Annotated in this window: 51 protein-coding genes and 3 riboswitches; of the genes, 15 read left to right on the top strand and 36 right to left on the bottom strand. The window is 47.0% G+C overall.

Annotated features, from left to right (window positions below):
• Positions 1-83 precede the first annotated feature (83 nt).
• The 3 genes from KB186_RS14825 to KB186_RS14815 all read right to left on the bottom strand — a co-directional run bounded on the left by KB186_RS14825 (position 84) and on the right by KB186_RS14815 (position 3904).
• A complete protein-coding gene (locus KB186_RS14825) occupies positions 84-1418 on the bottom strand; it encodes an APC family permease (RefSeq protein ID WP_173610389.1) in 1335 nt (444 codons plus the stop codon).
• Between the two features lie 121 nt (positions 1419-1539).
• Positions 1540-3207, bottom strand: coding sequence for a glutamine--tRNA ligase/YqeY domain fusion protein (locus KB186_RS14820; RefSeq protein ID WP_232773892.1), 1668 nt, complete (start codon positions 3205-3207; stop codon positions 1540-1542).
• Between the two features lie 79 nt (positions 3208-3286).
• Positions 3287-3904, bottom strand: a complete 618-nt coding sequence (locus KB186_RS14815) for an SET domain-containing protein (RefSeq protein ID WP_232773891.1) — start codon at positions 3902-3904, stop codon at positions 3287-3289.
• 253 nt (positions 3905-4157) lie between these two features.
• A riboswitch (cyclic di-GMP riboswitch) is annotated at positions 4158-4246 on the top strand.
• Between the two features lie 182 nt (positions 4247-4428).
• Here KB186_RS14815 and ggt point away from each other — a divergent pair.
• Complete coding sequence (ggt, locus tag KB186_RS14810) at positions 4429-6147, top strand: gamma-glutamyltransferase (RefSeq protein ID WP_173610387.1); 1719 nt, start codon at positions 4429-4431, stop codon at positions 6145-6147.
• An 80-nt stretch (positions 6148-6227) separates the two neighbouring features.
• Positions 6228-8216: a methyl-accepting chemotaxis protein gene (locus KB186_RS14805; protein ID WP_173610386.1), complete on the top strand. Its 1989-nt coding sequence runs from the start codon at positions 6228-6230 to the stop codon at positions 8214-8216.
• 63 nt (positions 8217-8279) lie between these two features.
• Here KB186_RS14805 and KB186_RS14800 read toward each other — a convergent pair whose 3' ends face one another.
• The 7 genes from KB186_RS14800 to KB186_RS14770 are packed head-to-tail and all read right to left on the bottom strand — an operon-like array spanning position 8280 to position 14514.
• Complete coding sequence (locus KB186_RS14800; protein ID WP_232773890.1) at positions 8280-8999, bottom strand: glycerophosphodiester phosphodiesterase; 720 nt, start codon at positions 8997-8999, stop codon at positions 8280-8282.
• 30 nt (positions 9000-9029) lie between these two features.
• Entirely contained in the window at positions 9030-10358 is a 1329-nt protein-coding gene (locus tag KB186_RS14795; RefSeq protein WP_232773889.1) for an ABC transporter substrate-binding protein, read from the bottom strand.
• 32 nt (positions 10359-10390) lie between these two features.
• Positions 10391-11218 carry a carbohydrate ABC transporter permease gene (locus tag KB186_RS14790; RefSeq protein WP_173610383.1) on the bottom strand — a complete coding sequence of 276 codons (828 nt, stop codon included), beginning with the start codon at positions 11216-11218 and terminating at the stop codon, positions 10391-10393.
• Positions 11219-11244: 26 nt separating this feature from the next.
• Positions 11245-12201, bottom strand: coding sequence for a carbohydrate ABC transporter permease (locus KB186_RS14785; RefSeq protein WP_173610382.1), 957 nt, complete (start codon positions 12199-12201; stop codon positions 11245-11247).
• Positions 12201-13268, bottom strand: coding sequence for an ABC transporter ATP-binding protein (locus tag KB186_RS14780; protein WP_173610381.1), 1068 nt, complete (start codon positions 13266-13268; stop codon positions 12201-12203). Before KB186_RS14780 ends, KB186_RS14785 begins: the two co-directional genes overlap by 1 nt.
• Before the next feature lie 6 nt (positions 13269-13274).
• Complete coding sequence (locus tag KB186_RS14775) at positions 13275-13937, bottom strand: HAD family hydrolase (RefSeq protein WP_173610380.1); 663 nt, start codon at positions 13935-13937, stop codon at positions 13275-13277.
• Entirely contained in the window at positions 13915-14514 is a 600-nt protein-coding gene (locus tag KB186_RS14770) for a glycerol-3-phosphate responsive antiterminator (RefSeq protein WP_173610379.1), read from the bottom strand. Before KB186_RS14770 ends, KB186_RS14775 begins: the two co-directional genes overlap by 23 nt.
• A 298-nt stretch (positions 14515-14812) precedes the next feature.
• Here KB186_RS14770 and KB186_RS14765 point away from each other — a divergent pair, with 298 nt between their 5' ends.
• Both KB186_RS14765 and KB186_RS14760 read left to right on the top strand, forming a co-directional pair.
• Positions 14813-16537, top strand: a complete 1725-nt coding sequence (locus KB186_RS14765) for a SulP family inorganic anion transporter (protein WP_173610378.1) — start codon at positions 14813-14815, stop codon at positions 16535-16537.
• 24 nt (positions 16538-16561) lie between these two features.
• Positions 16562-16888 carry an ArsR/SmtB family transcription factor gene (locus KB186_RS14760; protein WP_173610377.1) on the top strand — a complete coding sequence of 109 codons (327 nt, stop codon included), beginning with the start codon at positions 16562-16564 and terminating at the stop codon, positions 16886-16888.
• Between the two features lie 342 nt (positions 16889-17230).
• Here KB186_RS14760 and KB186_RS14755 read toward each other — a convergent pair whose 3' ends face one another.
• From KB186_RS14755 to KB186_RS14725, 7 genes are all read right to left on the bottom strand, one after another.
• On the bottom strand, positions 17231-17956 hold the full coding sequence (locus KB186_RS14755) for a nucleoside phosphorylase (protein WP_232773888.1): 726 nt from the start codon (positions 17954-17956) through the stop codon (positions 17231-17233).
• Between the two features lies 1 nt (position 17957).
• A complete protein-coding gene (locus tag KB186_RS14750; protein WP_221867315.1) occupies positions 17958-18623 on the bottom strand; it encodes a sulfite oxidase-like oxidoreductase in 666 nt (221 codons plus the stop codon).
• 41 nt (positions 18624-18664) lie between these two features.
• The gene (locus KB186_RS14745) at positions 18665-19579 is read right to left on the bottom strand and encodes an ABC transporter permease (RefSeq protein WP_232773887.1); all 915 of its coding nucleotides are present in this window, start codon (positions 19577-19579) and stop codon (positions 18665-18667) included.
• On the bottom strand, positions 19566-20636 hold the full coding sequence (locus KB186_RS14740) for an ABC transporter permease (RefSeq protein ID WP_173610373.1): 1071 nt from the start codon (positions 20634-20636) through the stop codon (positions 19566-19568). The genes KB186_RS14745 and KB186_RS14740 overlap by 14 nt, the downstream gene beginning before the upstream one ends.
• Positions 20611-22140, bottom strand: coding sequence for an ABC transporter ATP-binding protein (locus tag KB186_RS14735; protein ID WP_232773886.1), 1530 nt, complete (start codon positions 22138-22140; stop codon positions 20611-20613). The genes KB186_RS14740 and KB186_RS14735 overlap by 26 nt, the downstream gene beginning before the upstream one ends.
• 106 nt (positions 22141-22246) lie before the next feature.
• Positions 22247-23275 (bottom strand): BMP family lipoprotein, encoded by a 1029-nt coding sequence (locus KB186_RS14730; protein ID WP_173610371.1) that lies wholly within the window; start codon positions 23273-23275, stop codon positions 22247-22249.
• Between the two features lie 199 nt (positions 23276-23474).
• Positions 23475-23597, bottom strand: a riboswitch (SAM riboswitch).
• Positions 23598-23749: 152 nt separating this feature from the next.
• On the bottom strand, positions 23750-25225 hold the full coding sequence (locus tag KB186_RS14725; RefSeq protein ID WP_173610370.1) for a methyl-accepting chemotaxis protein: 1476 nt from the start codon (positions 25223-25225) through the stop codon (positions 23750-23752).
• Between the two features lie 155 nt (positions 25226-25380).
• Here KB186_RS14725 and KB186_RS14720 point away from each other — a divergent pair, with 155 nt between their 5' ends.
• Both KB186_RS14720 and KB186_RS14715 read left to right on the top strand, forming a co-directional pair.
• On the top strand, positions 25381-25998 hold the full coding sequence (locus KB186_RS14720; protein WP_232773885.1) for a DUF3298 and DUF4163 domain-containing protein: 618 nt from the start codon (positions 25381-25383) through the stop codon (positions 25996-25998).
• Positions 25999-26204: 206 nt separating this feature from the next.
• A complete protein-coding gene (locus KB186_RS14715; protein WP_232773884.1) occupies positions 26205-26618 on the top strand; it encodes a MarR family winged helix-turn-helix transcriptional regulator in 414 nt (137 codons plus the stop codon).
• Between the two features lie 50 nt (positions 26619-26668).
• On the opposite strand, the gene KB186_RS14710 is transcribed toward KB186_RS14715, so the two are convergent.
• From KB186_RS14710 to KB186_RS14700, 3 genes are all read right to left on the bottom strand, one after another.
• Positions 26669-26947, bottom strand: a complete 279-nt coding sequence (locus KB186_RS14710; protein ID WP_232773883.1) for a hypothetical protein — start codon at positions 26945-26947, stop codon at positions 26669-26671.
• Positions 26922-27254: a hypothetical protein gene (locus KB186_RS14705; protein WP_173610366.1), complete on the bottom strand. Its 333-nt coding sequence runs from the start codon at positions 27252-27254 to the stop codon at positions 26922-26924. The genes KB186_RS14710 and KB186_RS14705 overlap by 26 nt, the downstream gene beginning before the upstream one ends.
• Before the next feature lie 183 nt (positions 27255-27437).
• Positions 27438-28871 carry an NAD(P)/FAD-dependent oxidoreductase gene (locus KB186_RS14700; RefSeq protein ID WP_232773882.1) on the bottom strand — a complete coding sequence of 478 codons (1434 nt, stop codon included), beginning with the start codon at positions 28869-28871 and terminating at the stop codon, positions 27438-27440.
• A gap of 52 nt (positions 28872-28923) precedes the next feature.
• A riboswitch (purine riboswitch) is annotated at positions 28924-29023 on the bottom strand.
• A 299-nt stretch (positions 29024-29322) separates the two neighbouring features.
• On the opposite strand from KB186_RS14700, the gene KB186_RS14695 reads away from it, so the two are divergent.
• The gene (locus KB186_RS14695) at positions 29323-30510 is read left to right on the top strand and encodes an amino acid deaminase/aldolase (protein ID WP_232773881.1); all 1188 of its coding nucleotides are present in this window, start codon (positions 29323-29325) and stop codon (positions 30508-30510) included.
• Complete coding sequence (locus KB186_RS14690) at positions 30498-31814, top strand: D-arabinono-1,4-lactone oxidase (RefSeq protein WP_232773880.1); 1317 nt, start codon at positions 30498-30500, stop codon at positions 31812-31814. Before KB186_RS14695 ends, KB186_RS14690 begins: the two co-directional genes overlap by 13 nt.
• 77 nt (positions 31815-31891) lie before the next feature.
• Here KB186_RS14690 and KB186_RS14685 read toward each other — a convergent pair whose 3' ends face one another.
• Entirely contained in the window at positions 31892-33301 is a 1410-nt protein-coding gene (locus KB186_RS14685) for an amino acid permease (RefSeq protein ID WP_173610362.1), read from the bottom strand.
• Positions 33302-33373: 72 nt separating this feature from the next.
• Positions 33374-34138 (bottom strand): dimethylarginine dimethylaminohydrolase family protein, encoded by a 765-nt coding sequence (locus KB186_RS14680; RefSeq protein ID WP_173610361.1) that lies wholly within the window; start codon positions 34136-34138, stop codon positions 33374-33376.
• 352 nt (positions 34139-34490) lie between these two features.
• On the opposite strand from KB186_RS14680, the gene KB186_RS14675 reads away from it, so the two are divergent.
• The 5 genes from KB186_RS14675 (at position 34491) to KB186_RS14655 (ending at position 40091) form a co-directional block, all read left to right on the top strand.
• On the top strand, positions 34491-35231 hold the full coding sequence (locus KB186_RS14675; protein WP_173610360.1) for an IclR family transcriptional regulator: 741 nt from the start codon (positions 34491-34493) through the stop codon (positions 35229-35231).
• 58 nt (positions 35232-35289) lie between these two features.
• Positions 35290-36927, top strand: a complete 1638-nt coding sequence (locus KB186_RS14670) for a M20/M25/M40 family metallo-hydrolase (protein WP_232773879.1) — start codon at positions 35290-35292, stop codon at positions 36925-36927.
• A gap of 95 nt (positions 36928-37022) precedes the next feature.
• Positions 37023-37406 carry an OsmC family protein gene (locus KB186_RS14665; RefSeq protein WP_007720051.1) on the top strand — a complete coding sequence of 128 codons (384 nt, stop codon included), beginning with the start codon at positions 37023-37025 and terminating at the stop codon, positions 37404-37406.
• Positions 37407-37468: 62 nt separating this feature from the next.
• Positions 37469-39073 carry a helix-turn-helix domain-containing protein gene (locus tag KB186_RS14660; protein WP_232773878.1) on the top strand — a complete coding sequence of 535 codons (1605 nt, stop codon included), beginning with the start codon at positions 37469-37471 and terminating at the stop codon, positions 39071-39073.
• A gap of 43 nt (positions 39074-39116) precedes the next feature.
• Positions 39117-40091, top strand: a complete 975-nt coding sequence (locus tag KB186_RS14655) for an ABC transporter substrate-binding protein (RefSeq protein WP_232773877.1) — start codon at positions 39117-39119, stop codon at positions 40089-40091.
• A gap of 390 nt (positions 40092-40481) precedes the next feature.
• On the opposite strand, the gene cls is transcribed toward KB186_RS14655, so the two are convergent.
• Entirely contained in the window at positions 40482-41930 is a 1449-nt protein-coding gene (gene cls, locus KB186_RS14650) for a cardiolipin synthase (RefSeq protein WP_173610355.1), read from the bottom strand.
• Positions 41931-42012: 82 nt separating this feature from the next.
• Positions 42013-42957 (bottom strand): aminopeptidase, encoded by a 945-nt coding sequence (locus KB186_RS14645; RefSeq protein WP_232773876.1) that lies wholly within the window; start codon positions 42955-42957, stop codon positions 42013-42015.
• 293 nt (positions 42958-43250) lie between these two features.
• On the opposite strand from KB186_RS14645, the gene KB186_RS14640 reads away from it, so the two are divergent.
• Positions 43251-44534: an HAD family hydrolase gene (locus KB186_RS14640; RefSeq protein WP_173610353.1), complete on the top strand. Its 1284-nt coding sequence runs from the start codon at positions 43251-43253 to the stop codon at positions 44532-44534.
• Between the two features lie 38 nt (positions 44535-44572).
• On the opposite strand, the gene KB186_RS14635 is transcribed toward KB186_RS14640, so the two are convergent.
• The 5 genes from KB186_RS14635 to KB186_RS14615 form a co-directional block, all read right to left on the bottom strand.
• Positions 44573-46039, bottom strand: a complete 1467-nt coding sequence (locus KB186_RS14635) for a DUF4179 domain-containing protein (RefSeq protein ID WP_173610352.1) — start codon at positions 46037-46039, stop codon at positions 44573-44575.
• Positions 46032-46604: an RNA polymerase sigma factor gene (locus KB186_RS14630; RefSeq protein WP_232773875.1), complete on the bottom strand. Its 573-nt coding sequence runs from the start codon at positions 46602-46604 to the stop codon at positions 46032-46034. The genes KB186_RS14635 and KB186_RS14630 overlap by 8 nt, the downstream gene beginning before the upstream one ends.
• Before the next feature lie 144 nt (positions 46605-46748).
• The gene (locus KB186_RS14625; RefSeq protein WP_232773874.1) at positions 46749-47150 is read right to left on the bottom strand and encodes a hypothetical protein; all 402 of its coding nucleotides are present in this window, start codon (positions 47148-47150) and stop codon (positions 46749-46751) included.
• A gap of 453 nt (positions 47151-47603) precedes the next feature.
• Positions 47604-48068 (bottom strand): hypothetical protein, encoded by a 465-nt coding sequence (locus tag KB186_RS14620; protein ID WP_173610349.1) that lies wholly within the window; start codon positions 48066-48068, stop codon positions 47604-47606.
• A gap of 170 nt (positions 48069-48238) precedes the next feature.
• A complete protein-coding gene (locus KB186_RS14615; RefSeq protein WP_232773873.1) occupies positions 48239-48961 on the bottom strand; it encodes a hypothetical protein in 723 nt (240 codons plus the stop codon).
• A 210-nt stretch (positions 48962-49171) separates the two neighbouring features.
• Between KB186_RS14615 and KB186_RS14610 the strand changes: the two genes are divergently transcribed.
• Positions 49172-50134 carry a hypothetical protein gene (locus KB186_RS14610; RefSeq protein ID WP_232773872.1) on the top strand — a complete coding sequence of 321 codons (963 nt, stop codon included), beginning with the start codon at positions 49172-49174 and terminating at the stop codon, positions 50132-50134.
• Between the two features lie 1226 nt (positions 50135-51360).
• Here KB186_RS14610 and KB186_RS14600 read toward each other — a convergent pair.
• From KB186_RS14600 to KB186_RS14570, 7 genes are all read right to left on the bottom strand, one after another.
• Positions 51361-51861 (bottom strand): hypothetical protein, encoded by a 501-nt coding sequence (locus KB186_RS14600; RefSeq protein WP_221867302.1) that lies wholly within the window; start codon positions 51859-51861, stop codon positions 51361-51363.
• 407 nt (positions 51862-52268) lie between these two features.
• Positions 52269-52721 carry a hypothetical protein gene (locus KB186_RS14595; protein WP_232773871.1) on the bottom strand — a complete coding sequence of 151 codons (453 nt, stop codon included), beginning with the start codon at positions 52719-52721 and terminating at the stop codon, positions 52269-52271.
• Between the two features lie 147 nt (positions 52722-52868).
• Positions 52869-53609, bottom strand: a complete 741-nt coding sequence (locus tag KB186_RS14590) for a hypothetical protein (RefSeq protein ID WP_173610344.1) — start codon at positions 53607-53609, stop codon at positions 52869-52871.
• 46 nt (positions 53610-53655) lie between these two features.
• Positions 53656-54402, bottom strand: coding sequence for a hypothetical protein (locus KB186_RS14585; protein WP_173610343.1), 747 nt, complete (start codon positions 54400-54402; stop codon positions 53656-53658).
• A 23-nt stretch (positions 54403-54425) separates the two neighbouring features.
• Entirely contained in the window at positions 54426-54731 is a 306-nt protein-coding gene (locus tag KB186_RS28450) for an aspartyl-phosphate phosphatase Spo0E family protein (RefSeq protein WP_173610342.1), read from the bottom strand.
• 230 nt (positions 54732-54961) lie between these two features.
• The gene (locus tag KB186_RS14575; protein WP_232773930.1) at positions 54962-56314 is read right to left on the bottom strand and encodes a helix-turn-helix domain-containing protein; all 1353 of its coding nucleotides are present in this window, start codon (positions 56312-56314) and stop codon (positions 54962-54964) included.
• Between the two features lie 98 nt (positions 56315-56412).
• Positions 56413-57612, bottom strand: a complete 1200-nt coding sequence (locus KB186_RS14570; RefSeq protein WP_232773870.1) for a tetratricopeptide repeat protein — start codon at positions 57610-57612, stop codon at positions 56413-56415.
• Between the last annotated feature and the right edge of the window lie 59 nt (positions 57613-57671).

Raw genomic sequence — 57671 nt, 5'->3', positions numbered from 1 at the left:
AGTGGACAGTCAATCCCCCTCGCAGGGCGTAGGCCGAAGCGAAGACTGGAAATGCACTTCTTCCCCACTACAGCTACTCCCCTCTACTCCTCAAACCTCACCATTTCCAAGTTGGTTTTCTTGACCTTCACCAAATACAACAAATAGATCAGGCCGACAAAGGTCCAGAGCAAGCCGAGCATCATGGACGTTGCTTCCAGGTTGACCCACAAAAAGGCGATGAACGTTGTCCCGATGAGTGGAGACAGCACGAAGCCCCACCAATCTTTGATAGGCTTGTTCTTTTGTTTGCGGAAATAGTACGCCATTACGCTGATGTTCACAAAGCTAAAGGCGATCAGTGCACCGAAGTTAATAAAGGAAGTTGCCGTTAATAAATCCAAATACAGAGCGAACAGCATCAGTGCTCCGACCAGCAAGACGTTAAACAAAGGCGTTCTCAGCTTCGGATGTACATAACCGAACCAGCGTTTCGGCAAAAATCCATCTCGTCCCATTGCGTACAACAAACGCGTGACACTCGTGACGGATACAAGCCCGGAAGCGAGTGTAGAGGACAACGCCGCCGCCAAAAACACCAATTGAAAGATCGTCCCACCGATAAACAGAGCAATCTCCGCAGAAGCCGCTTCTGGATCAGACAATACCGAAACATCAGGAAATAATGATTGCATGAAATAAGATGCCGTAATAAATAGCGCTCCTCCTGCGAGTGCCACGAGCATAATCCCGCGAGGAATCGTCTTTTCCGCATCGACGGTTTCCTCTGTGAGTGTGGTTACTGCATCAAAGCCCAGGAAGGAAAAGCAAAGAATCGACGCACCGGAAAGCAGTGCAATGACAGACATATCCGGTGACACAAATGGTCGCAGATTGAATACTTGCCCAAGACCGTCACCATGCATAAGACCACGGATTGCCAATCCTGCAAACAACAAGACGACCACGACCTGAAACAGCACCAAAATCGAGTTGACGGATGCAGTTACGGTTACGCGAAATACGTTTAGCCCCGTCACCAAAACAATGAAGCCAATAATCCACCACGCTGTCGACACATCAGGAAACACGGATGATAGGTATACCCCCGTCAACAAGGCGTTAATCATCGGTAAAAACAAATAATCCAGCAAGGATGCCCAGCCTACCAAAAATCCTGCGTAGGGATGGATCGTTTGCTGCGTATACGTATACGCAGTCCCTGCTGAAGGGAATAACCGTACCATCTTACCGTAGCTTGCCGCCGTAAACAGGATCGCAAGAAGTGTGACTGCATAAGCAGCAGGAACGTGCCCCCCCGTTTCTCCAGAAACAATGCCAAAGGTGTCAAAAACGGCCATCGGGGCCATGTAGCCCAGTCCAATTACGACAATATGCCGCAACTTCAAACTACGTGTTAGTTCTGCTCTCCCGTTCACTGCCTGTCCCCCTTTTTGTAACAGAATAATTATACACGCCGATTTATAATCACGAAAGAAAAAAGCGTTGCTGCACACGGGATCTCCATGCACAGCAGCGCTTGATTTATATGAGTATTTCCTATGCTTTTGGCAGTTCAAAGGAACTCTTCAACGATACAATCCGGTTGAATACGAGCTTATCATCAGTCGTATGCTTCGGATCGACATTGAAATAGCCATGACGGAAAAATTGATACTTGTCTTGTGGCTTGGTTTCTTTCATATTTGGCTCCACATAGCCTTGCAGCACTTCCAATGAATTCGGGTTAACGTTGTCGAGGAATGTACCCTCTGCATCTTCATCATCCATAATCAATGGCTCGTACAAACGGAATTCAGCAGGAACCGCATTGGTCGCATCCACCCAGTGGATCGTCCCTTTTACCTTGCGACCAGTAAAACCACTGCCGCTCTTCGTCTCAGGGTCATAGGTGCAATGGATCTCGATCACGTTGCCGTCTGCATCCTTCACGACGTCATTGCATTTAATAAAGTACGCGTGCTTCAGACGCACTTCATTTCCCGGGAACAGGCGGAAATACTTGCTCGGCGGGTTTTCCATGAAATCGTCCTGCTCAATGTAGATTTCGCGGGAGAACGGAATTTGACGATTGCCCATCTCTGGGTTCTCTGGATTGATCTCCGCTTCGAGCATCTCGACTTGTCCTTCCGGATAGTTCGTGATGACGACCTTCAATGGATTCAATACAGCCATCGTACGTGGTGCCTTCAGTTTCAAATCCTCGCGGATGAAGTACTCCAGCATTTTCTCGTCAACGGTGCTGTTCGCGCGCGCTACCCCTACTTCACGGGCGAATGTACGAATTGCTTCCGGTGTATAGCCGCGACGACGGAAGCCTGCGATGGTTGGCATGCGCGGGTCATCCCAGCCGTCTACTACATTCTCATCGACAAGCTGTTTCAGCTTGCGTTTACTCATAACGGTGTTCGTCAGGTTCAAGCGAGCAAATTCGTACTGGTGAGGCACATTCTCCATTTCGCACTCGCGGACTACCCAATCGTACAACGGGCGATGATCTTCGAATTCCAGTGAGCACAGAGAATGTGTCACGCCCTCAATGGCATCCTCCAACGGATGAGCGAAGTCGTACATCGGGTAGATGCACCATTTGTCGCCTGTGTTGTGATGCGTTGCATGGGAGATCCGATACAGAACCGGATCACGCATGTTGAAGTTTTGAGAAGCCATGTCGATTTTCGCACGCAGCACCTTTTCTCCGTCCTTGAATTCCCCTTGGCGCATACGTGCAAACAGATCCAGGTTTTCCTCCACTGACCGGCTGCGGAACGGACTATCTGTGCCTGGCTCTGTCCATGTTCCGCGCATTTTCCGCATATCTTCTGGAGAAAGATCGTCTACGTAAGCCAGACCTTTTTTAATCAACAGCACCGCACGGTTGTACATCTCTTCAAAGTAATCAGATGCAAAAAACAACCCGTCCCATTCGAAGCCAAGCCATTGAACGTCCCTTTTGATGGCCTCTACGTATTCGATGTCTTCCTTCACCGGGTTCGTATCGTCAAAACGCAGGTTGGCCTTGCCGGAGAATTCTCGAGCCAACTCAAAGTTGAGGCAGATCGCTTTTGCATGTCCAATATGGAGATACCCGTTCGGTTCTGGGGGAAAGCGGGTAATGATTTCCTTTACTTTGCCCTCTTGCAAGTCATCAATCATGATATTGCGGATAAAATTGGATGCCGCTACCTTGTTTTCCAATGAAATCAACCTTTCACTTCACCTTTACATTCCATAATACTGATTCTCTACCCAGAGTTCAACAAAATCGGGTCGTTGACCGACCCGCTCACGTCTCCCATTGCTGCCTCGTTTGCCATTGTGACCTGCAATACAGGTGAACGACAGAATCAATGGCTAAGCGCTGCTCTGTGATTCCACGAATCGTTTCGAGATGCTTCGGGGAAATCAGATGTTGCAAAGGCTGTTCAACATGATTGAAACGTTGGAATGCTTCCGCTGCAATCCGATCCCACTGCGGGTAATACCGAAGCAAATCATCAGGCATTACGCGGGAGCGTTCCGTGTCAGACTCGGGCAAACAATCAAAAGGTTCATCCAAATTTAACGTTCCGTAATCATCGGTCAGCTCTTCGCCCGGTAAAATATCCCGTGCTGCCAATTCTATATCATACATGGTCGGCACACAATTCGCATGAAAGCTGTGGTTCACGTACCTTGCCTTATCCCAGCAAAGAATGTACTTTCCGAACTGGTTCTTAAACGAATATTTTTGTACGTCCTGTTTTCGTAATGAGTCAAGTCTTTCCACAAATGCAGGGTCCAATACCTGATCCAAATCATCCTGTGCCCATACAATCGTTCCTTTTGGGATAAACCTTGTCGCAAACACACCGTACCCGATCTCATCGTTGATATAGCGCAATTCTGTATCGGGATGCATCATGGTCTTTGTTTCACTCCTTGGCGAATGTGCCTTTTTATCATCATAAGCAGTTCTGCCCCAGGAGGTGTGTGAATGTATGCGAAAAACAACCTTTCCTATAGCATTCCTGACTATTTTTCTGGATTAAAATATTTTTTCTTATTTACCACAAATGGTAAATAGTCTATATTATTGGCAAACGGACTTTTAGGAACATTTTCCCACAACGATCGAATCACTATTTGTGTCATGTCATTTTATGTTTCACCCATTGATATCGAAACGGCATACCCGGGGAAATCCGGCGACGCAAAGCTACAGGGGCTACCTCCGCAACAGCGGACACGCTTGCCAGCTACCGAAGTATTGATGTAGGACGAGACCAATGATCCTATATCATTGGTCTTTTTTTGCGCGTACAATGTCTATTTTTGTCTATTTTTGTATGTTTGTGTATTTTTAACTTTTAAAGGAGGTGAGGCAACAGCGGATAGCCGGTTTAATGAAATCGTTAATCTATTCATCATGAAGGAGGTTTCATAGGAATGTCATTCTTGAAGAAACTCTCGACCGTCGCGCTGACTGCTGTCATCGGGCTATCAACATTCTCTGGGGCACAAGCTGCTAACCGTCCAACATCGATGTCACCGAACGCAATGGTGACGACTCCTCACTATCTGGCTACGGCTGCGGCCCTGAAGACATTGGAAGACGGTGGAAATGCAGTAGATGCCGCTATTACAGCCGCTTCCACCTTAGCTGTTGTCTACCCTCATTACACAACCATTGGCGGAGATAACTTCTGGCTCATCTACAATGCCAAAACAAAAGAGCTGAAGGCACTGAACGGCAGTGGTCGTGCAGGCGAAAAGGCAACCATCGACTATTACAAAGGCAAAGGCTACGAAAAAATCCCGTCCCGCGGTTATGAATCGGCAAACACTGTCCCTGGAGTTGTCTCCGGCTGGTGGGAGGCGTACAACTACGCCCATAAAAAAATGGGCAACAGCAAGCTTCAATGGAACAGACTGCTGGAGCCTGCCATTGGATACGCTGAGAACGGATATCCAGTCTCCCCCAACCAAGTGTATTGGACAAAATACGCGACAGATCCAACTGACAATGACTTGAAGAATCTTCAACGTTTTGATGGATTCCGTAAAACATTCCTGAAGCCCAACGGCGATCCTTATGCAGCAGGCGAAATTCTCAAACAAAAGGACCTTGCCAATACTTTGCGAATCATTGCAAAAAAAGGCGCTGACGGTTTTTATAAAGGAGAAGTTGCTAAAAAAATCGTAGCAGACATGCAAGCCAACGGCGGATTGCTCACGTTGAAAGATTTTGAAAAGCATACCTCCACTTGGGCAGATCCTATTACGGTAGACTACCGCGGATACAAAGCATACAACGTTCCGCCTAACTCCCAAGGCATGGCATCACTCTCCATTCTTAATGTTTTGAATAACTTTGACCTCAAGAGCATGGGTGAAGGAACACCCGATTACTATCACACGATTGTGGAAGCTACCAAACAGGCTTTTGCTGACCGCGACAAATGGCTGACTGACCCAGCCTTTGCGGATATCCCTGTAGATGAGCTGTTGTCCAAGCAGCACGGGAAAGATTTAGCTGCGCGTATTGATATGAAGCAAGCAGCCAAATCCGTAGAACCGCTTGATCCAAAAGGCGATACAACCTGGTTCGGGATCGTCGACAAAGATGGAAATGCCGTGTCCATCATTCAGAGTCACTATTTTGACTGGGGTTCCGGCATCGTAGCGAAAGATACGGGTGTCCTTTTGCAAAACCGCGGAAGTTATTTCTCTTTGGATTCCAAACACATCAATCACTTGGAACCAGGCAAACGCACCTTCCACACAATTAACCCAGCGATGCTCTTCAAAGGGGACAAGCCTTATCTCCTTTACGGAACACAAGGGGGAGAAGGACAGCCGCAAACGCAAGCCGCTCTCGTCACACGTATTGTCGACTTTGGTTTCAGCGTGCAAGACGCAATTGAAGCGCCAAGATGGCTGCATGGACGCAACTGGGGATCTGCTTCCAACAATCTCAAGGTGGAAAGCCGCATCCCTCAAGAAGTCCTGGACGAGCTCATTAAACGTGGGCATCCAGTCGAAAAGCTGGAAGCAGCTTATACCGACGCGATGGGACAGTCCGGCGCAATCCTGATTGACCCGCAAACCAATGTAAAATTTGGCGGTGCTGACCCTCGCGGTGAAGGCGCTGCAATGGGCTATTAATATTTTGTCAGACTGCTGAGTAAATCTCAGCAGTCTACCTGTTTCTATTTTGCATTCACGGATTAGGAGTGGAAAAACCTATGTTTTTGTTCAACAAGCTCAGGAACAAAATGATCCTTTGGTTTCTCATCGTGGCTGTCATTCCACTTACTGCCGTTTCTTTGTTTATCACGAACAGCTTTTCATCCATTTTGATTGATAAACAAAAATCATCCTATGTTGACCTTACTTCCAGTACAGCCATAGCTATGGATCAATATCTGGACCGGCGTATGACAGAAATTCAAATTTTAGCCCGCACCTCGGATATTCAATCCGATGATTCCGCGGCAAAAAACGAATTCATCCGCAAGTTTACCGAGGAAATGAAACTGTATGACGGGAATACGTTTATCGCAAGCGATGGAAAAGTAACGGCTGATACGTTCCCCAAAAGCGTTGGAATCAATCTTGGCGAGCGTCAATTCTTCAAAGACGGTATGCAGGACAAGCCCAGCTTCTCCGATGTTCTTGTTGCAAAGACAACCGGCAATCGCTCTATCATCGTCGCTTCCCCTGTAAAAACGAAAAACAATGAGAAGCTCGGTGTCTTGACCGGGCTCGTCAATGTAGATGACTTCACAGCTACCTTTCTCAAAGATTTGAAAGTAGGCAACGATGGTTATCCGATTCTCGTTGATAACAAGGATCAAATTCAGTACCATCCTACCCAGGATCTGATCGGAAAACCCCTTGAGGAATCCGCTCTGCCGCAACCATTAATGGAAATCCTTAAATCAGGAAAAACGGAAAAGGGCTCATACAGCTACTCGGACAACGGCAAGGAATACGTTGTCACCTACTCCCCCATTCCCAAGACCAACTTTGGATTGTATCTGCATATCCCTGTCGAGTCCATAACGTCTGCGGTTTCATCCGTTACTACCATGGTTAGGATCATTGTCATCGTTGTTGTCGCTGTCGTGACCGCAATCGCATACGCTGTTTCCCGACAAATCTCACGCCCTATTGCGGCAGTTGCCTCCGTGGCTAACCGCATTTCCGAGGGTGAATTGACTGTACAACCCCTGCAAATTCGAACCAAGGATGAGGTTGGACAGCTATCCCAATCAGTAAACACAATGGTGCTCAACCTGCGAACGATTATTCAACAAGTAAATGATACAGCTTCAGATCTGGCTTCTTCCGCAGAAGAATTGTCGGTCAACGCCGACCATACGAGCAAGGCTACCGAGCAAATCGCCATAACGATTCAGGAAGTAGCTTACGGTGCGGAAAAACAAGTGAAGAGTGTAGAGGAAAGTGTCACCGCAATTCAAGGCGTATCGACAGGGGCTCAGCAAGTTGCCACGAATGCACAGCAAGCTGCCGAATCAGCTTTGGGGGCTTCCCAAATTGCAGTGGAAGGCAATCAGGCCCTTCAGGTCGTTATCAGCCAAATGCAATCGATTGAGAACACGGTCGGCAACATTGCCGATATCGTCAAACGATTAGGAAACAGCTCACAGGAAATCGGACAAATCGTACAAGTCATCACCGCCATAGCTGAACAAACAAATCTGTTAGCGCTAAACGCAGCGATTGAAGCGGCGAGAGCTGGTGAACAGGGACGGGGATTCGCCGTTGTGGCAGACGAAGTGCGCAAATTGGCTGAGCAGTCCGCACAATCCGCGCAACAGATCAAACTGTTGATTACGACGATTCAGCTCGAATCAAACCAGGCTGTCCTTTCGATGGAACAGGGCACCAAAGAGGTCGCTACCGGACTTACGGTCGTTAACAATGCAGGCAAGTCCTTCGAACAGATCCAGGATGCTGTCACGCAGGTGGCAAGCCAAATTCAAGAAGTAAAAGCTTATTCCGAGCAAATGTCTTTTGGCACCAAACAGGTGGTAGAATTGGTCACTGTCATTGAAGAAGTAGCGGAGAATTCTGCTGACGGAACACAAAGCGTGTCGGCCGCCACAGAAGAACAGCTGGCAGCTATGGAAGAAGTCAGTTCATCAGCTACTTCTTTGGCAAGAATAGCCGAAGAACTGCAATCTCATGTAAGCAAATTCAAGATATAGTCCAAACAAGAAAAAAAGGAAAGCCGCCTTGTATGTCGCTCGGCGGCTTTTTCCTGCTTGTGCTTATACAAACTCCCACATCCGGTCAGGATGGTTCGTGCAAATTTGAACCTGAGGATGCCACGAAATAACTTCGCGGATATGCTTCGGATCATCCAGCGTCCACGCGATGACTTTGAAACCTTTTTCAATAGCAGCTACTGCTAGCTCTCTATTCAGGAACGGATAACCCATGGAGAGGATCGTAGCACCTGCCGCCTCCATCTGTTCCAGCATGAGTACAGGGCGACCATATACAATCAGGCCTGTCTGCACTTCTTGATCGAGCATGCGAACGTGACGAATCAAATCGTGGTCAAATGAAGTCAGGCACACCTCTTGCTTCATTCCATGCTTTTCTACAAGCGCGAGTACCTTTTCCGCGATACCCGGGTACATGTCACTTGTTGCTTTCAACTCGATATTTAACATGCAGCGACCTTTTACGGCGATCAGCACTTCCTCTAGTGTAGGGATTCGCTCTCCCGCAAACTTGTCGCCAAACCAGCTCCCTGCATCCAGCTCACGCAGTTCTGCCAAAGAATGGTCCATGACCAGACCGCGGCCATTGGTCGTGCGTTCCAGCGTAAAGTCATGAATCAGCACCGGAACACCGTCACGCGTCAGTTGAACATCAATTTCCATTGCTTTGATAGCTGGCTCTGCCAAAGCCAGTCGAATCGCTGTCATTGTATTCTCCGGGGCTTTGCCTGACCACCCGCGATGTGCCATACAAATGTTCATTTCGCCAGCTCCTCTATCATTTCGTTTCTGTTATTTTTTCAAAAGCTTGCTGCCTTTTTCCGTCGCCGCCTGCATCGCTTCATCTACAGTCGCTTGGCCAAGCATCGCACGCTGCAGTTCTTTTTGAATCACATCCTGCAATTCCTTGTAGCCTGGAGCCATCGGACGAGGATAGCCGTATTGCAACTGATCTACCGCGACCTTGAAGTTTGGCTCTTTTTCATAGAATGCCTTCATTTCAGCCGAATCGATAGCTTCTGTCGTAACAGGCATATAACCGGAAGCGATGGACCACGGAACTGTCTGCTCAGTATCGGTCATCCACTTCATGAACTCCCACGCTGCTTTTTTCTCTGCATCGGTCGACTTCGCCAGCATCACGAGATTCGCACCACCCGTTGGCGTACCAAACGTTTTATTGGCTGGCAAGAAAGCTGCACCCATGTCAAATTTGGCATTTTTCTTCAATTCCGTCAAGGAACCTGTCGAGGTAAAAATCATGCCCACTTTTTGATTCAGGAAGTCTTGCTCCGCTACATCCCACGCATTGTAGTTCTCTCCTGGAGGGTTTTTCATGATGCCTTCCTTCACCATTTTGGACCAGAGCTCAAGTGGTGCTTTTCCTGCTTCGTTGTTGATCGTCAGCTCCTTGCCGTTCTCGCTCAGGATGTTGCCCCCGCCTTGGAAAACAAGCGCTTCGTAGAACCAGATATCAACAGGTGTTGAGAAGCCGTACCGGGTAATTTTGTCTCCTTCTTTTTTGCTCAGCTTTTGCGAGAAGCTGACCAGCTCATCCCATGTTTTCGGACCGTTTGAATCAAGTCCTGCTTCTTTTAGCATATCGCGGTTGATGTACAGCAATGGAGTGGAGCGGTTAAATGGTACTGCGTACAGTTTGTCATTCCAATAAGAGTTTTTCATGAGACCTGGAATGTACTTCTTCTCATCCCCTTGGGAGTAGGGCGTCAAATCTTCCAAAACTTTTGCATCCGCAAATGCCGCAATCGAAGCGATCTCGACCATCGTGACATCTGGATTGTTGCCTGCTGCCATAGATGCCAGTACTTTGGAGTGGTTCTCTTGATACGCACCTTGGTAGGCCGGTTTGACGATAATATCTTTATGTGTTTCATTGAATTTTTTGACCATATCCTCAATTGTTTTCCCACGAACGCCACCCAACGCATACCAGAAATCAATTTGGACAGGGCCGCTGGATGCTGTAGACGCTGCTGGCTGGGAAGAGCTTCCTGTACTAGTAGACTGATCTTTACCCGATGATCCGCAACCAGCCAAAACTCCTGACAAACCGATAGTCAATGCACATAGAATCGTTCCAGTCTTTTTCAATGAAAACATGGTTTGATTTCCTCCCTAAGAGCTCTCTTTTATTATTTGGATTGATAGATGAACGCTTTGATAATATGCCGTTGTGCCACGAAGAAAATCACGAGAATCGGTAGAATGAGAATCATGTTGCCCGCCATCATGACGTTCCACAAGGTTCCGCCGTCGGACATGTGCAAGCTGGATATTCCGATCGGCAAGGTGCGCACCTCGTCGCTGTTGGTCATAATCAGCGGCCAGAAATAGTCGTTCCAGTGGTAAATAAAGCTGAATAGTCCGAAAGTGACCAGCACTGGCTTCGCCATCGGCACCATGATCGTCCACATGATTTTCCATTCGGACGCGTTATCCAGACGTGCTGCCTCGATCACTTCATCGGGCACCTGCATGAATGCTTGCCTGAGCAGGAAGATTCCGAAAGCACTGGCTGCGTACGGCAGGATCAGCGACCACAGCGTGTTGACGAGTCCCCAGCCACTCAATTGCACGTAGATCGGCAAAAAGATGACTTGTCCCGGAATCATCAAGACAATCAAGACAAGACCAAACAACAGATTGCGACCGGGAAACTTGTAGCGTGCAAAAGCGTAAGCCGCAGGCACCGCCGTCAAAAATTGCAGGATCAAAATCCCTACTGCAACCAGAATGCTGTTCCACGTAAACATAAGGAACGGACCTGATTCCCACGCTTGGGCGAAGTTGCTCCACTCCCACGTCTCAGGCAAAAGCGTCGGGGGAAATTGCCGGACCTCTGGCATCGTTTTGAAAGCCGTCGATGCCATCCACAGAAACGGGAACACAAACAGGAAAGCCACAACCAAAAGCCCAATCCATTCCACGGTCTTGCGTGAAGCCAAAACCACTCGATACATGCTCCTCCTCCTTTCTCATGAGTTCATCAGCGATAATGCACGCGCTTGGACATCACCAGGAAATGCAAAGCTGTTAAAATCCCTACCAGTATCAGCAAAATGACAGAGGCAGCCGAAGCAATCCCGCCATTGTAGAAGTCCATTCCTTGCTCGTAAATGTAGTAGACAAGCATGTTCGTACTATTGATTGGACCACCCTGTGTCATAATGGCAATCGTGTCGAACGCTTGGAAGGATGAGATCGTATTGATAATGAGCAAAAAGAAAATCGTCGGTGACAGCATCGGTATCGTAATCCGTCTCAACGTCCGCCACCATGGCGATTGATCGAGCGCTGCTGCCTCGTATATATCGCCCGGAATGCTTTGCAAGCCTGCGATGAAAATGAGCGTGTTATAGCCGACCCCTTTCCAAATGCTGACGATAATCAGTGACAGCAAGGAGCTTTTCGGGTCAGTCAGCCACGTATACGCAGGCAGTCCGACCGCTTCCAGTCCTGCGTTCAACAGGCCAAACTGCGGGTCCATCAGCCACATCCACAGCATCGAGACAGATACCAGCGAAATGATGTGAGGACTGAAAACAGTCGCCTGAATAATGCCGTACACCTTTGCCTTTTTGTTCAGCCATAGGGCAAGCAAGAAAGATAGCGTCAAGCCGACCCCCACTGTCGCAATGGTAAAGACCGCGGTATTTCCCAATACTTGATGAAAATCTCCGTCCTTCATCAAGTCCTGATAGTTTTGCAAGCCTACCCATTCCATTTGCTCCAGATTGATCAATGACCAGTCCTGAAAGCTCAAATAAATGATCGAGCCAATCGGGTAAAAGAAGAACAGGGCAAAGCAAATCAATGCGGGTGCCAGATACAAGTACGGACGCAGCCGGGATGCGAGGTCAGACCATGCAAATGCCTGTGAACGCACTTCTTTTTTCGACTGGCTTACACCCGGCAACTCCTGTACAGTTGCCGCTTTTCGCATCAGCTATCCCCTCCTGCGCGTGTCGATACAGGCACTCGTCCACTCATGCGACCCACTCGTTTTCCGCTCCCTTTTTCAAACACATAGATGTATTCCCACGGTACAGTAACCGTGACCGAGGAGCCGACCTGCATCGCTACCTCCGAGTCCGCTTTGACGATGACCCTGCCTTTTTCCGTCTCCACGTGAAGGAGCGTGTCTGAGCCGAGAATTTCCCTGGATACGACCTGACCGCGTGTGTTCCACATCTCTTCGCTCGTGATGGCTGGGACAGCAGCAGGCAACAGCACTGCTTTTTCCGGGCGGAATCCCCATACGTGTTCACTCTTGCCCTCCGCAGAAACAATGTTCATCGGCGGAGAACCGATAAATTGGGCAACAAACAGATTTTCCGGCTCCTGATACAAATCCATCGGGCTCGCTACTTGCATAATGTGTCCGTCATTCATGACGACGATCTGATCGCCCATAGTCATCGCCTCTACCTGATCATGTGTCACGTAGATGAAGGTGCTGCCGAGCTGCTTGTGCAGGCTCGTCAACTCCACACGCATCTGATTTCGCAGCTTCGCATCGAGATTGGAGAGGGGTTCGTCCATCAGGAAGACCTTTGGCTTTTTCACCATGGCCCGCGCGAGTGCGACACGTTGCCTTTGACCTCCGGAGAGCTGAGATGGCTTGCGCTTGAGATAATCGGATAGCCCGACGATTTCCGCGATCTCCTCTACCAGCACCTGACATTCCTTTTTCGACGTTCCTCGGTTTCTCAATCCATAGGCGATATTGTCGTACACATTCATCGTTGGGTAGAGGGCGTAATTTTGAAAAACCATCGCAATATCACGCTTGCCAGGTGGCAATTGGTTCACCGTTTGATCACCGATTATGATTTTGCCGTCCGTCACTGTTTCCAAGCCAGCGATCATCCTGAGTGTGGTTGATTTCCCACAGCCGGACGGACCTACCAGAACCGTAAAGGAGCCGTCTGGAATGACCAAATCCAATCCTTTGACCACGCTTTGATTCTGAAAGGCTTTCGTTACCTGCTCCAACACCACACGTGCCATCTGTTTTCATTTCCCTCCTTGTGCTTTTGCGGCCAGCATTTCCATAACAAATGTCTCAAAATCGGCGTAGCGGTAATCCGGAGAAGCGTAGGGCCATTTCTCTTGTCCGTACCACTCCAGCACGACAGATTGCACACCCGCTCCTACCGCAGCCAGTACGTCATAACGACTGTCGCCGATCATCATGGCTTGCTCGGGACGTTTACCAAGTGCCCCCAGCGCTTTTTGTACAGGCTCAGCCGACGGCTTGCCTCGTGATACATCATCGACGGTGACGATGGCCTCAAACAGATGCTCAATCCCCGCCATCTCCAGACCAGCCAATGTAAACTCCCGTTGCTTGTTCGTGACGATCGCCATCGCAAAGCCCGCCGCCTTTAGCTTTTCCAACCCTTCGCGAACAAACGGAAACAGTTTGACGTGTTCTTCATGATGCTCCCGTACATAGGCGAAGTATCTTTGTAGCACTTCCTTTTTGTCAGGGACGCCTGCTGCTGTAGCAACTGCCGCCAAAAAATCATCAAACGATTCACCAAAACGCGCGAGAAGCTCTTCTCTGCTAAAATGTCCCGGTGCATACTGCTCAGCCGTAAAAGCAACGGCATCCACGACCGCATCCCGACTGTCCAGCAAGGTCCCGTCCAAATCAAATAACAACGCTTGAATCAAGGTTCTTACACTCCTTCCACAGCAGCGGATTTCCGACTGAAACAGCTGTCGCTCCATGCTTTAATACTTCCTCCATCTGTTCTTGCTTGCGAATCAGCCCACCAGAAATGATCGGGGTATCGATCACACTTCGAAATTCTTCGATAAACTCCGGCAGCAAACCTGGCATCAGCTCAACAGCGTCAGGCTGTGTATCTTGCAGGGAAGTTAGGCCTGATTTAATCGAGTCGCTATCCACCAAAAACAAACGCTGAATCGTCAGCAGGCCTTGCTTTTTCGCCAGCTTGACCAGGGTGTTGCGCGTAGTGACGATCCCGTCTGGCTTGACGTAATGCGCGAGAAATGCGATGCCTTCCCGGTCATGACTGATTCCGCCAATCCGCTCCAAATGAAGAAATACAGGGATATTTTTCGACTTAAAATAATCCACGTAGCCTTTGATCACACCAATGTTGCCAATCGAGAGTACCGCAGCACTCAAATTTGCCTCTGCCGCTTTTTCCAGGTGCTTCGCTTCTTTTACGGAAGCGATTAGCTTGTACTTTGCCAGTCTTGCACGAAACTGTTCCTGGTTCACTCGCTTACGCCTCCTTATGCCCAAGACAAAAAACCCTACGACATGACAATGCCAAAGAACTCTCGATGAAAGTGCTTGGAAAGGCTGTCGGGGGTTTCTCCATGGCTCCAACCGAAGGGATGTGTTCACTTGTTACTTTGAATGGTACTGTACGAGCGTTAAGGAATCTTGAAGCAATTATTAATAAACGGAAAAGTTCATGTAAGGATTGGAATTGACGGAATGGAAGAGCGGATGTATGATCCATCTATATTCAAATAATCAAATATTCGAAAATACGAAAAGAAGGGTTGCAATCATGAAGTGGGCACCAAGATTCGAAGGCTACAATCTTGTTTCCTTTCGAAAAGACTGTGTATCAGGAGTAATCGTCGGTATTATCGCGATACCATTGGGGATGGCATTTGCTATCGCCTCCGGAGTAAAGCCTGAGTACGGAATTTACACGACCATTATCGCCGGGATTTTGATTTCTCTATTTGGCGGTTCCCGCTATCAAATCGGTGGACCTACTGGTGCTTTTATCCCGATATTATTTGCAATCGTCATGCAATACGGTTATGCAGACTTGCTCCTCGCTGGATTCATGGCAGGGATTCTCCTTGTTCTCATGGGGGTTCTACGGCTGGGAGGGCTGATCAAATTCATTCCGCGCCCCGTCATCATCGGATTTACTTCGGGGATTGCCGTTATCATTTTCTCCGGTCAAATTGCCAACTTTCTCGGCCTGGAGCAGTTGCAGAGACATGAAGATTTTCTGTCCAACATGAGGGAAATCGTCCTTCATCTGAACACGATTAATCTATACAGCGTAGCCATTGCTATTTTGAGTCTCGCCCTTATTTTGGTGACTCCCCGATTCATCCGTAGCATACCGGCCTCTCTCGTTGGTCTCGTAGTCTCCAGTGTCGTTTCCGTCCTCTTTTTGGAAGGGAAGGTAGCGACGATTGGCTCCACCTTTGGAGAGATACCAAGTGCATTACCCGGCTTTCATTTTCCTGAAATCACATGGGAACGTGTCCAAAAGTTACTGAGTCCAGCCCTGATCATTGCTATACTAGGAGCGATAGAGTCTTTATTATCTGCCGTCGTCGCCGATGGGATGACACGCAGTCGCCACAACAGCAACCGTGAATTAATCGGCCAAGGGATTGCCAATATCGTGACTCCGTTATTCGGGGGAATTCCTGCTACTGGCGCGATTGCGAGAACAGCCACCAACATTCGAACCGGAGCAACCTCCCCCATGTCTGGCATCATTCATGGTCTGGTCGTTTTGCTCATCCTCGTGCTGTTCGCCCCTTATGCTTCGCATATTCCGTTGGCGAGTATGGCGCCGATCTTGATGCTGGTTGCCTGGAATATGAGTGAGCGCAAGGAATTTGCCCACATGTTCAAAGTAAAGACGAGCGATTCTCTTGTACTGGTGCTCACCTTCCTTTTGACCGTTTTCACCAATTTAACCGTTGCTATTGAAGTGGGATTGGTGCTATCTATCCTGTTGTTTGTCAAACGAACGCGCGATAGCTTGCGGGTAGCTCAGGTACTGCCTGATCCCTCGTCCAACCACGACAAAGTCATGCCGCATATGGTGACCGAGGAGCATGATTGCCCGCAAATCAGCATTTTCACGATTGAGGGCCCACTCTTTTTCGGGGATGCCGACTTGTTTGAAAGCTCCCTCACGCAAACCCTTCAGCGACAACCAAAGGTGTTGCTGCTGCGGATGGGAAAAGTCCCTCTGATGGACATGACTGGGGAAGCGAATTTGTCCAGGATTGTGAAACAATGTATGGACCAAGGAACAACAGTCCTTATTTCAGGAATCCAATCTGGCCCCAAGAAAATCTTGCAGCGTACGGGACTATATGGCCTCGTAGGCGAAGCTCACTTTTTTACTCATACTGGGGACGCGATAGCGTATGCCCTTAGTCTACTTGACACTGGGAAGTGCCTCGGATGCAAGCATTTTGCCTTTCGCGAATGCACGCGCCTGTCCGCTCCTACTGAAACTTCCACATGATGTTACGATCGGAGGAACCTATCATTGAATTTGGAACTACAGCAATTTAAAGCGAATTTTTTCAAGGCGTTGGGTCATCCCCTGCGGATTCGGATTCTGGAGTTGCTGGTGGAAGGAGATAAGAATGTAAACGAGCTTCAGACACTCATCGGGAGTGAAGGCTCCGCTGTTTCCCAACAGCTCGCCATTTTGCGGAACAACAATATCGTGTACGGAACAAAGGACGGAAACAAAGTCACTTACTCGCTGCGTGATCCGATGATTATTGAGCTGTTGAGTGTGGCGAGACAGATTTTTAACAATCATTTGATTGATACGATCTCGATGCTGGATCGGTTTAACGAGGAATAGTCGCTTTGGTTTGAGTCAACATTGTGGAGGAGAAGAAAAAGCACAGTTCTCTTCGACTCTGACACGCCAGCAGGGGGGATTCACTGGCCGTCTCCACTGCAAAAAGGGGACCGTCGAGCCAAAGCCACCCTACGGGCGGAAGTTTCTCGAGGAAGAAGTGTTCGACAAGCGGGTCCCCTTTTTGCAGTTCCGACTGGGTTGGCGTTGTCAAGGTCTACGAGCTCTGTGCTTTTTCTTCCCGCTAGCTTTGTTGGTTTATCGATGCCTTTTAAAACCTTTTAAAACTTAACCGCTATTACAAAAAAGCCCAGGATCTCTGAAAAGTCCTGGGCTTACCTATTGTTACCGGGAAACAGCAAGGACTGCATCCAATGCGATCAATGCTTCTGCTTCAATGGCTTGTGCCATCACATCGGTGTGCGGGTTATACGATTCGAGCAAGTCTGCATCTGCATATCCGTCGATTGCTAAAATAGAGCCTGCCTTCATACCGCGGAGAGCCGCAATCACGAAGAGCGCGGTGTTTTCCATTTCGACTGCCAAAACGCCAGCTTTTTGGTACAGCTTGTGGGGGAATTCCAGCACGCCACTGTAGAAGACATCGAGTGTCAGTGTGATTCCTTCGAATACCTTCAAGTCTGATGCGTTTGCTCCCGCTGCTTGTACGAGCGCGTCCACGACATGGCGATTGGCAACAGCCGGGAAGCCCGCCGGAACCAACTGACTGGTCAAGCCGTCTTGGCGAACCGCTGCGGAGCTGATGACGAGGCTGCCTGTCTCGATTTCTTTTTGGTATGACCCGGCAGTTCCTACACGAATGATGACCTGCACGCCGCCCTTCGCCAGCTCCTCGAAGCATACGGCTGCTCCCGGTGCGCCTACCCCATGGCTCACTACCGCTACCTCGACGCCTTTCCACGTACCCGCATAGCTGTGATATTCGCGGTTTTCCCCGATTTGACGCTGATTGTCGAGTTTCGATGCAATCAAGGCTGCACGTTTTGGATCACCGCATACGATGACGCGCTTTGGCAGTTGTTCTGGATCTACCTTTAGATTCGTCAACATCTCAATCGAACTCCTTTTTCTCCCACTCATCCTCTGGGATCGGCAACGCTTCACCGGAGAACCGCTCTTCGCGGAACGGGTCTGCGATCAAGTGAAAACCATTTTGCTCCCAGAAGCCGGGCTTGTTTTCCGTCATAAATTCAATTCCTCTGATCCACTTCACGCTTTTCCAGAAATACAGATGAGGAACAACCAGGCGAAGCGGCCAGCCGTGCTTGTCCGTTAGTCGCTCTCCATCAAAAGAGTGAGCCAGCAGCACATCATCACGCTCCAGATCAGCGAGCGGCACATTGGCGGTATAGTCGTGATCACCATGCAGCATGACGAAGTTCGCCTGCGGAGTCACGCCAATCGCCTGTAGAAAATCACGAAAACGCACACCTGTAAACGAATTGTCAAAACGGGACCAGCGCGTCACGCAGTGAATGTCGCTCGTCACTGTCACCTGCGGCATCGCCATGATCTCTTCGTAGGAGAGCGTCACTTCCCGGTCTACCTCTCCAAAAACGCGCAGCGTCCATTCGTTCATGTCATACACCGGCACGTCTCCCTCATGCAAAATGGGAAAGCGCTCTGTCAGGATTTGTCCTGGCGGAAGTCGTCTGGCGAGTCCCGGTCCCACCGGAGCTGGTACTTTCATTCTTTTGATCCGATCTGCCTTGTTCATATCGCATTTCCCCCTGTCTTTGCTGTCTATATAGCCTGTGTTTAACGGGTGCTCTGCTGATTGTCGTTACCGATCTGACTCTTGTTCTTCAAGAAGAACATCGCCGCAATTGTCAGCACGTATGGCAGCATCGCCGTAAATTGCGTCGGAAGCGAAAAGCCCTGCAAACGAATACTGAGGGCATCCATCACCCCGAACAAAAGACTCGAAGCCAAAATACCGAGTGGATGCGACTGCCCCATCATCATCGCTACCAATGCGATAAAGCCTCGACCAGCCGTCATACCTTCTGTAAACATCGTGACTTGCCCCAGTGAGAGCTGTGCCCCTGCAATCCCGCACAATGCGCCACTCATTACAATCGCCAGCACTTGAAGCGCCGTCACTTTCAGGCCGAGACTACGTGCCGCAACGGGATTCAGACCAACTGCGAGGACGCGGAAGCCTGTAACCGTCCGATAAAAGAACACATACAACAGAATCGCAGCCAAAAACGCAAAGTACACGAGCGGCGAATGACCAGAGACAATGCCTCCGATGACCGGAATATCGTGAATGAAAGGAATCTCGACGGTGGGCAAGCCAGCCATATCCTTATCGTAAAACGCGCCTTTGACACCGAAGACCGCCCGCAGTGCAAATGTCGTCAACCCGAGCGCCAGAAAGTTAATCGCCACACCGACAACGATTTCATTCGCCCTAAGCTTGATCGTCATGTATGCGAATAAGAGTGAAAAGACAATGCTGACCAGTGCTGCAATCAAGACGGCCAGAAAGAGATTCCCGGTAAAATGATTGCCGACAATCGCAGAAAAGGCACCGACCAGTACCAATCCCTCCAAGCCAACATTAAAGATTCCAACACGTGCGCAGAGCGCTCCACCCAAAGCTGCCAACAAGATCGGCGTGACCATCCGAATGGTAGAACTGAGGAGGGACCAATCAAAGAGCTCCATGCGATTCCCCTCCTTTTGCCTTCCGCTTTTTCCACCAGTCGTAGCTGAACTTGGCGGAGATGAACAATATCAATACGGCTTGTATCACACTTGCCAGCTCCAGCGGCACATCCGTATTGCGCTCTACACCCATGGCTCCTGTCTGAAAAGCAGCAAGCAGGATCGAAGTCACAATGATGCCAAGCGGGTGCGAGTTCGCAAGCAGAGCTGCCATCAGGCCCGTCCAGGCGAAGCCCGGTACAGTCAGTGCCCCGTCCACAAAACGATAGTGCGCCCCCATTACCTCGACGGTTCCCGCCAAGCCAGCCAATCCACCACTGGCAAACATCCCGGTCAGCATCACCCGAATGCGATTAATTCCTCCGTATTGAGCAAACAGCGAGTTTTGACCCAGCATCTTCACTTCATAGCCAAAAGGCGTAAAACGAAGGACCCAGAACAAGAGCAGCGCTGCAACGATCGCAAACAAAAAACCTGCATGTACGCTCATCCCGGCAAACAGCTTCGGAAGCCACGCGCTTTTCTCCAGCATGACAGTCTGTGCAAGTGCCGCAGAGCCCGTGCGATCCCGGAATGGCTCTGTCACGAGATAGCTCGCAAACAATACCGCGATGTAGTTGAAAAGCAACGTAGAGATGAGCAATGGAATGCGAAAGCGCGCTTCCATAAAACCTGGCAACAACGCCCAGAACCCGCCAACCGCCATTCCCGCGAAAATACCCGCCAAAATTTTGACCATTCCCGGTGCTGGCAAATAGATCGCGACTAGCGCAGCACTGACGGCACCCAGCACCATTTGCCCTTCCGCCCCCAGGTTGAATACCCCTGCCCGAAATGCAAGGGAAAGACCCAAGGCAATCAGCATGATAGGCGTGGCTCTCGCTAATGTAGACGTAAAGAAATAAAAACTGCCAAAGGCCCCTTTCCACATTTCCTGGTAGGTGCCCAAGATCGATTCGCCAACCGCAGCAATGACCAGCGCCCCGGTCAACAAACCGATAACGACAGCCAAGATCGGCTGCACCAATGACTTAGATAGCTCTTTGATTGCTGCCATGAATGCTTCCTCCCGCCATGATCACGCTGATTTTTTCTTCGGTTGCCTCCAGGCGTGAAAGCTCTCCAGCGATTCGCCCTTTATACATGACCAAAATCCTGTCAGACAAGGCGAGAATTTCGGACAGCTCGGAGGAGACGAGCAAGATCGCGTCTCCCTGATTGCGTTTTTCGATCAGCGCCTGATGGATGTACTCCATGGCACCGATATCCACCCCTCGTGTAGGCTCAGCCGCAATCAAAAACGGGGTTTCATGTCCCAACTCCCTTGCTACGATCAGCTTTTGCAAGTTTCCACCTGACAGATTTCCTGCCAGCTCCTGCAATTGTCGGGAGCCCGTCTTGATGGAAAACTTCTCAACCCAGCCTTTTACGACTTGACGGAATTTCTCCCGCAAAACGACACCGCGGCGGTTGTAAACAGGCTTTCGCTGATAGCCCATCAACGCATTTTCCTCGACGCTTGAGAGTGTGGCCGCTCCCCACAGGTAGCGATCCTCCGGAATATGCGCCAAGCCGACATCCCGAATGGTGGCTACTGATTTGTTCGTCACGTCCTTGCCGCCTAATCGCACCGTGCCCTCCTGTGCCGCTCGCAAGCCACTGATCGCTTGCAGCAGCTCGGATTGGCCATTCCCGGAAACACCAGCGATTCCTACGATTTCTCCGTGATGTACGGTAAAGCTGACTTGATCGAGCAGTGTCTGCTTTTCTCGAACGGTGAGATTCTCCACCTGCAACAAGGGACCTTTATCCAGAGGAACTCGCTCAGCTAGCTCCTGCAATTCACGTCCAACCATCAATCTGGCTAAATCGTCCGCATTTGTCTCATTCCGCGAAACCGTTCCCGTCACTTTGCCCCCGCGCAATACCGTAATACGATCGGCTACCTCCATGACTTCCTGCAACTTATGTGTAATCAAAATGACGCTCTTGCCGCTCTCTGCCAGGTTTCGAATCGTTTGCAGCAGGTCGCGTACCTCCAGCGGGGTAAGGACAGCGGTCGGCTCGTCCAACACGATAATATCCGCTCCCTGATACAGGACCTTCAGAATTTCGACCCGTTGCTGTTCCCCAATCGAGCAATTCGCTACCTTGGTCTGCGGTTGAATCGGAATGCGATACTGCTCACTCAGCGCCCGCACCTTGTCCTCCGCATCCTTTCTTTTGAAAAAACCCGCTTGCCTCGGCTCATATCCGATCACGATATTTTCAGCCACACTGAATTCTCCGAAGAGCATAAAGTGCTGGTGAACCATCCCGATTCCATTTCGAATCGCGTCCTCTGGTCCGCGAAAAACAACTGGCTTGCCGTTTAACACGATCTCTCCCGACGTCGGCTGCTCCATCCCGTACAGCATCCGCATCAGTGTCGTTTTGCCCGCCCCATTTTCCCCGACAATCGCGTGGACTTCTCCTGCTGCCAGTGAGAACGACACCTTGTCGTTGGCGGTAAAATCTCCGTACTTCTTGGTCATGGCCCTCATTTCCAAGCGTTCGGTCATTCCCACTCCCTCATTTCTGTACGTCCTTTTATGAAAATGGAAGACCGACTACACAGCCGTAGTCGGTCACATCCATCACTGTGCACAAGCATTTTGACGTGCGTGTTTAGAATTTATCTGGTACTTGGCGAGTTCCCGCTACGATCTCATCGCTGATCGCTTTCACTTTATCCACGACTTCTTGTCCAATAAACGCGTTCAGCGGCGTTTTGCTTTCGTGCGTGACATAGGTTACGCCAACACCTTTTTCCTTCAAGCCGTACGCCACAACACCTGGTTTGAACGTTCCTTCTACAAAGGTCTTCACGGTTTCATAAGCTGCCGCGTCAGTCCCTTTCAATTGGGACAGAACAATATGCTCTGGGTCAATCGTGGTACGGTCAACGTCCTGACCTGCTGTGAAGAAGCCTTTTTCCTTCGCTGCTTCGAAAACGCCGAGATCGCCTACTGCTGCTGCACCGTTAATGAAGTCAGCGCCTTTGGAAGCTTGGAGCAAAGCCAACTCCTTCGCTTTTGCCGGGTCAGTGAAGCTTCCTACATAATTGACCATCAGCTCTGCTTTTGGATTCGTCGCTTTCAAGCCCTCTCCGAAGCCAACTGTCCATTTTTTCAACTGCGGAATATCAAGAGCGACAACCATACCTACTTTGTTCGTTTTCGTTGCCAAGCCTGCTGCTGCTCCCACCAGGTAAGCCGCTTCCTGCTCGCGGAAAGTAACACTGCGTACGTTTGGCAAATCTACTACGGTATCAATAATCGCAAAATTACGGTCAGGATTTTCGGTAGCTACTTTTTTCAATGCATCCTCTGATGTAAAGGAAGAAGTGATGATCAAATCATAATTTTCTGCAACAGCTACACGCAGATTTTCTTCAATCGCTCCATGGTCCGTAGATTCGATCGTTTTCACTTCTGCGCCCAGCTCTTGTGCGGCTTTCTTCGCCCCTTCATCCATTTGTTGGAAGAACGGATTCACACCGATTTTCTCGGGCAAAATCAAGGCAATTCGCTTTTTGGCCGCGCCCTCTTGTCCTGCTGCTTGTCCTCCTGGCTGATCTGCAGGTGCGCTGGTTCCAGTCGAGCAGCCTGTTGCCAATACTGCGAATGTCGTTAATGCCAGCAATAACTTCTTCATGATGTATCTCTCCCTATCCGAACTTTACGTTTTTCTTTATCCTATTAGGTAATGTACGGCTTTTTACCTATTTTTTCAATACTATTTACGAATATTATCTTATAAAATTAATTTATCGTTCGTTTATTCCTCCTCCCCATTTACAAATACACAAAAAAACTCTTCCCGGAGGAAGAGTTTGCGTACGTAGCCGTTCTCTTCCTCATCTGTCAAAACCATGGTACAGGTTTTGCAGGAATTGGCACCTTTCTGTTCATGCATAGACATGATCAGTGGTTGCCGGGCATCATCGGGCCAGTCCCTCCGCCGCTCTTGATAAGGTAGGTGAATATATTCAGTTACAATGGAATTCATTCTAGCAGAACGGTTCAAAAATGCAATTCTTTTTTCTCAATTCCAAACACTTCTAAAAGTGAATCGAAGTTTAAAAAGTCGTCTTTTCAGCACCGTTTAACTTGGCGAGAAGCACAGCCTCTAATTTACGTGAAAGGTTTGCTGGAGGCGATGAGACAACGTATTCAACTCGCCCAGCTCTTCCGTAATCTCACGCACTTTTTGATGCTGGTTTTCTGCTGTCGCAAACAGCTCTTCTAGGTTGGCTACCGATTCCTCGGTTACCGCTGTAATGGTCGACATCTCGATGGCAACTTCGCCGGAACGCACTTTTACCCGGTCCATGCTGGAGCTTACTTGATCAGCAGCTTCCAGGAAGGCCATCATCCCGGCACGCACGGCTTCGATGGAGGCCACTGTTTTTACGGCCAGCTCTTGGCCTTTTGCAACAGACACTTCCCCATTGCTCATATGCTGCACCGCATTCTCACTTTCCTGGTGGAGTGACTTGAGAATGTCGGTAATTTCCTGCGTAGCTGTCGCGCTTTGTTCTGCCAGCTTGCGTACCTCATCCGCTACAACAGCAAATCCCCGACCATGCTCGCCTGCACGCGCCGATTCAATCGCCGCATTCAGTGCCAAGAGATTCGTTTGTGTCGCGATCTGATTAATAGCGCCGACAATTTCCTCTACGCGATTCGCCTGTCGATTGAGCTGGTGAATCGTAGAAGCTGCCACATTGACTGCCTGTACAATTTGCTCCATCTGCGAGGACAGCTCGTTCATCATCTGAACACTTTCTGTCAGGCGACGGTTATTTTGTTGCGATTCAGTTTTCATTGCGTTGGTCTGTGTTGTGACCGCCTCGATTTCCTGATCGATAGATTGAACCTCTTCTTCGATCTTCACCGTAGAATTCGCCTGCGATTCCATACCGACGGCGACTTCCTTGAAGGCTACCATCATTTCATCGGTATTGCGCTTTGTACCTTCCGCATGCTCATGCACATGATCGCTGGTACGATCCAGCTGCTCGGTCATTTGCTGGATGTTCAAAAGCATTTCTCCCAAACGGCGCTCCTTCTCTTCCGCTTCCTGCCTTGCGTCGTGCGCTTTTTGCAGGGAGGCTTGTCCGGCGAGACACAGATACGTGACGGCTCCCATCATCATGAGAAGCGTGACAATACGCATAAGCAAATTGAGCTCCGAAAAATCACCATCGAAGATCTGGTAGGTTCCTGTGTAGAACCCGATAACCGTGACAATGATTTGGGTAATTCCCGCTGTTACGACCAGCTTCCAATCCAAATAGGCTGCCAAAAAGCCCATGACGATAAAAGCGAGGAAGGTGATCTCTTGGTAATCGGTAAAGTGATCGAATGAAATCGCATAGAACATGAGTCCAATTGCTACCAGATAACGAATCACAAGACTATCTTTGCGAATGAAATAATACGGCGAAACAATTAAAGTGACCAGCAATCCCAAGGACGTCACTTTCCAGAAGTTCACATCCACTTGGTAGGCAATGAGTCCCGCCATCCACAAATGATTCCATAGGATGAAAATCATAAAGCCTTCTTTGTCAGTCAAGGTATTGCGAATCAATTGAATCATAATTGCCCCCCTTTTCCTTATTACTTATGTATCGGATTCTTTCCCCATTATATAGCCAAACCTTTGCCAAATTTGTGAAAAAAGTGAGAACAGCCAAAAACAATTTCGAATAGGCTATTACACAACTCACACGTACAGGAGGCAAACGGAAAAAAGTGGAACTCAATCAATTGCCAGCTACTGTGCTGACACGTACGATCAGCCGTCCGAACACCACGATTTACTATCCCCAATTGGCAGGCCTAGCCAACCAGCAAGCGGAAAAAGATATCAACCGGGCGATTTATCAAACGGTTCAAGGCTTAATTCATGAGCAACAACGGGTCCAGGTACCGGGAAATACAGAAATGCAAGGAAGCTACGAAATCAAGACAAACGAACGCGGTATTTTCAGCGTCGTGTTGAGCAACTACGCCTACACACCGCAAATGGCACACGGCATGACCTTCCTCGGGTCGATCACCGCAGATATCCAAACAGGCAAGCTGTATACGCTGCGTGAATTATTCAAGCCAGGAAGCGATTACGTCAAGGTAATTTCCGAAAACATCCAGCGTCAAATCAAAGAAAGAAACATCCCCACTCTTAATGGCTTTACTTCGATTAAGCCCGATCAAGATTATTATCTCGCCGATAAAGCACTGGTCATTTACTTCCAGTTGTACGAAATTACTCCTTACTACGTCGGTTTCCCCATGTTCCCCATTTCGGTCTATGAACTGGAGCCGATCATCAATGAAAAAGGGCCACTGAGTATCTTGTCCGCAGATTAATGCACTGTACCGCCGTATTTTCCACCCAGGCGAGCGTCTTCTTCCATGACACTCGCCTGATTCTATTTGTGTCAGAAAATCCATTATTTCGCCATCGAATAAACGTTTACTTATATGTCCGAAACTGCTAGTATGTTATTGTACATATTTACTTAAGCAATAAAGCTTACGATATATCGGACCAGCTTTCCTGGAGGTATATACTCATGCATTATTATGGTCATCGAATTAGCCAAACCGCAAGAATATTCAGTAAATCACTCAATGGGTCTATGGCTCCCATGGGATTATACAGCTCGCAATGGGGTATTATCCTTTGCTTGCATTATCGTGAATCGCTCACCCAGGTTCAATTGAGCAATTACCTGAATGTGGAAGCGCCGACGATTACCCGGACTCTCACTCGATTGGAAGAGATGGGCTGGATCATTCGCTCAGAGGGTGATGACAAGCGTGAGCGCTATGTGTCCTTGTCTCCACAAGCAATCGAACGGTTCCCGGAATGGCTGGAGGCTGCCAAAGAGCAAGAGGAACAGGCACTCCGCGGCCTTGACGAAGCAGAACTTGCTATTTTTAACCGCGTATTGAAAAAAATGAACGATAATTTGCAGCCGTCGTAACAAGTAAAAAATGACTTCGCCCAAAAGCAGTTTGGTGAAGTCATTTTTTGTTAGCCATTTTTCCTTGTGCTATCGATGATGGTGTTGAGCTCTTGCTCCAATTGAATCAGCTCAAGCTGTATCTGTTGCTTTTGCAATTGTTTTTTCTGTTGCAGCATTTGTTTTTTCAAATCACTTGATTCTTTGTCATTTGCCTCTTTCCCTGTAGAAGAAGTATCCTGGTCCGGTTCTACCTGTCCAGTCGAGCCTATAGCAGCGAGGAAGGCACCCAGAACTGCGATCCACCCGCCTACCGCTACCAGCTCATTCGCCAGATTTTTGTCGATCATCCTTCTTCCCTCCGTTTTTGCATGGCTTCTCCTGTAAATTCTTCTTTATATCTTGAACACTGTCGCGTAATTGGGCAATTTGCTCTTCAATTCGTTTGAATTGCTTATCTTCATCGTCGTCATTGCCATTTTTGTTCTTCCCATTGACTTGCTTGTTTAATTGAATGAGGGGCTGTATCAACTTTTCATTGTCGCAGGCAGGCTTTTGACTTAATCTGGTTGTTTTATCAATGGCGAGTATGACAAAACCAATGGAAATAATCCAAAGTGCAATTACAGCGGTATCGTCATCATCACAAAAAAACATAGATACCTCCCTGCCAACAAAAGGTCGTGGTTTGATTATTGGCCCTTCTATACAATACGCTTCTGCCTAATTCCTCGTGACATATCGAGATCATTACTTTCCCGATACTGCTTCCTCATGAAAAAAGGCTCCCACCAAGCACAAGCGTGCCCGGCAAGAAGCCTATTTGATAAGATCTATTCGTTATTGCATGCGCTTCGCGATATTGCGAGCCATCCAGACCCCAGCAGCTCCGGCCTGAGCCAGACCACGCGTAATTCCTGCACCATCCCCGCCACAGAACAATCCCTTGATTTCTGTTTCGAATTCCTCAGTCAGTTTTGGACGAGCTGAGTAGAATTTCGCTTCCACTCCGTAGAACAACGTGTGTTCGGAGGCGATCCCCGGTGTTACCTTGTCCAGTGCCTCCACCATCTCGATCAAACTTTTCATCGTGTTGTAAGGCAACACGAGTCCCAGGTCACCCGGTACCGCTTCCTTCAAAGTAGGCTCCAAGAAGCCTTCCTTAATACGCGACTCAGTAGAACGGCGACCACGCAAAATATCGCCGTACTTCTGCACGATGACCCCACCGCTTGACAGATCATTCGCTCGCTTGCAAATTTCTCTTGCGTACTCATTCGGCTTGTCAAACGGCTCTGTAAACGTATGTGATACCAAGAGCGCAAAGTTCGTATTCATCGAGCCCAGCGCCGGGTCTTTGTAAGAGTGCCCGTTTGCCGCCATCACTCCACTGTGGTTTTCTACGACCACGTGGCCTGATGGATTACTGCAGAACGTCCGTACACGCGTTCCGACAGATGTATTGAAAATGAATTTTCCTTCGTACAGGTGCTCATTGATTTCGCGCATGACGACATCGGACGTCTCCACACGTACGCCTACGTCGACTTGATTGTTGTACATTTTCAGGCGGCGCTTTTTCAGAATATCCGTCAACCATGCGGAGCCGTCCCGGCCTGGTCCGATTACCACGTAATCAGCTTCATACTCTTGTCCGTTTTTCAAGACGACACCTCTTACCTGATGTCCGTCTGCTTCTTTCACCGTAATGATGTCCGCGACCTCTGTCTTGAACATCATGTCGATATGCTTTTTCAAATGCTCGAAGATCGACTGGAGAATCTCCAGGTTTTGCTCCGTTCCCAAGTGACGCACCTGCGCTCGCAACAGCTTGAGTCCTGCTGCATAACCGCGCTGCTCGATGCTCTTGATCGTCTCTGTGGTCGGGTCCGTAATCGATTGGGTTGCCCCATGCTCCAAATTGATTTCATCTACGTATTTAATCAGCCCAAGTACAGTGGAAGGGCTGAGATAGTCTGTCATCCAACCGCCAAATTCGGTGGTGATGTTAAATTTCCCATCGCTATAGGCGCCTGCTCCACCAAAACCACTGGTAATCGAACAGGCCGGCAAACAGCCTGCGAAATCTTTTTTTCCTGCTGGCGGCGGGCAGAGCTTGATCTTTTCTTCCAAGATCGGACAGCGTCTGCTATAGATGTCATGCCCTTTATCAATCAACAGCACCTTGGCATTCGGTGCTTTGCGCATTACCTCGTAGCATGTAAAAATCCCTGCTGGTCCTGCTCCTACAACGATTACATCAAACTTATTCATGTCGTTCCCTCCCCGAAAAAATGCAAAAAATTCCCGGCCGACGAATAGGGTATACCAAAACTGCCCTATTCGTAGCCGGGAATTTACGGTTCCCTGTAGAGACCCTCAAACCATATTTCTGAGGATATACGAATACAAATCACTATTTCATTCGTCAAGCCTGTGTTGTTCTTCACAACAATATGTATAGTAGCTTATAAGGTGAATCAAGTCAACCGAAGACAGCCCATTTATTCGTCTTTTAAAGTTATTTTTATCGTAAACATGCCTTTACAATCTGTAAACACATCAAAACACGAATATTAAAAAGCGAACATTCGTTATTTCCGTTCATGACCCTCTTTGTCAGGAAGGAATCAAACAGAAATGGATAGAATAGATAGAATTTTAAGAAATATCTACAGTTCTTCTTTTCATTCAAATCCAGTCCAAAAAAGGATGGGGCCTGTACATGCGGGATTATCGCTATTATCAGTCTGCCTTTGCCGGTGTTCCCAAGCCGTTCGCTTTCGTCGACCTAGATCTGCTGGAGGAAAATGCGGAGCAAATCAGTCTGCAACGCAATGGAAAACCCGTTCGAATCGCGAGCAAATCGATCCGAAGCGTTGCCATTCTCAAACATGTATTGCAGTTGGACGATGGCTTTCGTGGTCTCATGTGCTATTCCGCTCCTGAGGTGCTTCACCTGTGCGAGGCAGGCTTCGATGACCTGCTGCTTGGCTATCCGCTCTGGGAAAAAAGCTGGCTTTTGTCAATCGCCTCTGAAATTAAGAACGGACGCTCCATTACATTGATGATCGACTCTCTCCCTCATGTCGAACAGCTCGAACAAATCGCCCGGGAAACGGGAACCAGACTGCCGGTCTGTCTCGATATCGACATGTCGTCTGATGTGTTGGGGCTGCATTTTGGCGTCTGGCGCTCGCCACTTCGCTCTCTCGAGGCGTCCCTCTCCCTTGCCCAGCGCGTTGCTTCCTCCGATCATCTCTACCTGGATGGTGTCATGGGGTACGAAGCTCAAATTGCTGGCGTAGGTGATCGATACCCTCGTCAATTCCTGAAAAACAGCATCATTCGTCTTCTCAAGCAATATTCCGTGAAAGAAGTGGCTGCTCGACGTGCCACACTGGTGCATGCCATTCGCGAGCTAGGCATATCTCTCCGCTTCGTAAACGGTGGAGGAACGGGCAGCTTGCACTTGACCGGGAAAGAAGACGCCGTTACAGAGGTTACAGCAGGCTCCGGATTTTTTTCGCCCGGGCTTTTTGACTACTTTCAAGATTTTCGATTTCATCCTGCTGCCGGATTTGCCATCGAGATTATCCGCAAGCCCGCAGCGCATATCTACACATGTGCCGGCGGAGGCTACATCGCCTCTGGTTCTGCTGGGCGTGACAGACTCCCCAAGCCTTACTTGCCAGCGGGAGCAAAGCTGTTTCTCAACGAAGGAGCAGGGGAAGTACAGACACCCATCCACTATCAAGGCATGGAAACGCTGGAGCTGGGAGACCCGATCTTTTTTCGCCATGCCAAAGCTGGCGAGCTCTGCGAACGTTTTACCCGGCTGTATTGCATCTCTGGCGGGAAAATCATCGAGGAAGTGACCACCTATCGGGGGGATGGATTATGCTCACTGTAAAGAAGCACGCGAATCACTGGAGCAATTGGACTGGAAATGTACAAAGCCAGCCGAAGCAAGTCGCAATGCCAGAGTCCGTAGATGAGGTCGTGCAGCTTGTCCTTGCTTGCAAGAAGGCAGGTACACGGATTCGAGTCGTCGGCTCCGGTCATTCCTTCACTCGTCTCGTCCAGACAGAAGACTGCTTGCTATCCCTGGATCATCTCCAAGGAATCGTCAGTGTAGACCCTGCCTCTGATACCGTTGAAGTCTGGGCAGGCACCAAGCTCAAGACACTCGGACAACTCCTGCATCAAGCGGGCTACTCACAAGAAAACCTCGGAGACATTAACGCCCAGTCCATTGCAGGGGCTGTCAGCACCGGAACACATGGCACAGGCATTCATTTTGGCAGCATCTCCACGCAAGTCGTCGGGCTGACAGTCGTGACCGCATCCGGGGAGGTTTTGGAAGTATCCGAGCAGGCCCGGTCTCAGCTGTTCAAAGCCATGCAAGTCTCTCTTGGTCTCTTGGGCATCATCGTGCGCGTCAAGCTGCGTGTCCTCCCAGCCTATCGCCTGCGCTACCAAAGCCGTCGCATGCCTCTCGAGAAGTGCCTGTCCTCTCTGGAGACGTTCAAAACCGAGCATCGGCATTTCGAATTTTTTATCTTCCCGTATTCGGACACCGTTCAGGTGAAATTTATGAACGAGACCAGCGATCCCCCTAGCGGCAATCAGCGATGGAGCTATTTGAAAAAAATGGTGGTGGAGAATGGGTTGTTTTGGCTCTTGTCCGAGAGCTGCCGATTGCGTCCTTCTCTCACCAAAAGCGTCAGCAGGCTGTCCGCCCAAAGCGTTCCCTCTGTCCATGAAAGCGGCTACAGCCATCAGCTTTTCGCCACCCCTCGCCTTGTGCGTTTTTACGAAATGGAATACTGCTTTCCTGCCGAGCATATGGGTGATGCCATACGGGAGCTCCGTCAGGCGATTGAGCAAGAGCGCTTTGCCGTTCATTTTCCGCTTGAATGCCGGTACGTGAAAAAGGACGACATCTGGCTCAGTCCCGCCTATGAGCGTGATAGTGCCTTCATTGCCGTCCACATGTACAAGGGAATGCCGTACGAAGCGTATTTTGCCCGGATGGAGGAAATTTTCGCCCGATATGGCGGACGTCCGCACTGGGGGAAAATGCACAGTATGACCACAGAGAGGCTTCATCAAGTCTATCCTCGCTTGCCCGATTTCCTCGCCATTCGCTCTGAGCTTGACCCTGACGGCTTGTTTGTGAATTCGTATTTAGCCGAGTTGTTCGGAATATCCTGAAGACCATCCTTACGCCACAAAAATGCCCCCGACCAGATCATTCATGGCAGGGGCATTTTTCTATCGAGCAGAACAACTTAGCCTTGCGTTGGAAGATTCGGTTTATGCGCCTTTTTGCGTCCATAGCGCACATAATAGAAGGTATAGAACAGCACGAGCGCACCAATTCCGTAGAAGAGGCCTATTCGCTGTGTCGGGTCAAACGCCGGGAAGATAAGAATGAATGTGCAAATAGCCAGACACAGGAGCGGCATCACTGGGTAAAACGGTGCTACAAACTGTAAATCTTCTATTTTTCCACCCTCACGCAAGTATTGACGGCGGAAGTTGAATTGAGAGAGAGCAATCCCCATCCACGTGAAGGTGACCGCAATACCGGATACAGACATGAGCAGCACGTATACCGTATCCGCTGCAACCACGCTGGTTAACAAGGACAGAAGCGAGAACGCCAGCGTTGCCAAGAGTGCGTTCAAGGGCACTTTACGCTTGGTCAACTTTCCAAAAACAGGATGCGCCATATTGCTATGGGAAAGGGACCACAACAAGCGAGTGGCTGCGTACAAGCATGAGTTCCCGACAGACAACAAAGCCGTCAAGATGACGAAGTTCATGATATCCGCTGCAAAAGGAATCCCCACTGCATCAAATACCGTCACAAACGGGCTTTCCAAGAGCCCCAGCTCACTTGATGGAAAGAGGGCGGACAAGATCGTGACCGACGCCACATAGAACACGAGAATACGAAACACAACGTTGCGAATCGCCCGCGGAATGGTCTTTTGCGGGTCTTCTGCTTCCCCGGCTGCGATTCCGATCAACTCAGAGCCTTGATAAGAGAATACGACGTTCATCATCGTCACAAAGACAATCGCAATGCCAAACGGGAATAGTCCCCCATCTGCTGAAAAGTTGGAGAGAAACGGAGCGGGTCTTCCTTCCATACTGACAATACCGAATATAGCACCTAGTCCGACAATAATAAACATAAGGACAGCCAACACTTTAATTCCGGCAAACCAGTACTCCGTTTCGGCAAACCCTTTTGTCGTCAACGCATTGAAGGCAAAGAGCAAAACGATAAAGAGCGCGCACCAAATCCAAATCGGCGTATCCGGGAACCACCGTTGCATGACCATACCCGCGGCAGTAAACTCTACCCCGGCCGTTGTAGCAGACCCTAGCCAATACATCCATCCCAGTGTAAACCCGCTCGCCGGACCAATATACTGGCTGGCGTAGGCTTGGAAAGAGCCTGTTACTGGCATTTTTACAGAAAGCTCACCCAGGCATGTCATGACCAAGTACAACAAAATCCCGCCGATGATATAGGCGACAAGTGCTCCGCCAGGTCCAGCCTGATTGATCGTGAAACCAGCGTTGAGGAAGAGCCCTGTCCCGATGACACCGCCTAACGACAGCATAAACAAGTGGCGACTTTTCATGGAGCGTTGTAGCTGTGTGTCTCTTTCATTCCCAGTGTTCATAAGATTCCTCTCTTTCACCTGCTTTTTAAGAGGTCTATCAGGGGGCTATAAAAGAAGAGAGAACTGCCTGCGCTAGAAACGCAGGGACAGGCAGCTCAATCCTCCGTCTTGTTTTTGGAATTCAGACATTTCCAGCTCAATCACATTGTAACCAGCGTCAGTGATTTGCTTTTTCGTGCTCTCAAAGCCCTTTGGAATAATCACGTAGTCGTTGATATGGATGCAGTTCGCTGAGTACTCGACTTCTTTTTCCACGACCAGATGCTTGTACTGGCTAAACACTTCAGAATCGATGAACTCGCCAGCCAGAACCAGCAAGTCATTGCCAAGGTAGGCGATACCTGTTTTCAGGTGGAAAAACTCTTTCAACGGGACAATGGTGACTTCATATCCGTATTTAGAGAGAATCTCGCGGAACTGGATGGCTCCTTCTTCATTGGTGCGTGTCGACAGACCGACATAGAAATGGTTGTCTACCTGCATGACATCTCCACCATCGAGGAAGCCAGGGGCCTGAATATATTCAATCGTGTCATAAAAACGAGGAAGCACCAATTTCATATCCTCAATTTCACCATTGCGGCTTTCTGCACCGGGATTGGTGATGACGGCGCACTTTTCCGTGAGGACAGCTGTGTCTTCCACAAACGTAGAATCCGGGAAACGCTCGTCCGCTTCCAGAACAGTTACATCCAGACCTGTCTGTTTCAGCGCTTCTACATAAGCGGCATGCTGTTTAAGAGCAAGTTCAAAATCAGGTGTACCCAAATCAGAAGTCGTCAAACCATTTACATAACTCTTTCCCGGTTTTCTTACAATCGCACGTGAAAATTTCATGATGATAGATCTCCCTTCTGTTTTCGAATCTTGCTTTTGTCTAACAGTGGGCGACGGAGAAACGAGCATGTAAACGCTTCCTCATTTGCTGCTTTTTGCTTGTTCATCGCCACCATATTGCATTCATTTTCTCTGAGCAATCACCCAGAAATATTCCGCATTGTGGAATCGCTTCTGCAATACAAAATTACACTCTTAATGTAAAATAGTTTCAAATTTTTTGTCAATAAATTTTTGTCTCGTCTAAATTATATTGATTCGGCTGAAAAATTCTGATAGATTGAGGTCATATTAAGCTGGCGTGACATGCAATGAGCAGTCACTATGCAACAAAGCCAGGAGGTAACCCACGTTGGTACAATCGATTGACCGGGCGATGAGCATCATCTCCGTCCTGGTATCAGATCCTAACAAGCAGCATTGGTCCATCTCGGAAATTGCTGAACAAACGGACCTGCCGCTGAGTACGGTACATCGTTTAATTAGCAGCCTCATCAAGCATGGACTCATCCTCCAGGTTCCTGAGAGCAAGCAGTACAAGGTCGGCTATACGTGGATGGAAATCGGGCTACGCATCCTGGACAAGATGGATATGCGCGCTGTCGCCCGAACTGTCATGGAGCAACTGGCAGCAGACGTACGAGAAACTGTCTATCTGAACATTCCACAGGGCTCACATGCCATCGTACTCGAACGAGTGGAAGGTCCCATGTCTGTCAGAAGCATGGATAATCTGGGCGAGCGTATTCCGCTGCATATCGGTGCGGCAAACAAAACGATTCTCGCCAATATGAATCCAACCGAAGCAGAGCAAATCGTGACCGATTTAGTCCCGGATGCAGAAAAACGTCGCGAGCTGTTAGAACGACTGCCAGAAATCAGACAAAACGGCTATGCAGTCAGCTACGGTGAGAAAACCGAGGGTACCGCATCCATTGCCGCTCCTATCTTCGGCGTTAACCAAAAGGTCGTAGGTGCTTTGAGTATCGGCGTTCCGAGCTATCGAATCAACGAGCAGCTCTTGTCCTCACTCATTGAACAAGCCCAACAAAGTGCCAAAGAAATTTCCCACAAGATCGGTGCCTTACCTTAATTTTTTTGCCCACTAACCGGAAACAGTTTTCACTATACGGAAAACGGAGGCGTTTTTTATGCAAAAATGGCAAACAAAAGAGCAGCTCATCGATCTCTTGTGCAATTTGGTAAGCATCCCAAGCATTACAGGATCATCTGCCGAGAAGGACTTGCCTGGCTACGTCGTCGATCAGCTTCGTACCCTGCCTTATTATCAAGCCAATCCCGATCATGTGCGTGCGAATCCGACTGAAGATGGGCGCCATTTTGTCACTGCTTTGGTCAAAAAAGAAGGCGTACGGGACACCGTCATTCTCGTCAGCCATTTTGATGTCGTCGACGTCGAGGATTACGGCGCCTGGATGAAGCATGCTTTTGATCCGAAGACCCTCACTCCTCTCTTCCAACAAAACCAAGCCGATATGCCAGCAGACGTTCAACAGGATATTCGAACCGGCAACTGGCTGTTTGGCCGTGGCACCATGGATATGAAATGCGGACTGACACTGCACATGTCGATGATTGAGCAAGCGATTGCTGGAGAGTTCGAGGGCAACATTTTGCTTCTGACCGTCCCTGACGAAGAGGTGAATTCTGTCGGGATGCGGGCAGCAGTCCCAGAGCTTTTGAAAATCGCCGAAGAGTTCGACCTGAGCTATACCACAGTGCTCAACTCGGAGCCGATGTTTACCCGCTATCCAGGGGATACGAATACGTACTTGTACACAGGCTCCATCGGAAAAGTGCTCCCAGGCTTCCTCTGCTACGGCAAAGAAACACATGTCGGCGAGCCTTTTGCCGGGTTGAACGGCAATTACATGGCCTCCCAATTGACATGTGAACTCGAGCTGAACACATCCTTTTGCGAGGTCGTTGAGGGGGAAGCATCTCCTCCACCGACGAACCTGATTCAAAAGGATTTGAAAAAAGAGTACTCTGTGCAAATTCCGCACCGTGCCGTGACGCTATTCAACCTGTTTCTGCTGGAAAAACAAATGGAAGATGTCGTAGAGCCGCTGCTGGAATCGGCAAGAAATGTTGCAGAGCGCATGAAGCAAAATTATCTCAAGCACGCGAGCCAGTTTGCCAACTTCGCGCCGTTTAGCCCGCGTGATCTGTCCATTTCCGTCATGACTTACGAAGAACTGTATGCCTATGCGAAGAAAACGTACGGGGAAGAAAAACTGCGCCAGTTGGAAGCAGACGTGATCGCCAACCGCGGCGACAAGGACGACCGTGACGCCACGATCGAGCTGGTGGATCAGTTAGCGATTCTGTGCAAAGAATTGTCGCCGATGATGATCTTGTTCTTCGCTCCACCGTTTTACCCGGCAGTCAGCTCGCGCAATCATCCTCTGATCCAACAAACGACGGAAGAGATGAAAGCATACGCGAGAGATCAGCACCAGGTCAATTTGGTCAAACAAAACTACTTTGGCGGAATTTCTGACTTAAGCTACGTCGGACTCCAATATCCGGCGGCATCCATGAAGCCATTAGTAGCGAACATGCCTTTGTGGGACAACGGCTACTCCATTCCGCTTCAGGAGCTCGAAGCTTTTGATGTACCTGTCATGAACCTCGGTCCAGTCGGACGTGATGCCCATCAGTGGACAGAACGCCTGGACATCGACTATGCATTTGATACGTTAAAAGACATGCTTCCTCGTTGCATCCAGTCTCTCTTGCAAAATGGGAAAGCTTTGAAGGAATAGCAAAGAGGAAAAGGTTCCGGTACCGATAGATTACTGTCGCACGGGAGCCTTTTTTTCTTATAATGAAGAAAAACCATTTCAAGGGAGGGTTACGCATGGAATTTCAAGCGAAAGAAAATGGCTTTGTCACTCAACTGTCCTACGGTGAGCTGCACGTATCGGGTGATGAACAGTATGGCTTTCGCCCCTACCAGCTCTTGGTATCTTCCATCGCTGTTTGCAGTGGCGGTGTTTTGCGAAAAGTATTGGACAAGATGAGAATGCCGTGCACAGACATGAAGGTAACCGCAGATGTTCAGCGGAATGAGGCAGAGGCAAATCGGGTTGAAAAAATTCACCTCCACTTCATCATTACGGGTGAAAATATGAAAGAAGAAAAAGTGCAAAAAGCAATTGAAGCCGCAAGCAAAAACTGCCCGATGGTCCAATCTGTCAAGGGAAGCATCGTCGTAACCGAGTCCTTCGAATTGGTATCATGACAGGAACTACAGTGCTAACGCCCAGTCCTTTGTTTCTGCTTCAAGACATACAGCAGGTCACCTTGTCACCGACTGAAGAATGGGCGTTTTCCGGCGAATCAACCCATGCTGTGCTCATCGTGACAAAAGGAACGGGCCAGATGCTGAACGAGTCGGATCAACAGGCTCTACTAGATGGAAGTGTACTCATCCTTTCTCGAGAATCTGCGAGGCAAGTACGCCCTGATACAGAAGAGCCACTCCGTCTCCTCGTACTCTATTTTGACGCCCTGCAACAGCAAGAGCAGGTCACCAACGCCTACAGTCCGAGTCTTTCCTGGCATCTTGACCACAGCTCGTGTTTATTTCACCAAGTCGATCACAGTACGGAGCTTGCCCTCACGCTGTATACTCATCGACAAGTCAGTGATCCGTTGGAAGCTTTTCAAAATCAAATTCGCTTTCAGCAATTGCTGCACCTGATTTGGAGCCATGCAGAACGGCAGGCTGCCGTAGAAACATCAAGCGTTGTCGATCAGACTATTTCTTACATGCATACGAATTATGCCGAGCCAATCACCTTGGATGATTTGGCGAATCGAGCTGGCCTTACCCCTCGATATTACACCGAAGTCTTCAAGAAAAAGGTCGGAAAAAGCCCGATTGAATATTTGACGAGCTGCCGGATGGAGCATGCCAAGACGCTTCTGCGCGAATCGAATAAACGATTGCGTGAGGTAGCACGTCTGGTCGGGTATGCCGATGAGTTTTACTTCAGCAGACGCTTTAAGCAGCAGGTCGGCGTGTCCCCGACTGGTTTTGTTCGCATGAATCAGAAGCAAATGGCACCCGTCACCTTTCACTATGCGGAGTATTTATTGGCACTCGGAATCAGACCGATTGGCGCTCCAGAAGAGCAGGTGACTTATTTACGTGAGCAATTACGGATGAAAGAGGCAGATGAGATTGTCAGCCTGCCCGAGAACACACCAGACTTAATCAAACCATTGCAACCGACATTTATTTTGACCGAATCGACAGGGGATAGCGCTGCTTTCTCCAAGATTGCACCTACTCTTGCCCTTCCGTGGCTGGATCGTGATGTATTTGGTCATCTGAAAACGTTGGCCGATGTGCTTGGCATGAAAGACCAGGCACACAGGTGGCTCAAGCAGCATGAACAGAAGGTTTTGAAGGCGAAGCGATGCATCGACGCGCATATTCAAAAGGAAGATACATTCTTGATCCTCAATGTGCGTCCACAGAGCCTATTGGCATACGGCGCCAGAAATATCGGGCATGTTCTGTACAAATCGTTGAAGCTGACACCACCCAAAATGATTCAAGAAGAGTTGACACGCAACCCCAATTTCTGGGCGACCACAATCAACGAGCATCAATTAAGCCAGTATGCAGCAGATTGGCTCTTCGTTCATATTTTTGATGATGATCTCTCACGGGCACACTTCCTAGAGTTAATGAAACAGGATGTCTGGCAACGAATTCCTGCGGTACAAAAAGGACAAGTGGTCATTCTTAATCCGATATGGTTTTCGTATGATCCCCTCTCCCTCGACATTCAGCTGGAAGAGGCTGTCCAAATTTTGACCATGCAAACACCACCACATTGTCCAAAGAAAAACGGAACATTCTCCATGGATGAAAAGAGGGCATTCAGGGTAAGATGAACTCTATTAATGAGAATCATTTTCACTCACGGAGGATATAACGATGAAACGATCATGCATACAAGCTTGGCTGTCAGGATTGATGATTCTTTCCTTGTTCTTGCTCACGGCATGCGGCCAGACAGCCAGCCCCACTCCATCAGCACCTGCGCAAGAAAGTAAAAGCAGCGATACTCGTGTCCTGAAGCACGCAAAGGGCGAATCTACCATTCCTGTGAAGCCTCAGCGCGTCGTAGTTCTGCAATATTTGGGCCCCATGCTTGCCCTTGGGGTGAAGCCAATCGGTGCGTTGAAGGGACATATGGAAGGTCCAGACATGGAGCCACTGGTTAGTGGAATCGAAGTCGTGGGAGATTATGATGCCTATAATCTGGAGAAAATCCTCGAGTTGCAGCCTGACTTGATCCTCACCGGTACCGAAGTCGAGCAACAGGTATATGAAAAACTGACAAAAATTGCGCCTGTCGTGGCGATCGCCTTCGATCAGTATGATGTCTACGGGCATGTACAAAAGGTAGCGGAAGTTCTAGGTCGCGAGGAAGAAGGAAAGGCTTGGGAGCAGAAGTACAAAGCAAAGGTGGAAGAAGCACGTAAGTTGGTCCATGCTAAGGTCGGGAAAGACGAGACTGTTGCAGCACTAAACGTCCGTGCGAAAACGATTAAAATGTACGGTGCTCGCAATATGGGCCATGTTTTGTATAACGATCTTCAGTTGACTCCACCGTCACTCATAAAGAGCGAGATCGAAAAAGACCCGCTGTTTTGGTCAAAAGACGTATCTATGGAGCTTCTACCGGAATATGCAGCCGACCATATTTTCCTGATGCTGTTCCCTGGAGAGGATGCCGCTCAGTATTTGAAAGAAATCGAGCAAAGCAGTCTGTGGAAAAACTTGCCCGCTGTCAAAAAGAATCAGGTTTATGTAGTCAATGTGGATAGATGGCTTGGCTACGATCCCATTCTGATTGAAAAGCAGCTGGATGAAGCTGTGCAGGATTTGACTGGAGCCAAGAAATAATAAGATAGGGCATTCTGGTTTGAGTCAACATAGGGGAGGAGAAGAAAAAGCACAGTTCTCTTCGACTCTGACACGCCCGCAAGGGGGATTGACTGTCCGTCTCCACTTCCAAAAGGGGACCGTCGAGCCAAAGCCACCCTACGGGCGGAAGTTTCTCAAGGAAGAAGTGTTCGACAAGCGGGCCCCCTTTTGGAAGTTCCGACTGGGTAGGCGTTGTCAAGGTCTACGAGCTCTGTGCTTTTTCTTCTCACCAGCTTTATTGGTTCATCGATACCTTTTAAAACTTAGGATGATCATAACTGCCGCATAAATTGTGAATAGGAAAGGACCTGCCAGCCCGTGTTTGTTCACATAGGCTAACAGGTCCTCTCTTGCTTTCCAGTCCAGCTATTATAAAAGCGGAGACAACAGCCGCGTCAACGATTCCAGCAAGCGCAAACGCAGTGGTCGGTTCACATACTCTCCCAATGTCATTTCCCGGCAATCAGCCAGATCGGAGACGAACAGTTCCTCCAGCTCCTTTGCCATCTGCGAATCGTACATAAACGCATTCGTCTCGAAATTCAGCTTGAAGCTGCGAATATCGACGTTGGCCGTTCCTACAGACGACAACTGGGTATCGACCACAATGGCTTTGGCATGCATGAAGCCTTTTTCGTAGAGGAAGCAGCGCACACCGCTCTTTAACAAATCGCCGAGATAAGAGTGGGTCGCCCAGAATACCAACAAATGATCCGGCCTTCCCGGGACCATCACCCGCACATCTACCCCAGACATTGCCGCCATTTTTAGTGCGGTCAGCATACTTTCATCGGGAACGAAATAAGGCGTCTGCAAGTAAATCTTCTTTCGTGCCTTGTAAATCATCTTCAAAAAAGCATGCTTGATTTGCTCTTTTTCCGAGTTTGGCCCGCTCGATACGATCTGAACGCCAATCGTTCCCTCAGCCTCTTGAATCTCAGGAAAATACGCGAGTGACTCATGCATTCTTTTCGGTGCAGACAAATTCCAGTCCAGGAAAAAGCGTGCTTGCAGCATGTACACCGCTCTTCCCTCTATCAGCAAATGGGTGTCACGCCAATACCCCAGCTTCTTATCCTTGCCCAAGTATTCATCCCCGATGTTGAAGCCTCCGATATAGCCAATCTTGCCATCAATAATCGTCAGCTTGCGATGATTCCTGAAGTTGACCCGAAAATTCAGGAACGGAATCTTCGCCGGGAAAAAAGAGGCGACTTCTCCCCCTGCTTCTACCAATGGGCGCAGAAACTTGGATGAGATACCAGAAGAACCTACCGCATCATAGAGCAGTCGAACCTCGACGCCCTCCTTTGCCTTCTTCGTCAACAGTTGAATGAGCTGTTTCCCTAATTCATCGTCATTCAAAATATAGTAGAGCAAATGTATATGCTCGCGTGCTTCTTCCATCTGTTTGAACATGAGGTTAAACAGACTATGGCCTTCCTTAAAAACCTGAATGGTATTATCCTGCGTATAATACGCTCCATCACTTACCACGTTCATGAAAATCATGTCGCGGTGTCTCTCCATCTCAGGGTCGTTGACCTGCAGTTCACCATGGGCAAGCAACTGCTTTTGCCTATCGACCGCAGCTCGAAAATGGGAAAACTCCCCTTCCTTGAGCCGATACAGCTTTTTCTTGCTCAGCTTATGTCCAAAAATCAGGTAAATAATAAAACCGATGCCCGGCAAAAACAGCAAAACCATCAACCAGGCCCAGGTTGCCGCAATGTTACGCCTCTCCATGAAAATAAGAACGGCACCCAAAATCAGGTTACCTATTGTTACTATCGCAATTATCTTTTCAGACAACGCCATCACACCACATCCAGCTCTAGGATTCCTCCCATATTACAACATTTACTATCGGGATTCATCCTTCCTATCCATCTAGTTTATCCTATGTTGCCAATAGTTTTCCGTTCTTCATGATACATTTGTCGTCCAAATACACATCCGGCTCTTTGACAACCAGATCAATATGTACCCCTGCGACAATCGTCCCGCCAAACGTATTGTTGCTACCAAAGGCTACGTGAATCGTTCCGTATACCTTCTCGTCCTCCAGCACAACTCCCGTAATACGCGCCTTGTCATTCGTTCCGATTCCGAATTCACCCAGCATCCGCCCGTCTTGGTCTCCAAGCATTTGCAGGAGGCGTTCAGCCGATGTTCCTTCTGCTTCTGTGATCCGACCATTTTGGACCGTCAGCAACAGTGGCGAATCAATTTTTCCGATACCCGCGATGGAGCCATCGACGAGGATTTGTCCCTCTGCTGTTCCTTCCAATGGGGCAATATACGCTTCTCCGGAAGGCAAATTGCCCGATTCTCCAGGATTGACGTACATGCCAGTACTCGGCACCCCATTGCGGTCTGCGATGGAAAACGTCAGTGACTTGCCCGCTTTTTCGATTCGCACGGTACTTGCCTGTGTCAGCATCTCGGTCACGCGTTCGGTGAGTGCCTTTACTTGTGTATAGTCAGCGGAAATCGCTCCCGCTAGGAACATGTCTTCCGTAATAGCTGGCATGGTAGCCAGTCTCGTACCATTTGCTACTGCTTCTTTGCGTGCTTTTGTATGCGTCAAAGAGTGCTGGGTCACACATACCACCACATCTGCGCTCTTCATCGCCGCTGCAACAGCCGCAGGAGGCTCTTGACCGGACTTTTCCCGCTCCTTCATGACCATCAGCATCGCTTCTGCCCCTAGCTGTTTACCGGCTTCCCAGATCGCTTCACCGATGTCCCGCTTCCGCTCGTCGGCCACCACTAAAAAGGTCTCATTTGCTTGTAATGCAAGGCAATTCATCAAAATGGCTTTGCTTGATTCTATCAATGTCATGTAAGAATCATCCCTTTTCGTCTATCTTATGGTTAGATTATATCCACTTTTTTCTTGCAAACTCTTCTGTCTTCGCTAAATTGGATCGTTAGTCCTGCCCTTACCCTGTTTATCGGAATCTTCTTGCTTTTACTGTTAAATTTAGTATGATTAGAATACAAATGAAAACGCTTAAGACAATGAGGTCTTCTACCCGCGCTTTATCAACAGGCGTGGGGAAGGCCTTTTTCTTTTGAAAAAATGATAGCGTTTTCATTTGGGGGATCGAGAAAAAGAAGAAGGGGATGACAACCATGTCACACAGAAAAGCACAACCCAAAACGTGGTGGCTGACCATGCTGATGATCGTCGCTCTGCTCGCGATGCAGATGCCAGCTTTGGCCAAGGACACCAACGTGCAGATGCTCGACAAGGGGAAATGGGCACCTGCGACTTATCAAGCCGTCCACGAATTGATTGAGAAAAACGGCATCAAGAGTGCCTCCTACAATGCCAAAAAGAAGCCGTATGCCGTTTTTGACTGGGACAATACGAGCATCATGCATGACACTGAGGAAGCGCTGTTTGTTTACCAGATCAACCATTTGGCTTACAAGCTCACTCCAGAAGAATTCGGGAAGGTCATCCGTACGAATGTACCAGAGGGACCGTTTTCCGATTCGTATAAAAATGTCGACGGCAAGCCTGTCACACTCGATGCCATCGCGACTGATCTCGTAGCCGACTACACGTACTTATATCAAAATTATCAAGGTTTTAAAGGAACGAAGTCGCTGGAGGAAGTGACAGCAACAGAGCAATTCGCAGATTTCAAAGCCAAACTGTTTTTCTTGTATGAAGCGATCAACGATACGCACAGCACCTCGATTGGCTATCCATGGATCCTCTACCTCTTTACGAACATGACAGTGGAAGAAGTGCAACAATTGGCGGAAGCATCCAATGATCACAGCCTGGGCATGGCGATTGAAAAAGTAAGCTGGACGAGCCCGAAATCGTTGGCAGGCAAAGCAGGTGTGGTGAAAGCCTCCCATACAACAGGACTGCGCCTCACTCCCGAAGTAGCAAACCTGATGAACACGTTGCGTGCCAATGGCATCGACGTATATGTCGTGAGTGCCTCCCTGGAGGATGTCGTTCGTGTTTTTGCCACTCTCCCGAAATATGGCTACAATCTCCCAGCGGAGAACATCATCGGCATGCGTCTGAAAACAGAAAACGGACGGATTACGAACGTGTACCAGCCTGACTACCCGATCACGGTAGCCCACGGCAAGACGGAAGTGATCCAGAATGTATTGGTGAAAAAATATGGTCATGGCCCTATCTTCATCGCGGGCGATAGCAACGGTGATTTCGAGATGATGACAGAGCTGGACAGCGTGCAGCTCTCGCTCGTCGTAAACCGCGTCAAAGGCGGCAAAATTGGGCAGCAAATTACCAAAGGTGCTGAGCAGATGGGCAAAGCAAACCCGACGGTAGTCCTGCAAGGACGTGACGAGAACACAGGCATGTGGATTCCGAGCGAAGCGACGATCCGACTCGGGCAAAAAGAGCCGCAGTTGGTCGCGAAATAAACAGGAAAAACCGCCCTTTGTACGGGGCGGTTTTCTCTTTATGGATGAGTAACGGGAATTCTCCACTCGAGTGGATATTTTTTTTGAACAGCATCCAGTCGTAGGGTGAGCTTCTCCGGGAGCTTGGTTATTTCGTCTTCTTCCGAGTTCCTGCTGTCCTCCAGTAAAAATTTGTATGTTACTCTCTCGCGTCCAGACTGGTCAACGGGTCCCGTGGATTGAGTACTCCTTCTAGCACGGTAAGTGGTTCCCTTCCCGTCTTGCGCTACCCACCAAGGCAAATAAATATCGGAAATATCTTTGGATAGTACCTCGACTTCCATTTCTATTTGCTGTTTTTCCGAATATTTATCTTTTGCCAGCTGGACGCCTTTCACCGTGAAGATATCTTCTCCCACTTGTTTCATTACGGGCTTCTTGTTCAACTCATCTGGCCGGAAGGTGACACTCATATCATACGGTATTGCCTTGTGGAAGCTGTTTATGACAAGCGTCTTTGATTTGCCTTTTGGCAACGGATCGTCGTCCATAATCCAGTGGAAATGTCCATAGCGATCAATGGGATGGGATCTTTCTTTGCGCCTTTCCTTCCCCTTGCTGCCATCTGCCTCCTCGTAATAATATCCCAGCATATATTGCTGATACGGAAGAAATGGAGCATAATCAGGGTTCGTCGTCTTTCCGGTTAGCTTTTTCGCTTCTTGTTCCAATTGTTTTTTGGCCGCCTCTGTCCATTGTGTTTCCAACTCAATTCGGGTGGTCGTTGGCGTGTTGACGATCTGATGTAAGGTCATCCTCAATCCATGCTTCGTCACTTGCGTTTGATTGACAGGCAACACAGTCGTTGCGGCCGTTGTTTTTGCCATCGTAATCGGAACTTGCAGCTTCCAGTTTCCTTTTATATCTCCAATTTCATCAAAGTGCATCGACAACGTTTTCGGAAGGGGCTCTTGTCCTTTTTCCCCAAGGATAAACCGGATGAATCCGACATTATCTTCAAAGGCTGTTCCCCACTTGTCAGAAATGACCGTCCCTTTGGCATCCAACAATTCAACTCCATTGAATTGAGAGTTACTTGCTGTCTTCCATTCAGGCCCGAGCTGCTGGCCATCCGACTGTTTTATCATTAAAGCTACTATTACCTGCGCCGGATCAGCAATGATTTCCTTTACCTCCAAGGTAATCCCCTGATCCGTAACAGAAAGATTCGATGTTTCGGAGAAGCCTTGTCTCGCCGCCTGTTGCAGTCCTTCGTCGTTGAACACACCTTGTGCAAAGATCGATTTGACATAGGCCGCAAACGTTGGGGACACTTGCATGGTTCCGAGCAGCCCGAGTACGACAGCGGAAGCGATGCCGATGGAAGCCCATCTTTTGCTTCGGTAAAACGGACGCCTTCCCACCTGCAACGCGTTATTCTGGCTTGGCATTTGAAAACTCGGCGTCTCGACAGCTCCCGCTACTTTCCTAAGCGTCTCTTGAATTTGCCGCTCCTCGTTAGTCATGCGTCATTGCCCCTTCCCGCAAAAAATCAGATGGAATGCATTCCTTGTCCAATTGCTGCGCAATCAGCTTCCTGGCCTTGTGCATCCGTGATTTGACCGTCCCCTCAAAGGAACCCGTAATTTTGGCGATCTCCGACACGCTGAAGCCCTCGTAATAGTAAAGAATAATGACCGCGCGATGCTCCGCCCTCATGCTGCGAATCGCCTGCCATATTTGATGCTGCTCCTCTCGCTGGATCACGTTGTCCAGCGGCGTTAACGCTTCTTCCGGGATCATCTCTTCGTATTCCACCACAGGCTTCTGCTTGCGTACCAGATTCAGAGCCCGAAACGTAATAATCCGGTATAACCAATTGCGAAAGGCCACTCCCCGTTTTTTATCGAGTCGGTCTATGTGCTGATACGCTTCGATGAGCCCTTCCTGAACGGCGTCCTGTGCCAGATGCTTGTCATGAATGATCAAGTACGCTGTCCGGTATGCCATCGCCAGATAGGGCTTGACCAATTGTTCGAAAGCTTCAGGCTCGCCCTCTTGGCATTTAGCAATCAACTCCCACTCATCCACAGCGTTCCCTCCCCTCGTTTTCTCTACTGTATATTCACGAGAACGCGGAGTTTGGTTCACGATACATAGGCGAAAAAATATGAAACATGGAAAAACCCGTCCCCTGAACAGAAACGGGTGAATACTATTACAAAACCTTTCCACCTAAAGGCTAAGTTTCATTTTTTCCTCGATGTTTATTACTTCCCACTTATAAAACGAAGATTTCTGTAAGGTGAAAAGGAGATTTCCTGCATACACTTTTCGAATTCTATTATTTTCATCGTAATCTATCATTAGAAACTCTGCGATTAGCTGTATATGATCTCCGGTTCCTTCGACTTGTCTAACTGAAATTTCGGGTGATTTTAGATTATTCTTAGCGGCAAATTCAAAATAGGAACGAATTAATTCAATTTGATCTTGTTTCATTTGCACGTGGCTTTGTGTGCCATTTGCTATATTGTCTATGACGGTCCTTACTGTATTTTCAGGAGAGTATAGAGTTTTTAGGATAACCCCCCCTGCAATAGATATTATGAAAATCGCGATGACTATTTTTTTCACTTCCATTCCTCCTCTATAACAGGTCGAGAGAGTAGGGAATACAGTAAGAAACTAAAATAAAAAATACAAAATCAATGCGACCACATACAATTGCCATACTTTCATTTTGAATTTGATACATACCATTTCCAATACGCCCGATAAGTATTCACAACATTTAAGTAATAGCCAAAAAACTCCCATACCAACGACTATGGCGAAATCGAACGGGCTGAGTCTGCTCTCGATGAAGTTATACACTTTCGTGATATGAAGGAAAATCACAAAGACGAGGAATGAATAGTATTGCATGGAAACAACCTCCCCCATGTAATTACAACCAAGCAGATGGCCTTTTTTTCATTGCCACTATCGGGATTAATTTCGCAATTGGAGGTCATATGTGACCAAAAAGACGCGAGAAATCGCATCCTTAACGCAGGCTTCTTGTTACCTTGTTGAATATGCCCCCTGTTAAACCATTGGATACATGACGAAAACGGTACTGAAATATTGATTCCTTAGACTATCCTCCTGTATTACTGGGTCCAAATTTTTAAATTCTTCTGTTTCTAAATCTTCTTCATTTAAGACAACATCTCGCCAAAAACCTAAACCTATCTCAGGAAAAGCGTATCTGTCGCCCCACTTTGCACCTTCATCCCGCGTATAATTTGATATCTTATCGATTTTTTCCGCTAATTGTGTCGCCTTTGTATGAACCACATCGATACCGTAAACAAAACAACTGAATCCTCCGCTGAAATTGTATGTATCTATGGGAACTTCGATAAAACTCACTTTGTTCTCCTCATACTGTATCAGAAATGTCACATATTTCAGCGGCCATTCTTGCTCATAAGCCTTTACTTCTTCCCTAGTCATTCCTAACTTTATGGGGCCAACCCCTATTCCCGGCTCTACGATAATGTCCTCCATCGCAATCCCTCTCCATCCTTTTATTTCGAACTTGATACAAAACTTTTCCAACACGCCAGATAACCATTCACAACCTTTTAGTAATAGCAAAAAAACTCCCATACCAATCCGTTATCTTCTTTTTCTATCTACTTCGTAATAATCTTGCGGTTGAGAGAGACTTTGGGGTGCTAATTGGGAGAGGAAGCAATGAGTTGTTCAACTTCGTTTCTAAGTTCTGAAATATTCTGCCCTGAATAACTTTCCTGGAGGAAATAAAGATCACCATGCTGATCTATTGTCTCTGGAGAAACTTGTGAAACCAGAGTGTTCTCGCTATTAATTTTTATCTTTCCTTGAACTGACCCTACTATGTTATAGACGTCATCGTCATCTTCTGTTAAGAAAACAAAATATTTATTTCCTTCTTTCATAGGAATACTTCCTGCAATCCCTACCGATGTCATTCTGGGTTCACCATTATCATCATTCACTAATTTAGATCCTGGCTTTCCTGCGAAATATTTGGCCGCCTCTCTTTCATCGAATTCCCCTCCAGTTTCCAGTACAGATACTGTATCATCTATCTCTACATCACCTTTATAGACTTTCGTTAATCTTAATTCAGAGACTGTATACACATCTAGTCTTTCATAATTAGGGTTATTTTCTTGAGAAATAACTTCAGCTTCGGCTATGATATCTGCATTTTCAGCTAGACCCTCCACGTCAGTGAATGTCTCGGTAAACATTGCTTCACCAGAAACTATTCTATAATCTGAATCACTGGAATAAAGAAAATTTTGTTTTTTCAAGTCACCTATATAGTAAACAGCAAGCCCTGCAATAGTTATAAAACCAATAGTAGCTAGTGCTATTTTTTTTGTAGATTTAAAATTCATAAAGCTAATCATTAGTAATCTCCTTCCTACAAAAAGATAGATAAAATAGTTTGAACCTATCTAAGTTACTAAAGCGATTGATTAGTTTCACGATGCAAAAAATAAAATATGAACCGAACCTTTTTCCGCTAAAGAGGCAATATAGTGTGTAAGCAGCTTATTCAGAGAACAAATAGAACAATCCGATTCACATTATTTACAACAAAAAGGAGCGAAGTAATTATGAAAAAACAATTAATTGGTGGAATCGTTGCTACTGCGATTTTGATTCCAGCTGCAGCATTTGCGGCTTCTTCCGTGACTGACATGCCTACAAGAACACCGATGACTACTGAACAAGTCAAGGTGGATGAGGTTGGCAAATCAACGCTTGAGAAGCTGTATCTCGCATATCCTGAAACAAAATCGTTTGAGATTATCGATGCAAGCAACGTTCAAGGTGATGTATCCAAAGGGAAAAATGTAATCAGCGTGAAGCAAACAAGTATCGTACTACAGGAAAAAGGAGGAACCGGCAAAAAGATTACCCTCCATACAAACGGTAGTACGGATGAGATTGAACACGTGATTCAAGAGAATTGGGAGCCTAAGGAGAAGTCACTCATTACGTTAACCGATCAGGAAATCAAGGCGAAGGTAAATGATCTTATTGATAAAATGTATGGAAACGTCGAAACGTACCAGGTTGCTATCGAGCAAATGGAGAATCCAAACCAAAAAACATGGATGTTGAATTACACCAATGAGATGTTCGATAAACCGGTCTTCCAGGTTTTTGTTCAGGACAATACCATTAGTCTTACTAAGATCGTAGGTATTCCTACAGCTGATACACCTTCTGATACACCTTCAAACATTAAAGTAGAAGGCCTATTCTCTAGAAATGGTAAGCCTGATTATACTGCTGATAACTTTTTAAACGATGAAAAACTGTTTGCTTTACTAAAAATCAGCCCGACAGAATTAAAACAAGAATTAACAAAAGGTAAAACTGTTGTGGAGATTGCAGCATCTAAAAATGTCACGAAACAACAAGTGATTAATGTGATTGCAGAAACACAGGCTAGAGGACAACTTCAAGGTGATGGAGTACCGATCACCGAGCAATCACTGAAAGAAATGATGAAAGCAGTTGAACCAAAAGTCGTACACATAATTGAACACAAAACGGAAACGGAATGGTAGAAAAACAGAGTCAACTGGGGTACACAAGTAAAAGAGAAGAGGCGGGAGAACCGTCTCTTTTTTTATGGACTAATTTTTCAGAATTCAGGCCACAATAAGCCAGATAGTCTGGTTTATTGGACTCGAAGGGTAACATACTTTACTGGACTTTCTTTTGAATCAAACGTAAATCTTAGTAGGTTTCCATTGTTTTCATATTCCAATATAAACGTATGATCACCTGAGTCATCCATAAACTCTCTAGAGGGTTCTCCTAAGGTTTTTTTGATTTCCTCAGGTTTTCCAGCCATTCCAACAGTCTTTGGTTCGGCATTCATTAGGAGCTTGTTGGCAAGGCGATGTCCAGCATACGCTCTATTTGCCGAAGTCCGAAAAAACAGGTAAGAAAAAGATGGCATACTTCGTCGTGTCCATCGACGACTATTCTCGCTACATCGTACATGGGCAGTTTTACCTTGAAGAGCGTGTCCCAAGATTAGAAGACTGCTTAAAGAAAGCGATCCTCAAATGATTTATGTCGACAATGGAGCAATCTATTCCTCCATCCATTTTGCACGCATTTGTGCTCGCCTTGGTACTTTTGTTGACCAGAGTTTTGTTCCAGAAACCTAAGACCTTATCGAACAGGGAAAAATTCAGACCTTGTAGGATTTGAACCGTTTTTTTACTGCATGGTTGGAAGTCGCTTACCATCAAAAAGTGCATAACAGTTTCAAACAGCGTCCGGCAGATCGTTACCATAACGCAACGGATGAACGTCCGTTTTCACTTGAGTGGATTAGAAATTCAGGAAACAAGAGACTATATGGAGCACCAGTTGGCCCTGGTAGGCAGCGAGCATCCCGTGTTCACCACAGAAGCAATGGACAATATCCATGCCCATATAGCTTGTTTGCTCGATGCCGTCTTGCGACATTGGTGGATGCCATGCACGTGTCTCAGATTTTAACGGAGTTTAAAGACTAAGGTATGGTTGAAGTACGGTACAATTCCACCAAAGAACGTTAGGTGGCAAATAAGACACCCTATTTCTTGCTTAAAATAAAAGGGGGACATAAAAACATTTCTTTCTTAAATCATTCTAAAAACCTTTCAGTCTGATTACCTTGATCGCCTTATTATCTGCTTTTGCCATTACACTGGTAGTATAAACTGATTTGTTATAGCCAACATGATCACGAATTAATGAGCACTTTCCTTAAATGCTTTTATTCAAGATTTATAAATCAATAGGGCGCTCTTTCAACTTTGTACCACTCTGTTTTGCCCAATAAGGATATTAATTTGTCTCCATCTTCTTGTTTGTAGGAATCAAGATCAAAATGAGGAGTTATATTGAATGGTTTGATGTAGTAACCCCCCTCTTTGGTTGCGGCGTACATTATATATTTGGCCTCTGCCGCACCTTCCTTCGTTCCATATTCAAACTGCAATATAGACAGGGAAGCAATGGTTCCTTCAAAGTCGCTTATTACCCCTTCATGTATCCAATTCAGGATTTTGTTTAAGTCTGGATCTTCGAAGTACTCAGCAATTAGTTCTGGTTGAGCTTTTATCGAGTCTTCACGATAGAGTTGTACCCATATTTCTTTTAGTTGTTCTTTTGGAAAAATAGATTTCAAATTTGTTTCGCTCACCGGGGTACCAGTACGTTCGGAGCACCCCATGATCAACACAAAAAAAGAGATCAACCCAAAAAATAAGGTTATATATCGAGCATGAATCATATCTTATCCTCCTCTATGTGCGGAAGCAACCTTCACTCTTTAATGAAGGTTGCTTCCCAATCTTGTTATGTCCAATCTGTTCCCCAATATCCCTTAAATATTTGATAGAACAAATAGTTACCTCCACCGATTGTTGGGAGCAGATTAATGTCCAAAGCATGAGGTGTATATTTGTACAACGCCCAAGTTCCCCAGTTCTTTGTCCAGATGTAGTTTTTGTAGGTTACACCGTTTGAAGTAACAGTTTTGTTATAATTGATACCACTAAACAGGGCGGGTTGAGTAACAGGTGCTTGCGCCCAGAGGTCCTTGAACAGTTTTGTACCTTTGTCGATTTGAACATCAAAGCCGCTTGTCAAACACAGGCTAGGAAGCTATCAAAAGGTTCCTAGCCATTGTTGCTTTTATTATTGAGCCACATATTTTAGGTAAATAGTTTCGGTGTGATCTATACCTTCCTCATCAGTCCAATCAATTTTGAAAACAGGATAGTCACCAAAAAAAGATTTTACTTCTTCGTCCGTTACTCCATTCTTAAAATAATTTTTGGTGCTATCCGTGTTAGGTACATCTTGAAAGATGATGATATAACCCTCTTTAAAATTGGGGGTTTGAACACTACCTGTTTGTTGACTTGTTTGGGTTAATTCAGAAATAAATTTAAGCTTCTTAACATCACCATTTCCTAAATACTTAATTTTACCTACAAAGCGTGCACCATTTTCTTTATCGTGAAAAATTTCAGTAACTCCATTCCAATTGTCAGTAGCTCCTTCGTACTTGTAGGACCATTCCTTTTCGGAACAAGCACCGAGTAAAAGAAGTGGGAGAATAAGAAATACTAGTATCGTTTTTTTCAAAGGTAAACCTCCTATCTCAAAGTATGATTAAGTCTATGCTACAGCAAGTATTATATTCATCGTAATCCATTCTATTAGTTTTCAAGTTTAAAGATATGAAATCAAATGAACGGCCTATCAAAGACCGTTCACTTTCATGTTGGAATCTTACCAAGCTATACTCCCTACAGAAACCGTGCTATAGATGGTACCCGTTGACGTTCGTGCGGTATAAGAAGTTTTTAGACGGGCTCCAAATCCTCCAAGCTGATTATCAATGCGGACATAATCCCATGATGGTGACTTAACATAACTTTGGCCCCAGGAAGGAGGAAAGTACGTTTTTGGATCGCTATAGTTCATGTATTTTCCAGTAGATTTACTATTTCCAGTAGCTTTTGCAGTGAATTCTCCAGACTTTATTGTTAAACCATTCTTGTCTAGTAAATCCCATCTAGCCTCATAACGTGTAGCTTTACCCCACACATCAATATTATTTTCCTTAATAATGCTTGTCCACATCCAAACTGTTTGTTGAAAGTTTAGAGCTGGGTTAGAATCTTGGTCCCGATTGTCATATCCTGAAGGATCTGAGACTGCATAAAGTACGTAATCACTAATTACCTGGTGACCTACTTGTCTTTCCATCAATTTTTGAATTGTATAGTGGCTATATTTAGTAAGGTCTTTAACTACATTCCCTTTCTCATCTTTTAACTCGAATTTCACGTTTTTAAAGTCATAGTCTTTTTTTCCTATCAAAGCATCTTTACGAAGTTCTTTCTCTGATTTTATCTCAGTTTTATACAGCAACTTTTCTTGCTTTTCAGCTGCATATCCATGACCAAATGAAAGTGTTGAAGCAGCTAAGACTAATGCACAAATCATACTTGCAATAACCTTTTTCATTGTACAACCTCCTTGAATGAAAATGAGTAGAGTTAACTCATGGTGTTTACCATGAAATGCTGCCGCTACCAACAATAACAGTGCTGTACAGTGTACCGGTGGATGTACGAGCAGTGTAGGAGGTTTTCAATCTAGCACCGAAAACACCATATGAATCGTCAATCCGAACGTAATCCCATGTCGGCTTCTTGACATAATTTGTCCCCCAAGCTGGTGGGGTGTACGTTTTTGGATCACTGTAATTTAAGGTTGTACCATTAGATTTACTTCTACCATATGCTTTCGCTGTAAATTCTCCTGATTTTATTGTTAAACCGTTTCTATCTAGTAGATCCCATCTTGCTTCATAACGAGTAGCTTTTCCCCAAACATCTATATTATTTTCCTTAATGATGCTCGTCCACATCCAAACAGTTTGTTGAAAGTTTAGAGCTGGGTTAGAATCCTGATCGCGGTTATCATAATCAGACGGATCTGAAACTGCATAAAGTACATAATCGCTAATTACCTGCTGACCTACTTGTGTTTCCTTTAATTTTTGAACGGTATAGTGACTATATTTAGTTAGGTCTTTAACTACATTCCCTTTCTCATCATGTAACTGGAATCTAATGTCCTTAAAGTCATAATCTTTTTTTCCTGCCAACGCATCTTTACGAAGTTCTTTCTCTGATTTCATTTCAGTTTTATACATCACCTTTTCCTGCTTTTCAGCTGCATATCCGTGACCAAATGAAAACGTTGAAACAACTAAGGTCAATGCGCATACAATACTTGAAATAACTTTTCGCATACCTCAACCCCCCGACCAGAATTTTACTCAAGGTAATAGCATTTAGATTGAATTACCAGAATGTACTGATCCAATTGCTGGCTTAATGCTACGACTTCATCATTCAAGAAATCATTCTTCTCTAAATACATTTGCACCAATTGTTCTCGCAATTGTTCCACAATGTTTTTCAAATGATCAATATCGTGATAGGTTACTCCTTCCCGATCTAGAGGTAGCGTGATACATTTACTTATAGGAGCTTTAACTGCTCCTCCTGCGGGCGTTCCTTTAACCTGTCGAAGGGGTGGAACGCCCTTTTTAAATGCAATTGCTGCTATAAGACTCACCCTACTTCCTTTACCACCAGATTATTCGTGGCTCCTCTTTTTAGAGATGTTCTTAGATTTCTATTGCTTCATAGATTATCACCCCCAACTCCTTATTTTGAGATTTGTTACATAATTAACCATAAAATGATATGCGAGTTTTTACCAACTGCAAAAAACGGAATAAAAAAACATCCTGACAGAGGATGTTTCATCAACCTACGATATATTCACAATGACCTAACAGTATACTAGTCACCTAATTTGTTTTGGTTACCTATTCGCTTATTCATATTCCCTAACCATCCAAACAGTGCTATGTATGTAAGGGTCTCGTCGTGTCGATTCGTCAAATCCGCTAGTGAAAGGCAATATATCGTTTCTTCAATTCCTCTCTCTATCCTTCCCTTACCAAACTCATAAATAGCCATCTGATATCGAAACCGAAGATGTCGATCCAATCCTATTGCTTCTGTAAATTGATCGAAACTAGAAATTTGGGAGGCAAAGCGCTCTAAAATCTCATCCACGCAAAAATGGTAGGTGTTAGCGGATTTCATAATGGCATTTAAACCAGCAAGAACTTCATTGGTGGGAAGACTATCGAGATAGTCAGCGTACTCTTCAATGATGCTACTATTGCCAGACAACACCTCCAATGTGTAGGAGTTCGCCTTTGCCCATACCTTGAATCTTTCTACCTCTTTACGTCCGTCTTCATCAAGTAATTCAAACCATCCTAAATCAGCGTAAACTTGCACATACTTCTTCGCCTCTTCATACAGTCCTTGCATTTCCAGTGAAACGCTCTTATATAAATGGCCCAATCCGTAATAATAGACAAGATGGCGCTCCGTTTTCAGAGATTCGCCTTTTTTGTTTCTTTTCATCCTGTCCAATTCATGCCTGTAAACAGTGTCTGCCAGAAGCCTTAATTCGTCTGCGTACTGCTCTGATCTTTCCCACTTTTGCAAAGCGAAACAGATCTTCGCCAATTGGTATAAGGCGTCGAGTTGATAGTTTTCAGGAAGCCGGTTTCGGTAAGGAGAAAACCGAATGACATTCTCCCAATTTTCTTCTGCATTTGTCCCAAGTACAACACGAAATAACCGATACTGACTCATTACAAAGTGGTCAGAGTAGCTATCTTTTTCATTCTCAATCACATATTTATAAAAGGGCACCGACTCTTTCAGTTGCCCTTTCTCATATAGCTGTTCTGCAAGGGCAAAAAGAATCATGACGTTTTTCGGATTCTCCATCATTTGGGGGACAGTAGCTTCTATGCAATCCTTTCGCCCAACCTCCACGCATCGAATCAAGTATGGTATTAATCGGGGGCGCGATATTCTCCCCTCTAATATGCATTCTTCCGTGTATAATTCATACAACCAACCCGGATCGTGACCAAACACCTTGGCTAGCGCGTCTAACTGACCAATGGTGATTGCACGCGGCGGATTACCATTGAGAATCTCGCTCAAACTCCCGGGGTTAATGCCCGTTAATTCACCCAGCTTGCTTAATGTGTAGCCATGCTTTTTCCGATTTTGTTCGATTTCTGACCGCAGCGACCGATACAATGTCCCTTGCGCCCCCCATATAGCATAATTCCCTTGTTTTTTATTTTATGAATTTTAAAGGAACTAGCAGTTTCTAATATCCAAATAGAAAAATATCCTCTAATTCGGATATTTTTAGCCTAACATATATCACCCTGCCTACTTTGTTGCTTATCCACTAACGACTTTGATACCCACACCCATAATTTGAACAAACTGCTATAATTGTTATAGTTTTTAGTAATATCCGATAAAGAGAGACACTGAAACGTTTCATTAAGCCCCTCTGCATACTTCTCTTTTTCTAGTAAGTATTTCGCCATTTCATTCCGAAACTGGATATGTTCACTCATGCCGATAGCGTCTATGCGTCCTATGAAACTATCTATATTTTCTGCAAACTTATCAAATATTGAATCGATGGAAAAACCATGTTCATTGGCCGCTTTCACAATTGTTACTAAACCGGAAAGTATTTCTTTTGGATGATCATCCAGGAATTGAATATACTCAGGGATGACGTCACCATCCCCCATCAGGATATTCAATGTGTACAAATTGGCTGTTGCCCATGTTCGAAATTTCTGCACCTCGATTTGTCCAACTTCATCCAAGAGTTCAAACCAGCTTAAATCAGCATATCCTTCAACATATCGCTTCGCTTCTACATACAACTCCTGTTTTTCTAATGCTATACTTTTAATGAGAAATGATTGTCCATAGTACACAACCAGATGACGTTCTGTTGCTAACATTTCACTCGGTATGTTGTTTTTTCGCCTCCGCAACTCATCCTCATAGACAATTGTAGACAATTCTCTTAATTCATCTGCATAATGCTCCATTTGCCTCCACTTATGCAACGTATAACAAACATTGGCCAATTGCAGAAGAGCATCCAACTGGATATTTTCCGGTAAGCGCCTTCGATACGGATCAAATCGAATAACTGCTTTCAAATTTTCTTCAAAATTCGTTCCTTGTACGACTATTCGAAAGAGCCTGTACTGACTCATCACAAAGTGGTCAGAAAAGCTATCTTTCTCATTCTCAATGACATATTCATAAAAGGACACCGATTCTTTCCGTTGCCCTTTCTCATATAGCTGTTCTGCAAGTGCAAACAAAATTGAGATATTTTTCGGATTCTCCAGCAATATGGGAACGGCAGCCTCTATGCAATCCTTTCTCCCAACCTCCACGCATCGAGTCAAATAAGGAATTAATCGTGGGCGCGATATTCTCTGCTCCGATAAACATTCTTCTGTATACAATTCATATAACCAACCCTGCTCACGTCCAAATACCTCAGCGAACGCATCTAATTGCCCTATGGTCATAGCCCTGGTAATATCCCCTCATGGTTGACTGTGTTTAAAACCCCACTGTTACAATTGGG

Origin of the sequence: Brevibacillus sp. AF8 (assembly GCF_021270385.1) — a bacterium.
Lineage (GTDB): Bacteria > Bacillota > Bacilli > Brevibacillales > Brevibacillaceae > Brevibacillus.
This window is presented reverse-complemented; position numbering and strand designations above follow the sequence as displayed.

What these genes read in the sequence shown, in the direction of transcription:
- KB186_RS14655 (WP_232773877.1), top strand. Translation starts at nt 39,117, where the DNA reads ATGAAACGATCATGCATACAAGCTTGGCTGTCAGGATTGATGATTCTT.
- KB186_RS14690 (WP_232773880.1), top strand. Translation starts at nt 30,498, where the DNA reads ATGCTCACTGTAAAGAAGCACGCGAATCACTGGAGCAATTGGACTGGA.
- KB186_RS14740 (WP_173610373.1), bottom strand. Translation starts at nt 20,636, where the DNA reads ATGGCAGCAATCAAAGAGCTATCTAAGTCATTGGTGCAGCCGATCTTG.
- KB186_RS14680 (WP_173610361.1), bottom strand. Translation starts at nt 34,138, where the DNA reads ATGAAATTTTCACGTGCGATTGTAAGAAAACCGGGAAAGAGTTATGTA.
- KB186_RS14635 (WP_173610352.1), bottom strand. Translation starts at nt 46,039, where the DNA reads ATGACTAACGAGGAGCGGCAAATTCAAGAGACGCTTAGGAAAGTAGCG.
- KB186_RS14730 (WP_173610371.1), bottom strand. Translation starts at nt 23,275, where the DNA reads ATGAAGAAGTTATTGCTGGCATTAACGACATTCGCAGTATTGGCAACA.
- KB186_RS14765 (WP_173610378.1), top strand. Translation starts at nt 14,813, where the DNA reads ATGAAGTGGGCACCAAGATTCGAAGGCTACAATCTTGTTTCCTTTCGA.
- KB186_RS14615 (WP_232773873.1), bottom strand. Translation starts at nt 48,961, where the DNA reads ATGATTAGCTTTATGAATTTTAAATCTACAAAAAAAATAGCACTAGCT.
- cls (WP_173610355.1), bottom strand. Translation starts at nt 41,930, where the DNA reads ATGGCGTTGTCTGAAAAGATAATTGCGATAGTAACAATAGGTAACCTG.
- KB186_RS14805 (WP_173610386.1), top strand. Translation starts at nt 6,228, where the DNA reads ATGTTTTTGTTCAACAAGCTCAGGAACAAAATGATCCTTTGGTTTCTC.
- KB186_RS14790 (WP_173610383.1), bottom strand. Translation starts at nt 11,218, where the DNA reads ATGTATCGAGTGGTTTTGGCTTCACGCAAGACCGTGGAATGGATTGGG.
- KB186_RS14780 (WP_173610381.1), bottom strand. Translation starts at nt 13,268, where the DNA reads ATGGCACGTGTGGTGTTGGAGCAGGTAACGAAAGCCTTTCAGAATCAA.
- KB186_RS14640 (WP_173610353.1), top strand. Translation starts at nt 43,251, where the DNA reads ATGTCACACAGAAAAGCACAACCCAAAACGTGGTGGCTGACCATGCTG.
- KB186_RS14590 (WP_173610344.1), bottom strand. Translation starts at nt 53,609, where the DNA reads ATGAAAAAGGTTATTGCAAGTATGATTTGTGCATTAGTCTTAGCTGCT.
- KB186_RS14800 (WP_232773890.1), bottom strand. Translation starts at nt 8,999, where the DNA reads ATGAACATTTGTATGGCACATCGCGGGTGGTCAGGCAAAGCCCCGGAG.
- KB186_RS14570 (WP_232773870.1), bottom strand. Translation starts at nt 57,612, where the DNA reads ATGACCATAGGGCAATTAGATGCGTTCGCTGAGGTATTTGGACGTGAG.
- ggt (WP_173610387.1), top strand. Translation starts at nt 4,429, where the DNA reads ATGTCATTCTTGAAGAAACTCTCGACCGTCGCGCTGACTGCTGTCATC.
- KB186_RS14645 (WP_232773876.1), bottom strand. Translation starts at nt 42,957, where the DNA reads ATGACATTGATAGAATCAAGCAAAGCCATTTTGATGAATTGCCTTGCA.
- KB186_RS14620 (WP_173610349.1), bottom strand. Translation starts at nt 48,068, where the DNA reads ATGGAGGACATTATCGTAGAGCCGGGAATAGGGGTTGGCCCCATAAAG.
- KB186_RS14815 (WP_232773891.1), bottom strand. Translation starts at nt 3,904, where the DNA reads ATGATGCATCCCGATACAGAATTGCGCTATATCAACGATGAGATCGGG.
- KB186_RS14670 (WP_232773879.1), top strand. Translation starts at nt 35,290, where the DNA reads ATGCAAAAATGGCAAACAAAAGAGCAGCTCATCGATCTCTTGTGCAAT.
- KB186_RS14610 (WP_232773872.1), top strand. Translation starts at nt 49,172, where the DNA reads ATGAAAAAACAATTAATTGGTGGAATCGTTGCTACTGCGATTTTGATT.
- KB186_RS14755 (WP_232773888.1), bottom strand. Translation starts at nt 17,956, where the DNA reads ATGTTGACGAATCTAAAGGTAGATCCAGAACAACTGCCAAAGCGCGTC.
- KB186_RS14715 (WP_232773884.1), top strand. Translation starts at nt 26,205, where the DNA reads ATGCATTATTATGGTCATCGAATTAGCCAAACCGCAAGAATATTCAGT.
- KB186_RS14665 (WP_007720051.1), top strand. Translation starts at nt 37,023, where the DNA reads ATGGAATTTCAAGCGAAAGAAAATGGCTTTGTCACTCAACTGTCCTAC.
- KB186_RS14685 (WP_173610362.1), bottom strand. Translation starts at nt 33,301, where the DNA reads ATGAACACTGGGAATGAAAGAGACACACAGCTACAACGCTCCATGAAA.
- KB186_RS14705 (WP_173610366.1), bottom strand. Translation starts at nt 27,254, where the DNA reads ATGTTTTTTTGTGATGATGACGATACCGCTGTAATTGCACTTTGGATT.
- KB186_RS14695 (WP_232773881.1), top strand. Translation starts at nt 29,323, where the DNA reads ATGCGGGATTATCGCTATTATCAGTCTGCCTTTGCCGGTGTTCCCAAG.
- KB186_RS14750 (WP_221867315.1), bottom strand. Translation starts at nt 18,623, where the DNA reads ATGAACAAGGCAGATCGGATCAAAAGAATGAAAGTACCAGCTCCGGTG.
- KB186_RS14725 (WP_173610370.1), bottom strand. Translation starts at nt 25,225, where the DNA reads ATGATTCAATTGATTCGCAATACCTTGACTGACAAAGAAGGCTTTATG.
- KB186_RS14585 (WP_173610343.1), bottom strand. Translation starts at nt 54,402, where the DNA reads ATGCGAAAAGTTATTTCAAGTATTGTATGCGCATTGACCTTAGTTGTT.
- KB186_RS14600 (WP_221867302.1), bottom strand. Translation starts at nt 51,861, where the DNA reads ATGATTCATGCTCGATATATAACCTTATTTTTTGGGTTGATCTCTTTT.
- KB186_RS14735 (WP_232773886.1), bottom strand. Translation starts at nt 22,140, where the DNA reads ATGACCGAACGCTTGGAAATGAGGGCCATGACCAAGAAGTACGGAGAT.
- KB186_RS14785 (WP_173610382.1), bottom strand. Translation starts at nt 12,201, where the DNA reads ATGCGAAAAGCGGCAACTGTACAGGAGTTGCCGGGTGTAAGCCAGTCG.
- KB186_RS14745 (WP_232773887.1), bottom strand. Translation starts at nt 19,579, where the DNA reads ATGGAGCTCTTTGATTGGTCCCTCCTCAGTTCTACCATTCGGATGGTC.
- KB186_RS14795 (WP_232773889.1), bottom strand. Translation starts at nt 10,358, where the DNA reads ATGTTTTCATTGAAAAAGACTGGAACGATTCTATGTGCATTGACTATC.
- KB186_RS14700 (WP_232773882.1), bottom strand. Translation starts at nt 28,871, where the DNA reads ATGAATAAGTTTGATGTAATCGTTGTAGGAGCAGGACCAGCAGGGATT.
- KB186_RS14710 (WP_232773883.1), bottom strand. Translation starts at nt 26,947, where the DNA reads ATGATCGACAAAAATCTGGCGAATGAGCTGGTAGCGGTAGGCGGGTGG.